The sequence below is a fragment of the Pseudomonas sp. SGAir0191 genome, assembly GCF_002812565.2.
GTDB classification, from domain to species: Bacteria; Pseudomonadota; Gammaproteobacteria; order Pseudomonadales; family Pseudomonadaceae; genus Aquipseudomonas; species Aquipseudomonas parafulva_B.
On sequence record NZ_CP025035.2, the window covers coordinates 4,599,564 to 4,657,234 of the forward strand.

The window sequence follows — 57,671 nt, forward strand, 5'->3', positions numbered from 1 at the left end:
GGCTTTCTGCAGTACCTGGCACCAACGCTGGTCTTGCTCCAGGCCATATGGCTGTTCGACGAGCATCTGTCCCCAAGCACGCTCACGGCATTCATGTTCATCTGGGCGGGGCTGGCGCTGTACAGCGTCGATGCGTGGCGGAGTTTGCGTAAAAGCCGCTGATCAAAAAACGATCATGTCTCTGTATACCTTGATTTCCAAGGGCTGCAGAGACATCTCCAGAGCTTATCCACACCCTCTTCCCCGTCGTTTGTGAACAACCCCCCTCTGCATTGATCAATTTTCGATCAAATCTCCGCAGCCCTTGCAGGCCGGGCGCTCGGGCGCGATAGCCCCAGCTTATCCACAAGGCCGTCCCCTTTAAACAGGGATAACCCCTGCAAGCTTTACTGCAAGCGCGATCGGCATTCAGTCATCCGCGCGTAGTCGCAACTCCACCATCAAGTCATCGGCCAGGGCCTCCAAACGTTGCTGCAGTTGCTCCAGAGGAAGGGACGCGGGCAATGCCAGAAGGGCCTCGGCATGGAACAGCGGTTCGTTGCTCATCGGTGCCGGACGTACCTCCGTGGCGATCCGTTCGACGTTCACGTTCAGCTCGGCCAGCACACGGGTGATATCGCGCACGATCCCTGGCCGGTCGTTACCAACCAGGTCCATGCCAAAGGGTTTGGATGCATGGGTAGGCTCGCCGCCACTTTCTGCCAATTGCACGCGAATGCCGTGTGCGGACAAAGCCCCAAGCGCGTCTACCAACGCGTCATACCGATCCGCCGGCACTGCTACCCGCAGGATGCCGGCAAATTGCCCAGCCATGCGCGACATGCTGCTTTCCAGCCAATTGCCCTCGAAATCAGCGATGCACTGGGCGATCCGCTCGACTTGGCCAGCCTTGTCCGGGGCGATCACGGTAAGCACAAGATGTTCCACGGGATGTTCCTCGAGTGGGGTTCAGGCCCTGCAGGGGCCGGGGTGTCGCCACAGTATAGGCACGGCGCGTCAACCTGCCGCAGGGCAATCTGCCTTATAAATCGTGTACTGTTTTTAGATTTATCTGGAACAATCACTCGTTTTTTTGCGAACATGGCGCTTCCTTGCATGATCCTGTGCGACCAACAGGTCGCCTGACGCCGCTTTTAGTCTGATAGTGCCCAGCCGGCTGCTTCATGTAGTATCCGTGGGCACGGACTACACAACGTCGTTTGAAGGTCTGTCGAGGCGCCTGTGAAGAATGCACGCTGCTTGCCGTCAGGCAGGTAAACCGCACCCAGCCGCGTCCGGGCTCCTACCGGAGGCATGCACTGGTGCCGTGCGAGGAGAAGCGCTACAGGCTCAATACAAAAGAGCGAAATAGCTGAGCAGAGTGAGGCAAGCAATGACTGGATACGTTCAAGTCGGTGGCCTTCAGGTCGCCAAGGTCCTGTACGACTTCGTGAACAACGAAGCCATCCCCGGAACCGGCATCGTCGCCGAGCAGTTCTGGGCAGGTGCTGAAAAGATCATCAACGACCTCGCTCCAAAGAACAAAGCCCTCCTCGCCAAGCGCGACGAGCTGCAAGCCCAGATCGACGCCTGGCACCAGGCCCGCAAAGGCCAGGCCCACGACGCCCCGGCCTACAAGGCTTTCCTTCAGGAAATCGGTTACCTGCTGCCACAAGCCGACGATTTCCAGGCCACCACGCAAAATGTGGACGAGGAAATCGCCCACATGGCCGGTCCGCAGTTGGTGGTACCGGTCATGAACGCACGCTTTGCCTTGAACGCCGCCAATGCCCGCTGGGGCTCGCTGTACGACGCGCTCTACGGCACCGACGCGATCAGCGACGAAGGCGGTGCCGAAAAGGGGCAAGGCTACAACAAGGTACGTGGCGACAAAGTGATCGCTTTTGCCCGTGCCTTCCTCGATGAAGCGGCACCGCTGGCGGCAGGTTCGCACGTCGATTCCACGGCTTATCGCATCGAGGCCGGCCAATTGGTCGTCACCCTCAAAGGCGGTAGCAACACCGGCCTGCGCGACGATGCCCAACTGGTTGGGTTCCACGGCGACGGCAACGCCCCGACCGCTGTGTTGCTCAAGCACAACGGCCTGCACTTCGAAATCCAGATCGATGCCAGTACCCCGGTGGGCAGCACCGATGCCGCAGGCGTCAAGGACATCCTGATGGAATCGGCACTGACCACCATCATGGACTGCGAAGACTCCGTGGCGGCCGTCGACGCCGACGACAAGGTGATCGTGTATCGCAATTGGCTAGGGCTGATGAAAGGTGACCTGGCCGAAAGCGTCAGCAAAGGCGGCAAGACGTTCACCCGCACCATGAACCCTGATCGCGAGTACGCAGCGCCCAACGGGGGCAGCGTCACCCTGCATGGTCGCTCGCTGCTGTTCGTGCGCAACGTGGGTCACCTGATGACCAACCCGGCCATCCTCGACGCCCAAGGCAACGAAGTCCCGGAAGGTATCCAGGACGGTCTGTTCACCAACCTCATGGCGCTGCACAACCTCAACGGCACCACCAGCCGTCGCAACACCCGTACCGGCAGTGTGTACATCGTCAAGCCGAAGATGCATGGCCCGGAAGAAGTGGCGTTCGCCGCCGAGATATTCAGCCGGGTCGAAGACCTGCTGGGCATGAAGCGCAATACCGTCAAAGTCGGCATCATGGACGAGGAGCGCCGCACAACGGTCAACCTCAAATCCTGCATCAAGGCCGCTGCCGAGCGCGTGGTGTTCATCAATACGGGCTTCCTCGACCGCACTGGCGACGAAATCCATACCTCCATGGAAGCAGGCCCGGTCGTGCGCAAAGGCGCCATGAAAAACGAGAAGTGGATCGGCGCCTATGAAAACAACAACGTCGATGTCGGCCTTGCCACCGGCCTGCAAGGGCGTGCGCAGATCGGCAAGGGCATGTGGGCCATGCCCGATCTGATGGCCGCCATGCTGGAGCAGAAGATCGCTCACCCGCTGGCCGGTGCCAATACCGCGTGGGTGCCTTCGCCAACGGCCGCCACCCTGCACGCCCTGCATTACCACAAGGTGGACGTGCAGGCGCGCCAGCGCGAGCTGGCTTCGCGCACACCGGCTTCGGTCGATGACATCCTGGCCATTCCGCTGGCGACCAACCCCAACTGGTCGGACGAGGAAATCCGCAACGAGCTGGACAACAATGCCCAGGGCATCCTGGGCTATGTGGTTCGCTGGATCGACCAGGGCGTGGGTTGCTCCAAGGTGCCCGACATCAACAACGTGGGGCTGATGGAGGACCGTGCCACCTTGCGCATTTCTGCCCAGTTGCTGGCCAACTGGCTGCGCCATGGCGTAGTTAGCCAGGAGCAGGTGCTCGAAAGCCTCAAGCGCATGGCGGCGGTGGTCGACAAGCAGAACGCCAGCGACCCGCTGTATCGCCCGATGGCGGGCAACTTCGACGACAACGTTGCCTTCCAGGCGGCAGTCGAGCTGGTACTCGAAGGCGCCAAGCAACCCAACGGCTATACCGAGCCTGTGCTGCATCGCCGTCGCCGTGAGTTCAAGGCACGCAACGGACTTTGAATGACCGGTGGGTAAAGTGAGCTGCTTGCAGCGTTGATCGGCGGGGCCTCAGGGCCCCGCTTGCGCGTCAGGCCATCTTCAGTTCGCGCTTCACCAGTTCGAGCAGCTTCGTGAGGTCCACGGGCTTCAACAGAAAGTCCACAACCCCCAGGTGCATGACATCAACGGCCTCTTTCACATCGGTATCGCCTGATACCACGATGATCGAAAGCGCGGCCCGGTCCGCCTCCGGCATCTCGCGCACCTTGTGGATAAGGGACAGCCCATCCTCGGGCTGCATCCGCAGATCGGTGATCATCAGCGCGATCCGAGGTTCGTAATGGAGCTTGAACAGCGCCTCCTGGGCGCCATCGGCCGTCATGCCGTCGATACCCTTGCTTTTGAGGTACAACATCAAGGCTTCGCTGTTGACCGGATTGTCGTCGACCACGAGCACCACCGGCCGGGCAGGCGGTGGCGCGCTCACAGCAGCCAGTGCCGCGCGCTCTGCGTCGCTCAAAATGTCGGTGTGCTCAGACATGGTCGTCTCGTATCCATTCGCTCTACAGGTAAGACCGCGGATTTTCCGACACCCGATTTACCTTTCGTCGGATTATTGACGTGGTCGCGCCCTAGACTTACGTCCAATGGGCACCAAGCCCCTGCAGGCCGACCATGAACGCCGAAAACAACAAAGCCGGCCCTATAGATAGATATATATAGTTCGGCGTAGCGATACGGTCAGGTCGATGAGCAAAAAAGACGCCTACCAGCAAGCGGGTAGAACTGCGGTGCTGCAGAACATTCAGGGCACCCTGCAATTCCTCCAACGCTTTGCCCCCTTCAATCAGATGGAGCAGAGCCATCTGGCCTATCTGGTCGAGCAGTGCCAGCTGCGCTTCTACGCCAGCGGCGAAAGCATCATCAAGCCAAGCGACGGGCCGGTTGAGCATTTCTACATCGTCAAGCAGGGCCGCGTCGTCGGAGAACGGCAGCACCTGGTCAAACCGGGGGTTGAGACCACGTTCGAGATTACCCATGGCGAGTGTTTTCCATTGGCGGCCCTGCTCGGCGAGCGAGCCACGCGTACGGAGCACCTGGCCGGTGACGACACCTTCTGCCTGCAACTGAACAAAGCGGCATTCATCCGCGTCTTTTCCCTCTCCGAGGTGTTCCGCGATTTCGCCTTGCGAGGGGTCAGCAGCCTGCTGGACCAAGTCAACCAACAAGTCCGTCAGCAGGCGGTGCAGACCCTAGGCACCCAGTACTCCCTGAATACACCGCTGGGCGAACTGGCCATGCGTCATCCCGTGGCCTGCGCCCCTGAGACTCCGCTGCGCGAAGCCGTAAGGCTGATGCATGAGCAGCAGGTTGGCTCGATCGTGATCGTCGATGGGCAGCGCCAGCCCACGGGCATTTTCACCTTGCGCGACCTGCGCCAGGTGGTGGCCGCAGCCGATGCCGACCTGGGTGCACCCGTGGCGCGGCACATGACCGCCGCACCGTTCTACCTGAGCCCCCAGGCAAGTGCCTTCGATGCCGCCATGGCAATGACCGAGCGGCACATCGCGCACGTCTGCCTGGTGGAGAACCGGCGATTATGTGGGGTGGTGTCCGAGCGCGATCTGTTTTCCCTGCAGCGGGTAGACCTTGTCCACTTGGCGCGCACCATTCGTCATGCACCGCGCCTGGACACCCTCATTTCCCTGCGAGGCGAAATCAGCCAGTTGGTCGAGCGCATGCTCGCACACGGTGCTTCCTCTACGCAGATCACTCAAATCATCACCTTGCTCAACGACCACACGGTGTGCCGAGTCATCGAACTGGCGCTGGCAGAGCGTGGCGATCCGGGGGTGCCATTCAGTTGGCTCTGTTTTGGCAGTGAGGGGCGGCGCGAGCAGACCCTGCACACCGACCAGGACAACGGCATCCTCTTCGACGCGGCCGATGACACCGAAGCCCAGGCCATTCGGGCGCGGTTGCTACCGTTGGCGCAGTACATCAACCAATGCCTGGCGCAGTGCGGTTTTACGCTGTGCAAGGGCAATGTCATGGCCGGCAACCCTGCGCTGTGCCTGTCGCACAGCGAGTGGTCACGGCGCTTTGCCGGCTTCGTGCGTGACGCAAGCCCGGAAAACCTCCTGGGCTCGAGCATTTACTTCGACCTGCGGGTGGTCTGGGGCGATGAGCACACCTGCGAGGCGCTGCGCAGCACATTGCTGAAGCAGATAGCCGACAACCGTATCTTCCAACGCATGCTGGCTGACAATGCCCTGCGCCAACGCCCGCCTGTGGGCCGTCTGCGCGACTTCGTGCTGACCCGCCAGGGCACTGACAAGGCTGGCACGCTGGACCTCAAGGTTCAGGGCCTGACGCCCTTCGTCGACGCCGCACGTGTGCTGGCGCTGGCTCACGGGATCGGCGCCTGCAATACCCTGGAGCGCATTCGCCAACTGGTGGGCAAGGGCGTGATCGACCCACTGGACGGCGCCGCATACGAAGAGGCGTACCATTTCATCCAACAGACCCGCATGCAGCAACATCAACGTCAGGCACGCGAGCACCTGGCCTACTCCAACCGCCTGGACCCAGATAGCCTCAATCACCTGGACCGGCGCATCTTGCGCGAGTCCCTGCGCCAGGCTCAGCGGTTGCAAAGCAGCCTGGCCATGCGGTACCAGCTGTGAGCTTGTTCGCATGGCTGCGTCCCCATGCTCCGCAGCTTGCGCTTTCGCAGCGTGAACGCCTGGCGGCCTTGCCTGCACCCACTGCGCTTGGCACCTGCACCCTGCGCGAGCAGCGCTGGGTGGTGCTTGACCTGGAAACCAGCGGCCTGAACACCAACCGCGATCAAGTGCTGTCCATAGGCGCAGTGGCTATCGAGGACGGGGCGCTGGACTTCTCGCAGCAGTTCGAACGAACCCTGTACCGACCTGAGCAGAAAACCAACCCCAGCGTCCTGATACACGGCCTGGGACCAAGCGCCTTGGCAGCGGGCTGCGACCCAGGGCACGCACTGCTTGACCTGCTCGAGTTCATTGGCACCAGCCCGGTACTGGCGTTCCACGCGCCATTCGACGAACGCATGCTTGCACGGGCCCTCAAACAGAGCCTGGGTTATCGTCTGCAAATACCCTTTCTCGATGTGGCTGAGATGGCACCCATGCTCAATCCCGACACGGTGTTGCGAGAGGCCGGGCTCGATGACTGGGTGGCGCGTTTCGGGCTGCAGGTACAGGCGCGTCATCACGCCAGCGCCGACGCACAGGTGACCGCCGAGCTGGCGTTGATTCTGCTGAGCCAGGCGCGCCGCCAGCACATCCAGAGCCCGGCGCAACTTGAGCAATGCCTGCACAACTGGCGACGTCGGATGGCCCAGCGACACGGCCTATAGGCAACGGTGGCGTGACCTGGCAGCCGCGCCTTACTGCGTAATGGCAGTAGCGGGCTAGCACGCACGCCCCTGCCATATCGCCCAGGCTCGCGATCTCTCTAAAGGAGTTCGCATCATGCCATCCGTCTCACCCTTGCAACATTTCGAGTCATTCGACGCTGCAATCACTGCCCTGTTGTCCCACCTGCCTTCACCCGACCTGCAGCTTCCACCGTTGACGGGCCGGCAACAGTTCTTCGGCGCGCTTGCAGACTACTGGAACCTGCCGGACGCAGCAGGCAACAACCGCCGTACTCGGCTCATTGCGCTTCGGCGACAACAGCTTCAGGCCGAAATGGACCTGCGCATCGCTGACGCGACATTGGAGCCTCTGGCGGCATCGCTGTTACAGACGTGCCTTGACCACCCCATGTCCTGGGCTCGCCAAGGCATCGAGGCATCCAAGCGTCCACAGCTCTATCGCCTGCTGCTCGACTGCTCACGACCCAACTGGAGGGCCTACTTGCCAGGCGCCGTACTGCTTGTACAAGGCGGTGTCGAGGGGCAGATGATGACGGGCGATGCGGGCAGCGGCCCAGCCTTGTTATGCAGCCTCTCCCACGGCATCGAAGCGTTCGCCGATGTTCAGAGCCTGCACCTGGAACTGTGCGAGCGGCTGGATGATCCCCTGCAAAGTCAGCCGATGCTCACGCTGCTGGCGCCGGGTGATGCCGACCGCGCCCATAACGCACAGCGACTGCGTTACGACTGGCTGCCCGACGATCTTGTGGAAGTCCAGATCCAGGCTTTGATTGATGCCCAGCATGGGCGATTGAACGAGGCATGGAGTAGCCAACCCATGGATCAACCGGGTTTTGCCGAGCGCCTGGCCAAGGCCGCAGACCTGCTGCCTTGGGTGACCAGCAAGGCAGCGCTGCCGACGCGTTATGGCCTGCTGCTTGAAAAGCACGCTCCTGCCTGGCTCAAGAAGACCTCTACCCAAGGGCTCACGCATATCATGCAGACGATGCAAGAGCTGATCGTAGCCATTGATCAGGCCGCAGCGCCGGGCATTCCTACGCTTGAACAATTCACCGAACGTAACAGCCTGCTGCAGTGGACCCGTGCCCGCCTCAGCGAGCGCCTGAGATTGGACCACCAACTCGATCTGGCACCGGAGCAGATCTTCATCAGTGTCACCATTGCCCGTCAGACCGGCCCGGTGATGCCTCCAGGTCAGCCCAGCAGCTATATACCTATCGCTAGCCGGCCGCAGACAGGGGATACCGTGGAGCTGGTCAGGCAAACCTACAGCCTGGATCAATTGGCGTTGGTGAATGTGGGCTTGCTAGACCTGGACTATTGGCTGACCGCTCGAGTCCACCACAAGGACGAGACGAACGTTCAAGGCTTGTCCCCTGCGCAGGCTCGCCAGATGGTCCGTGAACTCAATGTCGGCGACAGCTATTCACGTTTCCTGCGCAGCCACCTGATCGACTTGGCACAAGGCCAGTGGCGACGGGATGCGCATGCGCGCATCAACTGTGCTCGCATGCGGGCTGAAGCCGCCAAGGCCCGCTATGCCGGCCACTTCATACCCGACCCGCTCGAACTGGGCTATCGCTGGAGCAGGGCCGTTCTCAACTACCCCGACAGCGACTGGCGCCCCTTGGTGCAAGAGAACCGCCTGAGTGTGCGGCAGTTGTTGATTGCCGGGCACACCGTACAGGGGGTACTGCTGGTTACGCCTGAAACACCGCAAATGCAGCGCTTTCTGGTGTATGCGCCAGATGCACCGGATCGCAGGCCTTGGCGCGAATACGCCAATGCGCGTGCGCTTTTCCGATCGCTTCGCGCCAGCTCGGATCTACGCACTTACGTGATGGACCGCATGCCCCTGGCCCGGCGCAAAACCGTCGAGCGCCTGCTGAGCAAAGGCGGGCTCGCTCCACGGCTGAGTCGTCCGGTCATCTCCGGCAATTTTCTGCACGCCTGTTATCTGGCAGAGGTCCGCGCATTAATGTCGGCGGTCGATGCCAGCACCAACACCAAACGTGAGCTGCTGGGCGAGGCCAGCCTGCATGCGTTGTGGATCATGCTCGATTTGATCAGCTTCGTGATTCCGGTCCGTGCCCTGACGCCGCTGGCATTCGCCCGCGCTGGGCTGAGCGTACTGGACAGCCTTGAAGCACTGGAAAAGGAGGATCGGGTAGGCGTGCTCAAGCATATGGTGGAGGCTTTTACCCATATGAACGATGGCATCAACAGCATCGGCGGCACGACAGTGATCAGGCGCGCCATTCGCGCCATGCCTCCTACTCCGCCATTGATGCTACCGCCCACCTTTCAGGTACGCCCGGACACCGCCAAGTTGCGTTACCGAATCGATGGTATCCATAGCGAAGGCGTGTATGAAAAGCCATCCGAACGTGCAGGGCTGGCCCTCTACTACATTCAGGACAAGCAAGGCCGCTACTACCAGGTAGCATTCGACGGTTATCGCTGGCGTGCCATAGACCCCAGGCAACCCGATGCCTACAGCAAGGTGGCGGTCAGACGGAACGCTGAAGGCGAGTGGATCGTCGACTCACCCGTCCTGTGGCACGACGGCCTGCCAGACCTCACCGCATTGCTGGAACACTGTCAGCTTCCCGCGACCCCGGATGGGGTACCACTGGAAGGGGCGAGTGAACTGTACGAGAGCGATGGCCAACCCTACTTGCTCGCCAGTGGCCATGCCTTGCCCGTGCGTGCCCACCTGCTAGCCGATCACTACCATCTGCTGATACCCGGGCAGCCTGCCGCGACCACCACCGCCTGGGCAATCCTGCGCTGGCGCGACGGCCAGTGGCGTATACGCGTGCGCCAACCGGGGCGAAGCAGCGACTGGCTGGCGCTGCCTGCCGCTTATGCCGTTAACGTAGGCAGCACCTGATCGAGCCGTTTGTGCAAGGCACTTTCAGCCGGCCAATTGCGCAGCAATCGTGCCCGGTCCCGAGCGAAGGCGGGCGCGAAGCTGCCCTGGCTGCCGTGCTGACACATGGCGTCCAGGTCGATCAGCGACCACCGGCCCTGATCCCAAAACAGGTTGTGGCCCTTGAAGTCACCGTGGCTGATGCGCTCGCGGATCAGCTGTTGCATGAGCTGCACCAAGGCCTCCACCTGTTCGGCCGGCGCATCGCCCTGCTCGACGAAGGGGGCAAAGCACTCGATAAGGTCGGGGCCGTCAATGTAGTCGGTGACCAGGTAGGCACGCGTGCGCAATCCCAGCACTCGCTGCTCCAGCACCGCCAGTGGGCGCGGGGTAGCGATGTCGAGAAACGACAGGCGATGCCCTTCGATCCATGAGTGCCAGGCCCTGCTCGGTCGCCAGAAGCGCTTGAGCCAGTGGGCGGTGTTCTTGATGTTGTAGCGTTTGATGACCCGTTTGCGGCCATCCACCTCGACCCGTGCCACGCTGGCCGCGCCGCCAGTCTTGTACAGGTGCCCACGATCGATCAGCGCATCCGCCTGTTCAAGCACTGGCAACAGGGCCTGGGCCTCGCTACGGACCACCGCCCGCAGGGCGGTCAGGCTGCGCTCGACACTGAACAGGCTACAATCGCGGCCGGCCTTGTCCAGGAAGTCGCGTTGGCGCCAGGCGCGGACTTTGTCTATTTGCTTCTGCAAGGCCTCCATGGGCAATGCGTGCTCAGCATTGGCCAACAGGTAATGCACCAGCAGTTCTTCAGTGAACGGCTCCAGCCGCTTGGGTAGCTGCGCGAAGAACACACCCAGGTTTTCCAGTACGCGAGGGCGCGAAAGCTGCTGGCCTGGCGTTTCAGCCTTGATACCGGCCCCATCGATCAGGTACAGCTTGCCTGCATGACGCAGCAGGTTGTCCAAGTGCAGGTCTTCCTGCCACAGCCCCCGGCGGTGCATCTGCGCCACAGCCGCCAGGGCCTCGCCCAGTACCTGCTGCTGCTCGTCGGCAAGCACAGGCAGGTGCTCGACCGCGGACCAGGCATCGGCCAGGCTTTGGGCGCCATCGAGGTATTCGAACAACAGCCAGCCGCCCTCGCCCTCCACCAGGCCATCGGCGAGCAGTACCGGCGTGGTCAGCCCCTGCGCCGCGAGCAGCTTTACCCCTTGCAGCTCACGCTGGAAGTGACGCGCGGCATTGCTGCCCACCAGCAACTTGGCCAGTACCGGCCTGCCACGCCATACCCCGGCCCCCACGTAACGCTGGCCCGGCAGCACGCGCAGCAGGCTGAGCAATTGCAGCTCAGCGCTACCGGCGGCATCGGCGAGGTTGACGGCAAGCGGCAGCGATGGGCTGCGACCTGTTCCCTTCAGCTCGGAAAGCTGCATCAGCGAGCCTCCTTATGATGACGGCGTTGTACCAGGCGGTTGACCCAGGTTTCGACCAGCGTGCTGTCGATGGGTTGTGCGAGGTAGGCTGCCAGCAATGTGCGTATCTCGCCGTCACTCCATACCGGCGCCCGGCGCAGCAAGGGCTCGAGGTCCTTGAGGCGGTCGCGCATGCCAAAGAGCAAGGGACGGGTTTTCTCCAGGTCGATCAACTGCGCTTCCCAGCCTTCTCTGCGCTTACGCAGGAAGATGTGCTTGGGATAGAAGCAACCATGCACCTGCCCAGCACCGTGCAGTGTGCGCGCCAACTGGCCGCAGGCCTGGAGCATGCCATTGCGTACCGATGCATCGAGTTCGGGCCATTGCAGCAACTGGCTGTCGAGGTCGTGCCAGCCGTCCAGCGCGCGGGTCATCAACAGGGCTCGATGCTGGCCACCTTGCTTGCGCTCGCCGTAGAACACGGCTTCCAACGCAGGGATGTGCAGCTTCTGGTAGCGAACGATATTGCGAAATTCGCGAGCGAAGGTCGGCTCGCCAAAGGGCTTGTGCAGGCTGCGGGTAAGGTAGTCGCTCTGGCGCTTGAGGTAATAGCCCTTGCCCTCGAGTTCCAGGCGGTAAACGCTGCTCCAACCGCCGCGGCCGGTATTGGGCTCGTCCACCGCGTCGAGTTCGAGTGCCCACAGCGCCTCGAAGTCGTCCAGGCCATGGCGCTGGAGCAAGGCACGGTCTGCACTGGCCATATAGTCGGTCATTCCCTTCCCTCGAAAAAGCCCAGCACCTGACGAATGCGCTTCTTGTCACGGGCGTTCAGCCGGTCGCGGCCTCGGTACTGCAAGTAAAAGCGCAGGCGCTGGGTTGCCGAAAGGTGGTACTTGGCGACCTTGTCCAGGCAGGCCAGATCCTTGATCAGGCGATGGCGCCACATGAACCCACGCCAGAAATCACCTGTGGGGCAGTCGATGAAGAACAGCGTCCCTTGGTCATCGACCAGCAGGTTGCGCCACTTCAGATCGTTATGGGCGAAGCGGTGCTCGTGCATGACCCGGGTATGGCGTGCCAGCTGGCGGCTGATGTGGTCCACCCAGGCGCGATCGGCCAGGCGGGCATCGTTGCGCTCGGCCAGCGCCGAGAGGTCCTCGGTGTTGGGCAGCTCGCGGGTAATCATCGCGCCACGGCCGAACGCCAGGCCATTGCGTTCGAGCCCCCAGGCGACCACCTCGGCCGTGGGAATGCCCCACTTGGCGAACTGCTTGAGGTTCTGCCATTCGGCCTTGATACGTGGGCGGCCCAGGTAGCGGCGCATGTGCTTGCCAGCGCCGGTGTAGCGCTTGACGTAATAGTTGACGCCTTCACGCTCGACACGCACCACTTCGCTGAGCGGATCACGGGTCAGGCGTTCGCCCTGAACGGCGAATACCGCCTCGAGGCTGCCAAAATCCTTCGCCAGGTGCTCGTAACCTGGCGCCAGTGTCCAACTGGCCATCAGAGTGCATCCCCATAGCGTTGTTTACGGTCGTAGAGTTTCTGCGCCTTGCGCTCAAGCCAGGCGAGCAGTGCAGCTTCGTCCTTCATGACCTGACGCAGCGGGCGCTGGAAGTAGCTGCGCAGAAAACGTAGCTTGTCGCGTTGGGTCAGGCCAATGTCCAGGGCTGAGAAGTACAGGGCGGCCAGGTCCTTGTTGCGCCAGCGGCGGCTAATGGCGGGGCGTGTCTGGGCGCGGTGCAGGTCGATCACCGACAGCTTGAAATCATCGGCCGTCACGGGCCGGTCGGTGTGCAGCAGGAAGTGACAGATGTAGCAGTCCCGGTGGTTGACGCCGGCACGGTGCATGCCACCGGTCATCTCGGCCACGCGCGCGATCAGGGCACGCTTGAGGCGTGGCGCAGGCGGCTGCCGGAGCCAGTCGATGCTGAAGTCTTCCAGGCTGACGGTCGGCGCCAGTTCCTCGGTGATGATGAAGGAGTGCTGGGTGGCCGGGTTGCCGCCCCGCTCACCGAAGGCCACGGCCGTCATGGTTGGCACGCCGACCTGATGCAGGCGCTCGATGGCTTGCCACTCCTGGCCGGCGCCCAGTACCGGCAACTTGGCCGTGAGCAGGTTCTTGAAGATCTCGCCCCAGCCGATGCCACGATGGATCTTCACGAAGAAGCCTTCGCCGGCGACCTCCGTACGCAGGGTACGGCGCCCTTCAAGTTCCCGATAGACTTCGCCTTGCAGCGCTTCTACCGCCTCGAAGGCATCGCGCCCCGCCCAAAGCCGCTTGAAGGGCTCTGCCACGATCAACTTCATGCCCCCTCCTGCCCTAGGATCACATCGGCGGCATGCTGCGGCATGCTGTAAAGGTCGGCCGTATCGGCATACGCCAGGCCGTTACGCGACCAGTCGGCCCGCGCCGCGGGGTCATCGAGCATACGCTGCAGGTAGCGGTTAAGCTGCTCCTGCTCGAACGGCTCGTCCAGCACCAGACCGCAGTCGGCCTCGGCGATGTAGTGGGCATAGCCGCACACGCGCGACACCAGCACCGGCAAGCCCGCGACCAGGGCTTCGAGCAGCACGGTACCGGTGTTCTCGTTGTAGGCCGGGTGGATCAGCAGGTCGGCGCCCAGCAGGAAGCGCGGGATATCGCTGCGCCCCTTGAGAAACTGCACCTGGTCGCCCAGGCCCAGCGTCGCGCTCTGCAACTGGAAGACCTTGGGGTCATCCTGACCGATCACCAGCAATCGGGTGCGCTTGCGCAAGGCCGTGGGCAATGCCGCCAACGCCTTGAGGCTGCGGTCCACGCCCTTGGTCTTGAACCCTGAACCGATCTGCACGATCAGCAACGCATCCTCGGCCAGATCGAACTCCCTGCGCAGGTCGGCACGGATTTCAGCGGCGTTGGGCGGTGCCCGACGATCCTGGGAGATGCCCGGCGGCAGCAGGTGAAAACGCTCGACCGGCGTGCCGTAGTGCTTGATGAACAGCGGCTGCTGCACCTCGGAGATCATCAGGATCTCGGTACCGGCCTCCTTGGCGAACACCGCCCGCTCGTATTCGGCGAAATGCCGGTAGCGGCCCCAGCGCCGGTACAGGTCGCTGCGCAGGTTCTGCGCCTTGTCCTCGAAGCAGCCGTCGGCGGCGTAGTACACATCCAGCCCAGGCATCTTGTTGAAACCGATGAGCCGGTCCACCGGACGCTTGGCCAGGTCGGCCTGCATCCAGGCGGTGAGTTTCTCATTGCGCCGGTGATTGAAGATCGCCTTGACCGGCGCCACCAGCACTTCGAAACCTGGCGGAATGTCGCCCTCCCAGATCAACGTGTAGACCCGGATCTGGTGGCCGCGCTGCTGGCATTCCAGGGCTATGCGCATGAAATCGCGCTGCAGGCCGCCAAAGGGGAAGTATTTGTAAAGTACGAAAGCCAGTTGCATCAACGGACATCCTCAGCCAGCAGCAGCGCGCTCAGGCGGCTCGCTACATGCTCGGGATTCAGGCGAGTGAAGCACAATGGCCACTCGCGGTTCAGATCGTACCGGCGCAGGTCTTCGGCGCTCGGTTTGTAGGTGCACTTCTTCTGCAAGCAGGGTGCGCACGGCCAGTCACTGGCCTGGTGGATCTGGGTCCGTCCATAGGCGCCGGTCAGGCCCGGGTTGGTCGGGCCGAACAGCGAAAGCGTCGGTACATCGAGGGCTGCCGCCAAGTGGCCCAGGCCGGTATCGACGGCGACGCAGGCCTTTGCAGCGGCCAGCACCCGTGCGACGCCAGCCAGATTCAATTTGGGCAGCACTTGGCAATTGTTCAAGCCCTGGGCGATGCGCTCGGCCCTGGCCTTCTCGGCCGGGTTGCCCCAGGGCAGGCGCACTTCCAGCCTGCGCCGGCCCATGCGCTCGGCCAACTCGCGCCAGTAGGCCTCGGGCCAGTGCTTGGTGGCCCAGGTGGTACCGTGCAGGAAGACCACATAGGGCGCTGCCGGCGGCAACTGCAGGCGCTCAAGGTCCAGGCCGTAACGGCCGATGCCCTCGGGCAAGTCATAGGCCAGCGCCATGGCGAACAGCTGGCGCACGCGCTCGACGGCATGCTGGCCGACCGCAACCGACAGGCGTCGGTCGTAGAAGCGGCTGGCCCAGCCTTCACGGGCCGAATACCTGTCCAGGCCTGCAACCGGTGCCTTCACGTAGCGGGTCAGCCATGCTGACTTGACCAGGCCCTGGGCATCGATCACCAGGTCGTACTGGCGCTCGCGCAGGCGCTGCTTGAAGGCCTTCCACTCGCCGCTGCGGACGGTCTGCCAGAGGTGCTTGCGCCAGCGACGGATGGCCACCGGAATGACCTGATCGACCGCCGGATGCCAGCTGGGTATCTCGGCGAAACCTTCCTCGACGACCCAGTCGAAGCGGATGCCGGGGATGGCATGGGCTGCATCGGTGAGCGCTGGCAGCGTGTGGATCACATCACCCAGCGAGGACGTCTTGATGATCAGTACCCGCACTTAGTCGACCTCGGTCAGCACGTCGATGATGTTCGCACCGCCCAGGCGGGTCAGCGCGGCGATGACCTGACCGGGTTCGAGCAGACGCAGGCAGTTGTAGTGACCGAAGCGGCAGGTGCGATCGAAACACGGGCTGCATTCGATGCCCAGGCGCACCACCTCGACCTGGCTGGCCAGCGGCGGTGTGAAACCAGGCGATGTGGAGCCGTACACGGCGACCAGCGGGCGATTGAGCGCCGCCGCCACGTGCATCAAGCCGGAATCATTGGAGACCACGGCGTCTGCGCAGGACATCAGGTCGATCGCCTCGGCCAGGGAGGTTTCACCGGCCAGGTTCACGGACTCTTCGCGTAGCCCAGGGATCAGCCGTTCGCGGATCTGCTCACCCACTGGGTGATCGCTTTTCGAACCGAACAGCCAGACCTGCCACCCCTGGCGGATCATGGCATCGGCCACGGCGGCATAGTGCTCGGCCGGCCAGCGCTTGGCTTCGCCGAACTCAGCGCCTGGGCATAGCGCCAGCACCGGACGGTCCAGCTCCAGGCCGAACTTGGTCAGAGCCGCTTCACGGCTGTGTGGCTCGATCTGCAAGCTGGGCTGGGGGTAGGGCTTTGGCAGCTCGGCACCGGGGGCATAGGCCAGGGCCATGAAGCGCTCGATCATCAACGGGTAACGCGCTTTGTCCAGCTTGCGGACATCGTTGAGCAAACCGAAACGCATTTCGCCACGCCAGCCGGTGCGTTTGGGGATACCGGCAAAGAACGGTACCAGCGCCGATTTCAGCGAATTGGGCAACAAGATGGCCTGGTCGTACTGACCGCTGAGCGACTTGCCGATGCGCCGCCGTGTGGCCAGCTCCAGCGCACCGTGGCCGAGCGGGAAGCTCAAGGCCTGGCGCACCTCGGGCATGCGCTCAAGGATTGGCCGGCTCCATTCGGGGGCCAGCACATCGATCACGCAGTCGGGGTGCTGCTGTTTCAGGCACTGGAACAAGGTCTGCGCCATCACCATGTCGCCGACCCAGCTGGGGCCAATGATCAGTATTCTCATGCTAGGTCCAGAAACGCTCGGGGAGGCGACAGGCTGCAATTCAGCCCGGCCTCCCCTCTTTATATTCAGGCTATGTGGCCGACAGTGTAACACCGGGGCTGCTTCACGCCTCACTCACGGCGGATCCTCACCCTGAGGAGCCGCCTCGACTGGGCTCAGCTCAGGCCGAGCTCGCTCCAGATACGCCGCACCTGGCGGCGCTCATCGGCAAACTGCGCGGCATCGATCACCCCGGCCTGCTTCTGCAGCGCCTGGCGGTGAGAGGCCGCGCGAAATGCCTTGTATACCTCGCGCAGCAGCACCGCGTCGGCGGCAGGCATCAGCCCCACTTGCTCCAGCTCTTCCAGAATGCGGATGTTATCGGTCCATCGAACCAGGCCCGTGTGTTCATGGGACCAGGCCAAAGCGGCGTATTGCACCATAAATTCGATATCGACGATACCGCCCGCATCCTGCTTGATGTCAAAGGGCATACCCGGCTCGAAGGCGTTGGGTGCGGTGCCGGCGACAGTGGCCTTCGTGCCCAGGCTAGCGCGCATCTTGGCGCGCATTTCACTGACTTCGATACGCAGCTTCTCAAGGTCGCGGGGTTGCCCCAGCACCTGCGCCCGCACCCTCTCGAACGCCTGTCCAACCCGCGGGCAGCCCACCAGCACGCGGGCACGGACCAGTGCCTGGTGCTCCCAGGTCCAGGCCTCGCTTTGCTGGTAGCGCTCGAATGCGCCCAGCGAGCTGACCAACAGGCCCGCGGCGCCTGAGGGCCGTAGACGCATGTCCACGTCATACAGCTGGCCCGAGTTGGTCTGGGTGGTCAGCAGGTGAATGATGCGCTGCCCCAGCCGCGTGAAGAACTGGGCACCGTCGATAGGCTTGGCGCCGTCGGTTTCGGCCTGGGGGTCGCCATCATGGATGAACACCAGGTCCAGGTCCGACCCATGTCCCGTCTCCAGGCCGCCAACCTTGCCGTAGCCGATGATGACGAACCCCGGGTCGCAGGGAATGCCGTCGCTGCCCATCGGTTGGCCGTGGCGGGCAACGGTCTGGCGCCAGGCCAGGGCAAGTACCTGGTCGAGGATGGCCTCGGCTAGCCACGTCAGGTAGTCGCTGACCTTCATCAACGGCAGGTTGCCACTGATTTCCGAGGCGGCCACGCGCAAGCTGTGCGCCAGTTTGAAATGACGCAGCGCCTCCATCTGCTGTTCCAGGTCATCTTCCGGAATGCGCGTGAGGCGCTCGCGCAATTCGCTGGCCAGCTCCGGTGCCAGGGGCGGGCTGAACAGGCGGCCTTCATTGAGCAACTCATCGAGCAACAACGGGTAGCGTGCGATCTGCTCGGCAATCCATGGACTGGCTGCGCACAGGGTCAGCAGACGGCGCAGGGCACCGGGGTTCTCGGTGAGCAATACCAGGTAGGCAGAGCGCCGCGCCACGGCCTCGACCAGCGGCAGTACTCGCTCAAGCACCAGGTCGGGGTTCTCGTGCTCGACCGCCTGGGCCAGCAATCGCGGAATGAAGGCGTCCAGCCGCTCGCGCCCAAGGCGCTGCATCGAACGCAGCTGCGGGCTGGCACGCAGAGCTGCCAGGCGCCGCAAGGCCTCGCCCGGCAGCTTGAAGCCGGCCTCCTCCAGCTGACGGCCAGCAGCCTCTTCATCCTGGGCCTGCTCCCATAACGGCGACCATTCACCGCCGACCACCAACTCGCTTTCGCTTTCGTCTTCGTCGGGGTCGGCGATGACCTGCCGGAAATGCCAGTCAATGCGCTCACGCCACTGGCCAAGTTGAGCCTCGAAGGCTTGCCAGTCGGCGTAGCCCAGCATGTAGGCGACACGGGCCTGATCGGTTTCGTTCTCCGGCAACATCTGCGTCTGGCGGTCGGCAATGGCCTGGATGGCGTGCTCGGTGTAGCGCAAGAATGCATAACCCTCCCGCAGCTCGGTGACCACGGCAGGGGGCAGGTAGCCTTGGCCTTCCAGGGTAGCCAGCACCTTGAGCAGAGGCCGCTGCTGCAAGCTGAGGTCGCGACCGCCGTGAATCAGCTGGAAGGCCTGGGCGATGAACTCCACTTCGCGAATGCCGCCTGCTCCCAGCTTGATGTTGTCCGCCATGCCCTTGCGCCGCACTTCCTGCTGAATCAGCTGCTTCATGGTGCGCAGGGCTTCGATGGCCGAGAAATCCAGGTACCGCCGGTAGACGAACGGGCGCAGCATGTCCTGCAGCTGAGCGCCGGCGGCCTGATCGCCTGCCACTACCCGTGCCTTGATCATGGCATAGCGTTCCCAGTCGCGGCCCTGGTCCTGGTAATACTGTTCCAGCGCGTTGAAGCTGAGCACCAGTGCACCGGACGACCCGTAAGGGCGCAGGCGCATGTCGACGCGAAACACGAAGCCATCGACCGTGACCGGGTCCAGGGCCTTGATCAGGCGCTGACCCAGGCGGGTGAAGAACTCCTGGTTGTCCAGCGAGCGTTTCACGCCTTCGGTTTCGCCGCCTTCGGGGAATGCGAAGATCAAGTCGATGTCCGAGGAGAGGTTCAGCTCGCGTGCACCGAGCTTGCCCATGCCCAGCACCACCATGTGTTGTGGGTGGCCGCTGCGGTTGCCGATCGGCGTGCCGAATTGCTGGCAGTGCCGTGGGTACAACCACTGGTAGGCCTCGTCGATGGCGGCATCGGCCAGGTCGGAAAGATCGCGGCAGGTTTCACCAAGATCGGCCTGGCGGGTAATGTCACGCCAGATGATGCGTACCTGCTGGCGGTTGCGCTCGCGACGCAGGTTGCGGGCAAGCTCGTCCTCGCTTTGCGCCGCCTGGGCAACCTTGGCAACATAGTCGCGCAGCTCGCCTGGCCCGTAGCTGCGCTCCAGCTCGCCGCTGCGCATCAGGCCGCAGAGCAGGCCCGGGTCGCGCTGCACCTGGGTCAGCACGAAGTCGCTGACGGCCGCCACCTGGTCGAACTGCCGAGCATGCCGCTCGCTCCAACTGCCCAGGTCCAGTTCGGGGTGTGCGGCCACCGCCTCGTGCAGAAACTGTTGGTTGCGCAGGGTCAGTGGTTGAAGAACGGCAGGCAGCTGGCAAGGCAAAGGCAGGCGCATGGGCTATCCTTGATCGGCGTGAAATGGATGAGGAAAGGCGGCCAAGGGAAAGCCGGACCACGGTTGGACTGTCATACAAAAGTTGGAAATAGCTGAAAACATCGAATTCGTGGCATGGAACATCAACAGTTACCCGTTCGTGGAACATTGCCAACCAACATGAACGTTTTTCCTCACAAGCCAGGATGCGACCAAACGTCGCACAAATGTAGTTTTACTACTGTGCCTGTCGCGCAAAAGCATGAAATGCGAAAGCAAATGTAGTAAAACTACACGGCGCCGGACGAAGATCCCGGTAATCCAAGAATTCACGACGTCTGCCCATAAGGCCAGTCGCAATCTCAGGCAATCGATTCTGGTTGCCTTTCCGCCCTGGAGCAAGCCATGCAAGACCTCGATCCAATCGAAACCCAGGAATGGCTGGATGCCCTGGAGTCGGTCCTCGACAAAGAAGGCGAAGACCGCGCTCATTACCTGATGACCCGTATGGGCGAGCTGGCCACCCGCAGTGGCTCCCAGCTGCCATATGCGATCACCACGCCATACCGCAACACCATCCCTGTCACCCACGAAGCACGCATGCCTGGCGACCTGTTCATGGAACGCCGCATTCGCTCGATGGTGCGTTGGAACGCCCTGGCCATGGTCGTGCGCACCAACCTGAAAGACTCGGACCTGGGCGGACACATCTCCAGCTTCGCCTCCAGCGCCACCCTGTACGACATCGGCTTCAACTACTTCTTCCAGGCGCCGACCGAAGAACACGGCGGCGATCTGATCTTCTTCCAGGGCCACGCCTCGCCGGGCGTCTACGCCCGCGCCTTCATGGAAGGCCGCATCAGCGAAGAGCAGATGAACAACTTCCGCCAGGAAGTCGATGGCAACGGCCTGTCCTCGTACCCACACCCTTGGCTGATGCCTGACTTCTGGCAGTTCCCGACCGTTTCGATGGGTCTGGGCCCAATCCAGGCCATCTACCAGGCACGCTTCATGAAGTACCTGGAAGCCCGTGGGTTCATTCCGGCAGGCAAGCAGAAAGTCTGGTGCTTCATGGGCGACGGTGAGTGCGACGAGCCCGAATCCCTGGGCGCAATCGCCCTGGCCGGCCGCGAGAAGCTGGACAACCTGATCTTCGTCATCAACTGCAACCTGCAGCGCCTCGACGGCCCGGTTCGCGGCAACGGCAAGATCATCCAGGAACTCGAAGGCGTGTTCCGCGGCGGTGGCTGGAACGTCAACAAAGTGGTCTGGGGTCGCTTCTGGGATCCGCTGCTGGCCAAGGACACCAACGGTGCCCTGCAACGCCGTATGGACGAAGTCATCGACGGCGAGTACCAGAACTACAAGGCCAAAGACGGCGCTTACGTGCGTGAGCACTTCTTCAACACCCCAGAGCTCAAGGCCATGGTCGAAGACCTGTCCGACGACGAGATCTGGAAGCTCAACCGTGGCGGCCACGACCCGTACAAGGTCTATGCGGCCTACCACCAGGCGGTCAACCACAAGGACCAGCCTACCGTCATCCTGGCCAAGACCATCAAGGGTTACGGTACCGGTGCCGGCGAAGCCAAGAACACCGCGCACAACACCAAGAAGGTCGATGTCGACAGCCTGCGTCACTTCCGTGACCGCTTCGATATTCCCGTCAAGGATGCGGATCTGGAGAACCTGCCGTTCTACAAGCCCGAAGAAGGTTCTGCCGAGGCCCGTTACCTGGCCGAGCGCCGTGCAGCCCTGGGCGGCTTCGTGCCCCAGCGCCGCGCCAAGAGCTTCAGCGTGCCGACCCCTCCTCTGGAAACCCTCAAGGCGATCCTGGACGGCTCGGGCGACCGCGAAATTTCCACTACCATGGCGTTCGTGCGCATCCTGGCGCAATTGGTCAAGGACAAGGAAATCGGTCAGCGCATCGTCCCGATCATCCCTGACGAAGCCCGTACCTTCGGCATGGAAGGCATGTTCCGCCAGCTGGGCATCTACTCGTCGGTTGGCCAGCTCTACGAGCCGGTCGACAAGGACCAGGTGATGTTCTACCGCGAGGACAAGAAAGGCCAGATCCTCGAAGAAGGCATCAACGAAGCCGGCGCCATGTCGTCGTTCATCGCTGCCGGTACTTCGTACAGCTGCCACAACCAGCCGATGCTGCCGTTCTACATCTTCTACTCGATGTTCGGCTTCCAGCGTATCGGCGACCTGGCCTGGGCCGCTGGCGACAGCCGTACCCGTGGCTTCCTGATCGGCGGCACCGCCGGCCGTACCACGCTCAACGGCGAAGGCCTGCAGCACGAGGACGGTCACAGCCACATGATGGCCGGTACCATCCCGAACTGCCGCACCTATGATCCGACCTACGGCTACGAGCTGGCGGTGATCATCCAGGACGGCATGAAGAAGATGACCGAAGAGCAACAGGACATCTTCTACTACATCACCGTGATGAACGAGTCCTACCAGCAGCCAGCCATTCCGGCCGGTGCCGAGGAAGGCATCATCAAGGGCATGTACCTGCTTGAGGAAGACACTCGCGAAGCCGCACACCACGTGCAGCTGATGGGTTCGGGCACCATCCTGCGCGAAGTGCGCGAAGCGGCGAAGATTCTGCGTGAAGAGTTCAACGTCGGTGCCGACGTGTGGAGCGTCACCAGCTTCAACGAACTGCGTCGCGACGGCCTGGCCGTGGAACGTGCCAACCGCCTCAAGCCTGGCCAGAAGCCACAGCAGACCTACGTCGAGCAGTGCCTGAGCGGCCGCAAGGGGCCAGTCATCGCTTCCACCGACTACATGAAGCTGTTCGCCGAGCAGATCCGCCAGTGGGTGCCGAGCAAAGAGTTCAAGGTCCTGGGTACCGACGGTTACGGTCGCAGCGACAGCCGCAAGAAGCTGCGTCACTTCTTCGAAGTAGACCGTCACTTCGTGGTACTGGCTGCCCTGGAAGCGCTGGCTGACCGTGGCGAGATCGAACCCAAGGTTGTGGCTGACGCCATCGTCAAGTTCGGCATCGACCCGGACAAGCGCAACCCATTGGACTGCTGAGGAGTATTTTTAAGTGAGCGAACTCATTCGCGTACCTGACATCGGCAGCGGTGAAGGTGAAATCATCGAGCTGTTCGTCAAGGTCGGTGATCGTATCGAGGCTGACCAAAGCCTGCTGACCCTGGAGTCTGACAAGGCCTCCATGGAGATTCCGGCGCCAAAGGCCGGCATCGTCAAGGAACTGAAAGTCAAGCTGGGTGATCGCCTGAAAGAAGGCGACGAACTGCTGGTTCTGGAAGCCGAGGGTGCCGCTGATGCGGCCCCTGAGGCACCTGCGGCCGAACAGAAGCCAGCACAGGCCGAAGCGGCCGCACCGGCACCTGCTGCCGAGGCCGCGCCAGCACCCGCTGCCGCCCCGGCTGCCGCTAGCGTGCAGGACATCCACGTGCCGGACATTGGCTCGTCGGGTAAGGCCAAGATCATCGAAGTGCTGGTCAAGGCAGGCGATACCGTCGAAGCCGATCAGTCGCTGATCACCCTGGAGTCCGACAAGGCCTCCATGGAAATCCCTTCGCCTGCCGCTGGCGTGGTCAAGGAAGTCATTGCCAAGCTTGACGACGAAGTGGGCACCGGCGACCTCATCCTCAAGCTGGAAATTGCAGGCGCAGCGCCTGCCCCAGCGCAGGCTCCAGCCGCCGCTGAACCGGCCAAGACCGAAGCCGCACCCGCCGCTGCCCCTGCCGCTGCTGCCCCGGCTGCCGCTGCGCCTGCGCCAGCCGCAACCGCCCCGGCTGCCGGCAACAACGCCAAGGTGCATGCCGGCCCAGCCGTGCGTCAGCTGGCCCGTGAGTTCGGCGTAGAGCTCGGTGCCGTGGCAGCGACCGGCCCACACGGCCGCATCCTGAAAGAAGACGTGCAGGTTTACGTCAAGGCCATGATGCAGAAGGCCAAGGAAGCGCCGGCAGCTGCCGGTGCAACCGGCGGCGCTGGCATTCCGCCAATTCCGGTAGTCGATTTCAGCAAGTTCGGTGAAGTCGAAGAAGTGGCCATGACCCGCCTGATGCAGGTCGGTGCTGCCAACCTGCACCGCAGCTGGCTGAACGTGCCGCACGTGACCCAGTTCGATTCCGCTGACATCACTGAGCTCGAAGCCTTCCGCGTTGCCCAGAAAGCCGTCGCAGAAAAGGCCGGCGTCAAGCTGACCGTCCTGCCGCTGCTGCTCAAGGCCTGCGCCTTCCTGCTCAAGGAACTGCCAGACTTCAACAGCTCGCTGGCACCAAGCGGCAAAGCGGTCATCCGCAAGAAATACGTGCACATCGGTTTTGCCGTGGACACGCCCGATGGCCTGCTGGTACCGGTAATCAAGAACGTCGACCAGAAGAGCCTGCTGCAGCTGGCTGCCGAAGCGGCTGCACTGGCCGAGAAGGCGCGCACCAAGAAGCTGTCGGCGGACGAGATGCAGGGCGCCTGCTTCACCATCTCCAGCCTTGGTCACATTGGCGGCACCGGCTTCACGCCGATCGTCAACGCCCCCGAGGTGGCCATCCTGGGCGTCTCCAAGGCGACCATGCAGCCTGTCTGGGACGGCAAGGCCTTCCAGCCCAAGCTGATGCTGCCGCTGTCGCTGTCGTACGATCACCGTGTGATCAACGGCGCCGCCGCTGCGCGCTTCACCAAGCGTCTGGGCGATGTGCTGGGCGATATCCGCACCATGCTGCTGTAAAGCAGCGCACTGCCCCTCCTGGGGAGGGGCAGCTTCTTTTTCGAGCTGCCACGCTCGTACCTCAACCCCGTCGATTGACGGGGCTTTTTTTGCCTGGAGCAAAGTAGGCGCTGAGCGGGAACAGGATGGTCCCGGCGCACGGCCGCGTTGCCGAGCATCGCTGCAAACCCGCACTGAACAGCCGTCCTACAGATTTCGTGGTGTCGGCCGATAACCCTGTTACAGCTTCGTACATGGCCGCTTGCCAGCTATAGGGACATGATGCAACCTTGCCAGATTCGACGCGGTCCAACGGGCGCGTTCCCTCTTCAAGCGAGTCTTCGATGAAAAGCCAACCCGATGCTGGCAACCGTGTGACGGGCGAGGTCGTCACGCAGTTACCCGTGCCCTCGCGGTTGGGCATGCTGCGCTTCGAAAGGCTCAACGAAGCCAGTTGGTCGCTGCTCTACCTGGACCCGGCCTGCGAGCGCCAGTTCGGCGTTCATGCCAGTGACCTCTGCGCGCTGGTCGATGCCCCTTACGCCAGCCTCATGGAACCCGAGGCCCGCTACCGACTTCATGACGACATCCAGCTGCAACTGTCGCAACGCGGCTATTACCGCGTGCGCTACACCCTGCACACGCCAGGCGCCTCCGTGCGCATGCTGGAGGTCGGCGAAGTTTTCAAACAGCATGCACGCCAGTTGTTATGTGGTTACCTGAGCGTACTCGACGATCACCCGGAAGACACGGGCGAGACCGCCAGTGACCTGGAGTCACGCAACAACCGCCTGCAGTTGGCCCTGCAACTGAACCAGCGTGCCCAGCGTGAGCAGCTCGAGCACCTGGAGCGCGTGCGCAGCCAGCAGGACCTCATCCTGCGCCTGGCCCGTCAACGCTACAGCGCCGAGAACTCGTTGCTCGAAGCCGCCGAACTGATCACCCGTAGCGCTTGTGAGATCTACAAGATCGACTGCGCCGGTATCTGGCACTTGGAAGGCCAACGGCTTGAGCCGATCACCGCCTGGTACAGCGACGTGCAAGCGCACCGCCAGCCCGAGGCCATCGATGCCAGCCGTTTCCCGGATTACCTTGAGGCCTTGCATGCCAGCCGTGCGATCGACGCGCACAACGCCGGGCACGATCCCCGTACACGTGCATTAATGCAGAGCCTGGGGCCTGGCAACAAGGCGATGCTCGATGCCAGCATCCGCGTCGACGGACAGGTGGTGGGCGTCTTGTGCCTGGAGCAGGCCGGCCAGCCACGCGCCTGGCAGTCCGATGAGATCGCCTTTGCCGGTGAGCTGGCCGACCAGTTCGCCCAGGTCATCACCAACCACAACCGCCGTGCGGCGGCCAGTGCGCTGCACCTGTTCCAACGCGCCGTGGAGCAGAGCGCCAGTGCCTTCCTGCTGGTGAACCGGGATGGGCAGGTTGAGTATGTGAACCCAAGCTTCACCGCCATCACCCAATACAGCACCGAGGAAGTGCAAGGGCGTCACCTGGGTGAACTGCCCGCCCTTGAGAACCTCAACGAGCTGCTGTTCGACTCGCCTTCGAGCCTTGCCATGGGTAACAGCTGGCAGGGCGAATTCAAGAGCCGGCGCAAGAACCTGGAGCCCTATTGGGGGCAGCTGTCGATTTCCAAGGTGTATGGTGACAACCGCGAGCTGACCCATTACATCGGCATCTACGAAGATGTCACCCAGAGCAAGCTTGCGCAGCAGCGCATCGAGCGGCTGGCCTACACCGACAACCTGACCAACCTGGGTAACCGTCCGGCGTTCATCCGCAGCCTGGACGAATGCTTCGCCCGGGATGTGCAGAATCCGATGTGCCTGCTGCTGGTGGACATCGACAACTTCAAGCGCATCAACGACAGCCTGGGCCATCATACGGGCGACAAGTTGCTTATCAGCCTGGCCAGGCGCCTGCGCAACAGCCTGCATGCCGGCGGCATCCTGGCCCGATTTGCCAGCAACGAGTTTGCCGTGTTGCTCGACGACACCAGCCTGGAGGCTGGCCAGGGGGTTGCGCAACAATTGTTGCGCACCCTCGACAAGCCAATGTTCGTCGACAACCAGCTGATCAATGTCACTGCATCGGTGGGCCTGGCCAGTGCTCCCCAGCATGGTGCCGACCCCACCAGCCTGATGAAAAACGCCGGGTTGGCACTGCACAAGGCCAAGGCCAACGGCAAGCACCAAGTGCAGGTGTTCACTGAGGTCCTCAACGCCGAAGCCAGCTACAAACTGTTCGTCGAGAACAACCTGCGCCGCGCATTGACCCAGAACGAGCTGGAGGTGTTCTATCAGCCCAAGCTGTGCCTGCGCAGCGGCCGGCTGCTGGGCTTGGAAGCCCTGCTGCGCTGGAACCATCCCGAACGGGGCATGATCCGCCCTGACCAGTTCATCAGCGTGGCCGAAGAAACCGGTCTGATCATTCCCATCGGCAAATGGGTGGTGCGCCAGTCGTGCCGCATGAGCAACGAACTGCGTGCAGCAGGGCTTGGCAACCTGCACGTTGCGATCAACCTGTCGCCCAAGCAGTTTTCCGACCCTGATCTGGTCGCCTCGATCAGTAGCATCATCGGGGAAGAAGGCTTGCCTGCGCACCAACTGGAGCTGGAGCTGACCGAAGGGTTGCTGCTCGAAGCCAGTGAGGACACCCATCGGCAACTCGACGAACTCAAGGCATTGGGCCTGACCCTGGCCATGGATGACTTCGGCACCGGTTACTCCTCGCTGAGCTACCTGAAGAAGTTTCCGATCGACATTCTCAAGATCGACCGCAGCTTCATCAAGGACATCCCCGACAACCAGGACGACATGGAAATCACCTCGGCGGTGATCGCCATGGCCCATAACCTCAAGCTGAAGGTGGTGGCCGAGGGCATTGAAACTCCTGCGCAGCTGGGTTTCCTGCGTCGACACCGGTGTGACATCGGGCAGGGCTATCTGTTTGACCGGCCTATCCCGGGGCGAGAGCTGGCAGAGCGCCTGCAACGCTACCCGCGAGGCCCAGCCGCCTGACAGCAGCGCAAACCTCGGGCACACTAGAAACCATTCGGGCTGCATCGCAGGCTGGTCCGTCCTCACAGATCGCGCAGGTCATGTGATCGGGAGCGGACTTGTCGGCGATAGCCCTGACGCTATCCAACTGAATAGACACAGAGGAACGGCCATGGTCCTGCGTTCGGAAATACTGGTGAACAAAAATGTCATGCCCACTGCGGAGCAGGCCCTGCCTGGCCGCGAAACGCCGATGAGCCTGCCCGAGTACCACTACGTGTTCAAGGAGACGCCGCTGCTTGGGCCATTCTTCGAGGACGTGGATTTCGCGATTTTCGGCCTGGGGTGTTTCTGGGGCGCGGAACGCCGATTCTGGCAGCGTGAGGGGGTGGTCAGCACCGTCGTGGGTTATGCCGGCGGCTTTACGCCGAACCCGACCTACGAAGAGGTCTGCTCAGGCCTGACCGGGCACACCGAAGTGGTGCTGGTGGTCTTCGACAAGAGCAAAGTGAGCTACGGTGATCTGCTGACCATGTTCTGGGAACTGCACAACCCGACCCAGGGCATGCGCCAGGGCAACGATGTCGGCACGCAGTACCGCTCGGCCATCTACTGCACCAGCCCCGAACAGCTGGAACAGGCCACGGCCAGCCGCGACGCTTTCCAGGCCGAACTGAGCAAGGCTGGCTTCGGCGAAATCACCACTGAAATCGACCAGGCACCGACGGTGTACTTCGCCGAGGCCTACCACCAGCAGTACCTGGCCAAGAACCCGGACGGCTACTGCGGTATCGGCGGCACGGGCGTGTGCGTGCCGGCCAGTTTGCAAGGAAACTGAGCATGAGCACCATGACCCTGTTCCACTCGCCCCTGTCGCCATTCGTACGCAAGGTCATGGTGGTGTTGCACGAGACCGGCCAACTGGACCGAGTGGCACTTGAGCCTGTGAACATCAGCCCGGTCAACGGGGACGAGCAGCTCAACGCCGGCAATCCGATTGGCAAGATTCCGGCGCTGCGCCTGGCAGACGGTACCGTGCTGCACGACAGCCGGGTGATCTGCGAGTACCTGGATCAGCAACATGTGGGGTTGCCGCTGCTGCCCCGTGAAGGCTCTGCTCGCTGGCGACGCATGACGCTGGTCTCCCAGGCGGATGCCATTCTGGATGCGGCCGTCTCGAGCCGCTACGAAACGTTCGTGCGACCAGTCGAGAAACGTTGGGATGGGTGGCTGGAGGCGCAGGGGGACAAGATCCGCCGTAGCCTGGCCAACCTTGAGCACGCCCACCTGGCGGAGCTGATGTCAGGGTTCGACTTGGCCGCGATCGGCGTTGCTTGCGCGTTGGGGTACCTGGACTTGCGCCAGCCTACGTTCGGCTGGCGTGAACGCCAGCCTGGCCTGGCAGCCTGGTATGCCGAGGTGAGCATGCGGCCTTCGATGGTGGCAACGGCACCGGATGCCTAACAGACGGCCAGTGGAGCGGCCGCACCGATGCGCCTGCTCAGGCAACGATGATCAGCAGTCAGGCTTGCCAGCGGTGAATCGTTTTGCCGGATTCACCGCGCCCTTGAACTCGCGCAGCGCCTTGGCACCCACCAACAGCGGGTAGTTGAAGTTGCTGCGATCCACCAGGTTGACCTCCACGGTTCGCTTCACGTCTCCCAGGCACAGTTCCAGGTCTACCACCGGGCGCTTGGCACTCTCGGGTGTATCGCCCTCATCCTCGTCATCGGCACGGCCCTTGATCTTGCTGATACGCGAGACCTGGTGCTCGTAAACCTTGCCGTCGGCATCCTTGGTCGCCAGGCGGAAACGTACCCACTCCTGCCCATCGCGGGTGAACAACTCGATGTCCTTGGCCGACAGCGACGCCGTATAGGCCCCAGTGTCCATCTTGGCCTTGAGCGTCTGGCCAATCTCCGGCAGCGCGATATTCTCGTAGCGCCCGTACAGCGTAGGTTCGGCGGCCATCACCGGTAGCGTCAACAACGTCAGCACGGCAAACAGTGATTTCACAAGCAAGCTTCCTTGATCGATTTACGGGTTAGACCGCACAAGCAGCCCAGGTTCGCGGTCCAAAGCCTAACCAACATAATGTGAAACATTTGTCCGTGCCGCCGGGCCTTGGAGGTTTGGCGTAGTCCGCAAGCCTGCTTATCATTGCCGATCGTTATGGTTCTGACAGAAAGAGTCTCCTTATGCGTCGCGTGCTGACCGGCATACTCACAGCCACCTTGCTGCTGCTCAACACCTTGGTGTTGATCGGGCCCCTGCTGGTGTTCGCCTTGTTCAAACTGGTGCTACCTGGCCGTGGGCGCGACCGTGCATCAGGGGCCGTGATGTGGGTGGCCGAAACCTGGTCGGAAATCGACAAAGCCATCTTTGCCTTGTGCACACCCACCCAATGGGACATTCGCGGTATCGAAAACCTGCGTCGTGACACCTCGTACCTTGCAATCAGCAATCACCAGAGCTGGGTGGACATTCCCGCCTTGATCGAGAGCCTCAACCGGCGCACCCCCTTCTTCAAGTTCTTCCTGAAAAAGGAATTGATCTGGGTGCCGCTGCTGGGCCTGGCATGGTGGGGCCTGGACTATCCGTTCATGAAGCGCTACAGCAAGGCCTTTCTGGAGAAGCACCCCGAGCTCAAGGGCAAGGATCTGGAAATCACCAAGGCTGCCTGCGAGCTGTTCAAGCGCCAACCGGTAACCGTGGTCAATTACCTGGAAGGCACCCGCTTCACCGAGGCCAAGCGCCAGGCGCAACACTCACCCTACCGCCATCTGCTAAAGCCCAAGGCCGGTGGCGTGGCGTTCGTGCTCGCAGCGCTGGGTGAGCAGCTCGATGCGTTGCTGGACGTCACCATTGTGTACCCAGGCGACAAGGCGCCAGGTTTCTGGGACTTGCTCAATGGCAGTGTCAGCCGGGTAATTATCGACATTCAGGTGCGCGAGCTCGACCCAGCGCTGTGGGCGGGCGATTACGAAAGCGATCCTGTTTTCCGTCAGACAGTGCAGGCGTGGGTGAACCAGCTGTGGCTGGAAAAGGATGAGCGGATCGGGCGGTTGCGTTGGGAATGAATGCACTTTGTTGCTTCTGTGGCTCTAGCGCCGGCAAGCCGGGGCCTGAAGGATCATGACAGCCATCAGGACATTCAGGCGGTAGGGCTACTTGACGCTGGAACAGCCTGCCAATGCCCGCCAAACTTTTTTCGGCCTCCTGATACTTCTTGTCACACACCCCTTTTGTGGATAAAGATCGATCACAGACAACTACAAAAAACTCTGGATCGACTGATGACCCAACCATCAAGCTCAGCCCCACCCCAACTCCGTCGAGTTCTGGGCCTTCCTGCCCTGGTATTCTTCGGCCTGGTGTACATGGTCCCGCTGACCATTTTCACCACTTACGGCATCGTCACCGAGCTCACCGGTGGCCGTACGGCAGGCGCCTATCTGATCACGCTGATGGCCATGCTGTTCACAGCCGCGTCCTACAGTTTCATGGTCAAGCGCTTCCCTGTCGCAGGTTCGGCCTACTCCTACACCCACATGGCTTTCGGCCAGAACACAGGCTTTCTGACGGGCTGGTCGCTGCTGCTCGACTACCTGTTCCTGCCGATGATCAACTACCTGCTCATCGGCCTGTTCCTGAATATCGCCTTCCCAGCAGTGCCGGCCTGGGCTTTCGTCCTCGCCTGCATCGCCTTGGTGACCGTTCTCAACGTGGTCGGTATCAGCTCGGTGGCCAAGACCAGCAACCTGATCGTGGGCGCGCAAATCGTCTTCATTGGGGTGTTCATCGCGCTGTCCTGGCAGACCCTCAATCACGGCCAGCCCATCGACTGGCTGGCGCCGCTGCACGGTGACGGTAGCGCACCTGGCTTTGGTCCGATGATGGCAGGCGCGGCAGTGCTATGCCTGTCCTTCCTGGGGTTCGATGCCGTCTCCACCCTCGCCGAGGAAAGCCGCGATGCTCGGCGTGACGTGCCTCGGGCGATCATCCTCACCACGCTGTTCGCCGGCCTGCTGTTCACCGTGCTGGCCTATGTGAGCCAGCTGGTGCTGCCAGGCAGCACCTTCGCCAATGCCGATGCTGCTGCGAACGAGGTCATGCTCAAGGCGGGCGGGCAGTTCCTGGCCAACTTCTTCACTGCCGCTTATGTCGCCGGCAGCCTCGGGTCGGCCTTGGCCTCCCAGGCCGCAGTGTCGCGCATCCTCTACACAATGGGCCGTGACCGAGTGCTGCCGCAGCGCACCTTTGGCCACCTGTCGCCACGCCTCGGCACACCGGTATTCGCCATTGTGGTGGTGTCGGCGTTCTCACTGCTGGCGCTGGTGATCGACTTGTCCACCCTGGCCTCGCTGATCAGCTTCGGCGCCTTGGTGGCGTTCTCGGCGGTGAACCTGGCGGTGGTGAAGACGCATCTGATGGACGATGCCAGCCTGCGCACTGCGAAAGGGCTATTGAGCTATGGCGTAGTGCCACTAGTGGGTTTGGGGTTGACGCTATGGCTGTGGACCAGTCTGTCGGCGCTGACCTTGGTGATTGGCCTGTGCTGGTTTGCGCTGGGGCTGGCATACCTGGCAGTGCTGACCGCCGGCTTCCGCCGCCCGGTGCGCCTGGTGGACTTCACCGAGGCTGCCTGACCCAACCATATCGCGGCCTGCGCGGCCCCTCGAGCGGCCTTGCCGGGGCGCCGGAGCGGTCGGAAAGGGCCGCGTAGCTGTCCCGGCAATCTCCGAGGCGAAGCTGAAATTCCGGAGCCGCTACGCCAGGGCGGCTCCCCTGAAGTAGTCTGAAGCCAGCGGCGTGCACTAGTAATTCTGCTAGTTGTACCTGGCCTCGAAAGCGCCAAAACTCAGGCTTACCGACTTGCAAGGCCAAACCCTGTGTCAGCAGCGCTGCGTGCCTATTGCCCTTACGGGTACCACCAAAATCAAGCAAGCCCTGCATCCATGCTTGGCTTCAATGGTGAGCGATACGACCCGTTTACTTATGGGTATGCCTTGGGTCAAGGCTACCGTTGCTACAGCCCGACATTGATGCGTTTCCAAGGGCCAGACGACCTCAGTCCGTTTCTAGAAGGAGGGTTTAATACCTATATTTATTGCAAGGGTGATCCCGTTAATTACCAAGACGACTCAGGGCGTGCTCCGACGCCCGCGCAACTGAATGCGGCCATCAATAAGCTGAAGCCCGTTTCATCGGCCCGTGCCGAACAGCAAATCTTTACCAAAACAAATAGGGGCCACGAGCAACCCGCCGCCCGTGCGATTAAAATGAAGCAGAAGGCAAAAAGCGTGAGTTTTGCGGGAGACACCATCTTTGAAAGGAACCGCTCTGCTCATTACAGGGAGTACCAAGAGCGAAAAAAACTTATCAACGAAATGAATCGGCTTCATACATTCAATGAGTTACTGAATAACGACCTAAATCAACTCTGGAGCCCTGTCACTCGAAGCACCTATCGAGCGTATAACCTCTTATCCGCTTATCGGCGCCGGCTTGAGTCGATCAATCACAGCCTCCGTGAAGTGCAGTTGGAAAAGGAAGCAATCCAGTTACGCCTGCAACAAATCCGGCGATAAAGCACGCTATTTCACACCGACGGAGTGGCTGCCGCTGCTGGCATAGTCCATAGACTACCCAGATTCTGCAACAACGACCCGGCAATCCCCTGCTGCCCTAGGTACTGCAGCAGCAACGGCGCGAACTGCCCGATCATCACGGTATCCATACCCAGCGCCTTGAACGCATTATCCAGGTCGCTGCGGCTCTGCTATTTTTGCTCGCAGTAACTGACCTGACATTTCTGCCAGTAGCCATTGATTCGAAAGCGCTCAATACTAAAGCGCCGAACCAACCAACTGCAGGGAACTACCTCATGAAAAAAAATGTTGAAAACACATTTTTCTTTTATCGAGATAAAACATTCGTCACCGCCAAGTCAGGGCAACACTCGCAAGGAGTTTTACGCATTTCCAATGAATGCCTCGCCCAGTATGGCACTGGAGGCACTCGGATACTGTCCATTGACGAAAATGGATCAGTAATGCGAGTAGACGATGCCTCGAAGAGCGAAATCTACAGCTACGCGGTATACGGATACACTTCGACACTGACACCACCGAAATCACTGATTGGATTTAACGGAGAAAGATTTGAAAACTCGCCGCATATTTATTTATTGGGCGCAGGCTACCGAACCTATAGCGCAAAGCTCCACCGCTTCCACAGCCCTGATAATTTAAGCCCATTTGACGTAGGCGGATTGAATTCTTATAGCTATTGCACTGGCGACCCAGTAAACACCACAGATCCAAGCGGACACTCTGGTCTTCTCACAAGACTGTTCAAAGGACTAGGCAATATGCTTGGCCTCAGAAAACGAAACAGAGTATCCATTCACACCGGAACGCCTGCTTATAACTCAAACAGTGCCCATTCCTTAAATTTTGCCGGCGTGGCGAACACCATCACACAGAGTGAAATAGCAGATTCTGTATCTGGAAGAAGTAGTGTTACTACCCGCTCCATGGTCTCCACTCTTGATTCCTTTCGAAAGTCCACGACCCAATCACTGCCTGAGAATCTCCACTCAAATCAAATCAGCGAATTCGATTCATTTGCCAAACTAAAAAAAATGGACACCCGCGCTCGCACATTATTATGGGTTGACAACACACGTAACGTCACGAATGTAGAAGCCTTTACTGGGTTACCTGAAGAGCTCCTGATAGATTCAGTCAGTAAAAGCCTGGTCACTCAGCACAATGGAATCATCAAGAACAAGCTACTAAAAAGAGGCGTGCACAAGTACCCAGCAAATGGACCCGGCATCATGTATAAAGGTCGTGTCTATACAAGCACGCAAAGAATCCAACGCTTAATCCGGGAGCGAAACAACTGAAGGCGCGCTTCCACAAAGTGCGCCCCAGCTTGTTGCCATTGGCCAAGACTGCACCCTTCATTAAGCCTTTAAACAGCAGTCAGACCGAAGGCTGTACCAACGGCGCCGGCGACGTCCACAAACTCCCCAGGTTCTGCAGCAACGACCCGGCAATCCCCTGCTACCCCAGGTACTGCAGAATCAACGGCGCAAACTTCCCGATCATCCCGGTATCCATCCCCAGCGCTTTGAACGCATTGTCCAGGTCGCTCCGGCTCTGCACATCGTAGCCCAACGCCTTGTTCAAGGCGGACTGGCTGCCCTTGTCATTGCCCAGCAATTCACCCAGCCCGCTCAACCCGCCCAGGACATTGGCGCCCGACAGCAGGTCCAGGCGCGGCACGGCCTTGGTCAACTGGCCATAGTCGTCGCTGCTCAGGTTGTTACGCGCCAGCCCCAGCATCGCCCCTGCCCCGCCCACGGCCTGCTCGGGGGTGATGTTCAACTGGCTGCCCAGCGTGTTGAGCAGGTTGGCCTGCCCTTCAGGCGCCTGCACCTGGCCTTGTTGCTGCGGGTTCTGCATGGCGGAGACGGTGTTGGCAGCATCGCTGAGGTTGAAGGCGAACACAGGGCTTGCGGCGAGGGTCATCAGGGCTGCCAGGGTGAATGCTTGCATCGGGAGGGACCTCGTTGGCCGGGATGGCCTGGGAAACGACGGTTTTGACTCGGTAATTGGGAGATTGTTCCGATACTGTTGTCAGTGGGTGTTTTTCGGCCAGAGCCGCTAGCCAGGCCTGTTATTTCTGCCAGTAGCGGTGTGCGCAGATCGCCGAGATACTCAGCAGTGCCCATTGTAACGGGGCGAAAAATATGTTCCGCCTATACAGCGAGCACAACGAAATGAACAAAATCGATGCGCACGCTTATTCTGCCTATGGCTATGCCGCAACGTTCCACTCAACTCATCAATTGCTCGGCTTCAATGGTGAGCACGCGCAAGCGCCGACGTCGCTCTATATTCTGGGCTCCGGCTACAGGGCTTATAACACCGACCTGATGCGTTTCATATCACCTGACAGCCTTAGCCCGTTTGGCGATGGTGGATTTAACACCTACGCGTATTGTTCAGGGGACCCTATAAACTACCTCGACCCATCGGGCCAGGCCTCTGTCGCACAGCTTCTAAAAGTCCGCTCGCAAAGACCATTACTGAAGAGCGCGGCAGCCAGAGAGCGCCATCCTCTTGGATTACTCAAACCCCAAGCCGCTCCAGGTCCAACAGAAAGCGTCCCAGAAGGGTTCAAGTTGGTGGGTTATCATGGTAGTTCAGTAAAGCACAAAAAATCTTTAGAGGCCGGGATCAGGCTTCAAGGTAATGATGACAATACTATGGGTGATGGCTTTTACTTTTCTTCGAATCGTGAAGTCGCCTCAATGTATGCCATGAACTACGGAGACAGAGGGGTAGTCTACGGTGTATATGCAAAAAATTTCAAAACACTCAAGAAGGGAAGTGATTTTGACTACTTTGGCGGTAGCAAGGAACTGTTTTTTATTCGCGAGCAAGCATTTGATAACTTTGTTGTCAGAGAGCGCATAGAGGGTGCACTTATCCGTAGAAACTCATACTCTAACAAGCGTGCGAATAGGCGACGGTAGCCTTTACCGGAGGCGAGATTGCTTAGAGGTGCACGATGAGTCCACAGATCGCATAACGTGCCGATACGGCAATCAGCACTCATGGGTCACCATGTTAATTCTTCCAATATCCGGTTCGGGGGTGATCTCCAATTCGCTGCCCAGTGTGTTTGGCAGGTTGGCCCGCGCCTCTGGCGCCTGCACCTGGCCTTGCTGCTTCTGGTTCTGCATGGCCGACACGGTATTGGCGGCATCGCTGAGGTTGAAGGCGAACACCGGGCTTGCGGCCAGGTTCATCAGGGTTGCCAGGGTGAATGCTTTCATCGGGAGAGACCTCGTTGGCCGGGATGGCCTGGGAAACGCGAGGTTTGACTGGGATTTGGCAGGTGTGTTCCGACCCGACTGTCGACCATTTTTCCAGTCCGTCTCAATGCTTATGACCTGTTAAAACTGCTAGTAGTAATGGGTTCACAGACCGCGCAAGGTGCCGATACAGCAACCAACACTCAGGTCACTATCATGAGTACCTCTTCGTCCAGCAAAAGCAAACAGGCGCTGGCGCCGCAGCAGATCCTGCATTTTTATAAAAATGATCAATTGGCAACAGAAGTAGCCGTCAGCGGCAATCGTCACGTGTTATTGGCAAATGACGTGGCGCTGACCCAGTTCGATAAATCACAACCAGCAAAGATGCTGCGCGTTGACCTGGCTAATTCAGTCTTAGGACTGGCATCTGAAGCAATGGCGTACTCACCCTACGGATACCTGGCCCCTGAAAAAATGAAAGCGCTGCTTCAGTTTAACGGGCAGTGGTGTGATCCGTTTACTGAAGGTTACCACTTGGGGCAGGGGCGTCGGGTATACAGCCCCCGACGCATGCGTTTCTGCAGCGATGACCCGTTGAGCCCATTCGGAAAAGGTGGGCCGCACCCATCTGCTTACTGTGAAGGAGATCCAGTTAATCGGTATGACCCTACTGGCCAATTCTTCCAGTTTATAAAAGCGCTTCCCAACAGAGCTGCGTCGCTCGTGCTCACCAATTTCGGACGTTCTATAAACTTCGCCACCAGCGGAATTAGTCGTAATCCGACGACCATTGACCCCCGGCTTCAAAAAACTTATTCAGCCGCTCGCAACTTCAAACATATTTCTACCGGGCCGCTGTACACCAATCAGGCTATACCTCTCCCCGCGCTGAACCCATCGCACTCAAAAAATCCAGCTACTCCATCATCCTTTACTAAGACTGAGACCGCTGCTCACATACCCGATCGTGCTTCCCGCCCTGGGACCCAGGAAAGGCAAATGCCCACTCAAACTTGGTCTTACCCCGGCGAAATATATCGCCGTAGCCCAGCCCAAATGGCCGTTCAACATGTGCTCGGCATAGGGCTAGGTTTAGGGATTGCCGCGGCAATAATCGCTATATTTGTGGTAGCGATTAGACATGGCGCCAAACATAAAGATTAATCCATCACCATTTATTAAAAAAGCGGCTGTTTTTTCGACAAAGGCATAACGCCCCGGACGGGAGTTATGCTCTAATGTTATTCAGGGTGGTGGCCCCTCCCGATAAAAAACCAATGCTTAAGATAGTCCCCGATCCACCCAACACCTCCCATTCCCTTGAAGATACCCTCATCCAGGCCACGGACTACGCGCTGTGCGCACAAACTGTTGCGCATCAGGCAATTCTGCTGCAGCCCAAGTCACCGGCCTCGATTCTGATCATGGCCACGCTGCATGAGCTGGAAACGCTGCGGTTACTGCTTGAGACGGCGTTGATCCACGTGCAGATGCCGGCGGAGCCGCGAACGCTGCATTAAGGCTTGAGATTTATGTTGGCTGGGCTGGCCCTTCGCGGCTGAAGCCGCCCCTACAAGGATTGCACAAGGCCTGTACAAGCGGCTTTAGCCGCGATAGGGCCAGGCTTGGCAGTCGAGAAATTTCAGGGAGCTTGAATGCTGTCCAGCGACGACACCAGGACCACCGTAGGCAAGACCTTTTTCTACCAAGGTGAAGGCCACACCCACCCGCTGCTCTGCATTGCCCCGGGCATTCCCTGCCAGAGTGCCCGCGAACAGGCATCGGAACTGATTGGAGTATGTACGCGATTTGACCATCGACGGCCTGATGGACAACAAGCCGCAACTGCTCTGGGCTTCACATTATCTGAGTGCGCTGGCCAAGGCGCTGATGGATGATGCCGAGTTGGGGATGATGCGCTGAGCCTTGTATTGGCTGGGCCGGCCTCTTCGCGGGCACGCCCGCTCCCGCAGGTTCCGTGTCAGGCTATAAAACTAGTATTTCTGCCAGTATCAAAATCTCTGCGGCTGTTCAGAATGGGCCTCAGGCAGCCCTTAATCTTCCAGTGCGGCAGGGACATGAACCATGAGCAAAGCACCGAACAGTTCGCTTTTCTTCTACCAAGGCGACAAGCTCATCACGGTGAAAAAAGGTGATGAGCATCGCTCCATCTTCCGTAATGCGGAACAACCGCTGGCAGAGCTGAGTGCAGACGACACCCAAACCGACGTGTTGCTGGCCACCGATGACAAAGGCTCTGTCCTTGCCGTGCAAGGCTCAGGCAAGCATCCATAAAAAAGCCCCTCGAGATTAGGGGCTTTTCGTTACATCACGACCTCACGCCGCGCCCCACATCTTGTGCGGGTCGATGACGAATTTCTTCGGGACACCGGCATCGAACTCGCCATACCCTTCCGGCGCCTGATCCAGGTTGATCACCTGCACGCCCACCACTTCGGCAATGTTGATACGGTCCCACATGATTGCCTGCATCAGCTGGCGGTTGTACTTCATGGTTGGGGTCTGGCCGGTGTGGAAGCTGTGCGACTTGGCCCAGCCCAGGCCGAAGCGGATGCTCAGTGCACCGATTTTGGCAGCAGCGTCCACCGCACCCGGATCTTCGGTCACGTACAGGCCCGGAATACCGATCTGCCCAGCCACACGGGTCACCTGCATCAGCGAGTTCAATACAGTTGCCGGTGCCTCGTGCTTGGCGCCTTCATGGCCATGGCCGCGAGCTTCGAAGCCTACGGCATCGACGGCGCAATCCACTTCCGGCTCGCCGAGAATGTCCACGATCTGTTCGTGAAGCGGCGTGTCCTTGGACAGGTCGACCACTTCGAAACCCTGGGACTTGGCGTGGGCCAGGCGCGCAGGGTTCAGGTCACCGACGATGACGCAGGCGGCGCCCAGCAGGCGGGCCGAAGCGGCAGCAGCCAGGCCTACTGGGCCGGCACCGGCCACGTAGACGGTACTGCCAGGGCCGACCCCAGCGGTCACCGCACCGTGGTAGCCGGTCGGCAGAATATCGGACAGGCACGTCAGGTCACGGATCTTTTCCATGGCCTTGTCGCGCTCAGGCAGCTTGAGCAGGTTGAAGTCGGCGTATGGCACCAGCACGTATTCGGCCTGGCCACCCGTCCAGTCACCCATGTCGACATAACCGTACGCACCACCGGCACGGGCCGGGTTGACGGTCAGGCAGACGCCCGTGTGCATCTCCTTACAGGAGCGGCAGCGACCACAGGCGACGTTGAACGGTACCGAGACCAGGTCGCCGATCTGCATACGCTCGACGTCACTGCCCTTCTCGACGATTTCGCCAGTGATTTCATGGCCCAGCACCAGGCCGACCTGGGCAGTGGTACGGCCGCGGACCATGTGCTGGTCGGAACCGCAGATGTTGGTGGAAACCACCTTGAGGATCACGCCGTGCTCGATCTTCTTGCCGCGTGGGTCTTGCATTTTCGGGTAGTCGATTTTCTGCACCTCGACCTTGCCCGCGCCGAGATACACCACTCCACGATTGCCAGACATGCTCTTACCTCGCTTTATTTGTATTTATGCAGCGGTGGTGAACGCGCCGCCATCCATGGGCGGCATGTGTTACTGGATGAGGGAATTGTGGGCTCGATGGGCGATGTCGCAGTGACTGGTTGCGACAGGGGTATGCCTGTTAGCGGCGCCTACCGCCTGGAGGGTGAGCGGTCGCAGCCAAGCCACTACCTGGTATTTTCGTCAGTAGCCGGAAGCCCTGGTTTCACGCACCCTGCCGGTACTTGGCTCAGACCACAGTCGATCAGGGACGCCAATGAGCACACACGTCTATTTCATCGAGCTTTTCTATCAAAAGGGTCTGCCTGGAACAGTCAGGCACCAGGGCCAATACCGCCAATGGTTACGCAACGCTGGAATGCTCCTGGCTGAGCGGGTGACCGGACAACGGCAGGGGTGTCTGCTTGCAGTCGACGACAATGGTTCTGTCTTGAAGGGACTGACGGGTAGTAGCGAAGATGCTGCTCCTCGTTTCACAGCCTATGGGCATGGCGCATGGTATCCCTCTGCGTGCACGCTGGCCGGGTTCAAAGGCGAACGCTTGGATCCCCTTACACGAGGTTATCTCTTGGGAAATGGCTACAGGCTGCACGCGCCCACTTTGATGCGGTTTGGCGCGCCTGACAGCTTGAGCCCTTTCTATGAAGGCGGCTTGAACGCCTACGCATACTGTGGCTGCGACCCCATTAACCATGAAGACCCATCAGGCCATGCCTTTGGGTTCAAGACACGAACGCGGGGCTATAGAACATCATTCAATACTGCTTTGCGCAGGCGCCCTGCCGTTCGGATAGACATCCCTGGCAAACTGGCATCGCATGCCGAGCTTTTGATCAACAAAGTCTTGGATAACCTGCCATCCAGCGCGCTAGAGAACCTGAGCAAGGCAAGCCCAGCCCTTGAACCGATTATCGCCAAACGTTCGTCAAAAAACCTGGACGTTTTCATGCAGACCTCAAAATTCGAGGGGCTCCAGCCAGCGATTGAAAACCCGCCTCTCGGGGTCCGCCAAAAAGAGGCAAGCGAACGACTGCAGGCCCAGATCAGCCGAAACGTGCGGCACGAGGTAGGTACCTATCTCGGCCTGTTTAACAACGTTTTGAATGACCTGCCTGCAACCGGCCGCAAAATACGCGATACGTGATTGCCGTTCAGTCCCGCACGAGCCTGCAACCATCACGTCAGTCTTGGGCGAGCCAGTGCCCACTTCGATCAAAGCACAACCGTGCGATTGGCGTTGAGAAACACCCGTCTTTCAATGTGGTACCCCACCGCCCGCGCCAAGGTCAGGCACTCGATATCTCGCCCTTTGGCGATCAGGTCCTCGGGGTAATAGGTATGGTCCACCACCTCAACGCCCTGGGCGATGATCGGCCCTTCGTCCAGGTCGTTGTTGATGTAGTGCGCCGTGGCCCCGACCATCTTCACACCCTTGTTGTACGCCTGGTGGTAAGGCTTGGCGCCTTTGAAACCGGGCAGCAGTGAATGGTGGATGTTGATCGCGCGGCCATCGAGTTGCCGGCACAGTTCGGGCGAGAGCACCTGCATGTAGCGGGCAAGGATAACCAGCTCTGCGCCGGTCTGTTCGATCACCTGCAACACCTTGCGCTCCTGCGCAGGCTTGTCTTTGGGATCGAGCGCGAAGTGGTAGTAGGGAATCTTGTGCCAGTGTGCCAAAGGCTCGAGGTCGGGGTGGTTGGAAACCACCGCCACCACGTCCATACCCAGTTGACCGATGCGCTGGCGATACAGCAGATCGTTCAGGCAGTGGTCGGCCTTGGACACCATAATCACCACCTTGGGGCGGTGGTTGGGGGCCGTCAGCTCGAACGCCATGCCAAACCCCTCGCTACGCTCGGCAAGGCCAGCACGCAACCAGTCTTCGTCGAAGCCGTCAGGCACGCGAAACTCCACGCGAATGAAGAAGCGCCCTGACAGCCGATCATCGAAGGAATGGTGCTCCGTCACGTAGCAGCGCTGCTCGAAGAGGTAACGCGTCACCACGTCGACGGTACCGAGCATGCTCGGGCAGTCGGCGGTGAGAATCCAGGTATCCGGTGCCCGACTCATGGCAGTTCTCCTTAAGCCTCGATGGCCAGCCCGTACTCGGCCGATGCGTCCTGCAGCCACAACCACCAGTAATCGGAGAAGCTGCGGCGGATGACCAGCTCCCAGGTGTCTTCGGCGGTGCGCCGAATCACCAGTTGCGACTTGGCGAACACCGTGCCGACAGCCTTGCCGACCGGGAAGTTGTTCGGATGCACGTCATAGCTGGTGGATTTCATCAGCACTTCGCGCACGTTCGGGCCGCGCAGTTCCAGCAGGCTCTGCCCACCGCTGACGTTAACCACCTGGATGTGTTGCCCTTCCAGGGCATCGCGCAACTTTTGCTCGATCGCCACTTCCTGTCCACCCGGGACGATCAGTAGCCACTCGTCAGGGCCGACCCATTGCAGCGACAGGTCACCGCTGGCCACAACGGTCAATGCCACCGGCAACTCCAGGCCAAGGGCCTTGTGTACGCCACCGGCAAAGGCGGGATCATGGCCGTTGCCACGCAGGGTCAGGTGGCCGAGGAACTTGCGCTCGCGCAGGGTCACGCCGGCGTTGTTGCGGCCCTTGCCCACCAGGCTTGCCAGGTCGGCGTGGTGCAATGGCGACTCGGCCTTGGCCGAGGCACCGGGGTTTTGCTCGAAGACGTTGATAGCGCTCATTTCATACCTGCCTAGAATTCTTGTTCGTCGATGGGATGCAGGCATCCGGTCCAGAAAGCTCCGCCGGCCTCATCACCGGCGAGCCTGCGCCTACTAGAAGCGCATGAACCTCGATGTCTACACCGCGCCTGAGGGAGCCGGCTTGCCGGCGATCGGCCCGGCCTGCTCCCCCAAGGGCCCGGAGTCAAACGTTCTGCCGCTCACCCTTCGGATCGAAGAACACCGAAGACACGATTTCTGCCTCGATCACGCTGCCATCGGCCTGAGGCGAGTAGACACGCTCGCCCATGCGCTTCAAGCCACCTTTGACCACGCCCATGGCGAACGAATAGCCCAGGGAGTTGGCGGCGTAGCTGGAAGTGACGTGACCAACCATGTCCATCGGGATGGGCTGCTTCGGATCGAACACCAGCTGGGCGCCTTCGGGCAGCCACTGGTTCGGGTCGATCGGTTTCAGGCCAACCAGCTGCTTGCGGTTTTCACGCACGCAGTCTTCACGGTTCATGCCGCGCAGGCCGATCCACGAATACGGCTTGTTGCGCCCTACGCACCAGCTCATGTTGAGGTCGTCCGGGGTCATCGAGCCGTCCGTGTCCTGGCCGACGATGATGAAGCCCTTCTCGGCACGCAACACGTGCATGGTCTCGGTGCCGTACGGGGTCAGGTTGTACTTCTTGCCTGCCTCGACGATCTGCTCCAGCACGCCCATGGCGTAGTTGGCCTGCACGTTGATTTCGTACGACAGTTCACCAGTGAACGAGATACGGAATACACGGGCCGGCACACCGCCGACGTTGCCTTCCTTCCAGGTCATGAACGGGAAGGCTTCCTTGTCCATGTCGATGTCGGTCAACTCGCTGAGCAGCTTGCGGCTGTTCGGCCCGGACAAGGTCATGGTCGCCCAGTGGTCGGTCACCGAGGTGAAGTACACCTTAAGGTCCGGCCACTCGGTCTGGTGGTACAGCTCCAGCCACTGCAACACGCGCGCCGCGCCGCCAGTGGTGGTGGTCATGATGAAGTGGTTGTCGCCGACGCAGGCGGTCACGCCGTCGTCGAACACCATGCCGTCTTCCTTGCACATCAGGCCATAGCGCGCCTTGCCCACATCGAGCTTGGTCCAGGCGTTGGTGTACACGCGGTTGAGGAACTCGCGCGAATCCGGGCCCTGGATATCGATCTTGCCCAGGGTAGAGGCGTCCAGGAAGCCGACGCTGTCACGCACCGCCTTGCATTCACGGGCAACGGCGGCGTGAATGTCTTCACCGGCCTTGGGGAAGTACCACGGGCGCTTCCACTGGCCGACGTCCTCGAACTCGGCGCCGTTCTTCACGTGCCAGGCATGCAGGGCCGTAAAGCGCACGGGCTCGAACAGGTGCCCACAGTGACGGCCCGCCACCGCGCCGAACGTCACCGGCGTGTAGTTGGGGCGGAACATGGTGGTGCCCATTTGCGGGATGGTGATGCCCATCGAACGCGCCGCAATGGCCAGGCCGTTGATGTTGCCCAGCTTGCCCTGGTCGGTACCGAAGCCCAGCGCGGTGTAGCGCTTGACGTGCTCGACCGACTCGAAGCCTTCACGGGTAGCCAGCTCGATGGCAGCGGCCGTGACGTCGTTCTGCTGATCGACGAACTGCTTCGGCGCACGGGCGGTGCCCTTGTCGTGTGGCACCTGGAACAGCGCCAGGGTGGCATCTTCCTTGCGCGAAACGGTTTTCGGCAAGGTGCCTACGCTCGCCTTGAAGCCTGCTTCGGTGGCTGCACGCACGCCGCCTTCGAAGCCGTCGGCAATGGCATCGCCCAGCGGGTAGACACCGTTGATGCCGCCAACACACTCGCGCTTTTGCGGGGCATTGCCCGGCACGAAGCCCAGGATGTCTTCACGCCATACCGGACGGCCACCCAGGTGCGAAGCCAGGTGAACCACAGGGCTATAGCCCCCGGAGGTGGCGATCAAGTCGCACTCGAGGGTTTCACCAGGGCTGGTGACCTTGTGGGCCTGCACATCGATGGCCGCCACACGAGCGCCGGTGACGTGCTTGCTGCCCTTGGCTTCGATGACGGCACTGGAGGTGAGGATACGAATACCCTTGGCGCGCGCTTCTTCGACCAGCGAGCCACGTGGGTTGTGGCGCGCATCGGCGATGGCCACCACTTGCAGCCCAGCATCGTGCCAGTCCAGCGCGGTACGGTAGGCGTGGTCGTTGTTGGTCGACAGCACCAGCTTGCGGCCTGGTGCCACGCCGTAGCGACGAACGTAGGTCGAAACGGCGCCGGCCAGCATGTTGCCCGGCACGTCGTTGTTGCCATACACCAGCGGGCGCTCATGGGCGCCGGTGGCCAGTACCACACGCTTGGCCCGTACACGGTGCACGCGGTGGCGCACCTGACCGAGCGGAGCACGGTCGCCCAGGTGGTCGGTGAGGCGCTCATGGATGGTCAGGAAGTTGTGGTCGTGGTAGCCGTTGACCGTGGCGCGTGGCAGCAAGGTTACTTCCGGCAGGCCTTCGAGCTCCTTGATGACGCCACTGACCCATTCAGCGGCCGGCTTGCCGTCGAGGGTTTCACGGGTGTCCAGCAGGCTGCCACCGAACTCCTCCTGCTCGTCCGCCAGAATCACGCGAGCACCGCTGCGCGCAGCGGCAAGGGCCGCCGCCAGGCCTGCGGGCCCTGCACCGACGATCAGCACGTCGCAGTGCTGGTTCATGTAGTCATAGCTGTCCGGATCATTCTGCAGCGGCGCGCGGCCAAGGCCGGCTGCCTTGCGGATGTACTTCTCGTACGTCATCCAGAACGACTTGGGGTACATGAAGGTTTTGTAGTAGAAGCCCGGCGGCATCATGCTGCCGCCCACCTTGCCGAGGATACCCATGACGTCATTGTTGACGTTCGGCCAGCCATTGGTGCTGGTGGCGACCAGGCCCGAATACAGGGCTTGCTGGGTGGCGCGCACGTTGGGGATCTGGGTGGCTTCGCTGGAGCCGATCTGCAAGATGGCGTTCGGCTCCTCGGTGCCTGCGGCAATGATGCCGCGCGGACGCGAGTACTTGAAGCTGCGGCCAACGATGTCGACGCCGTTGGCCAGCAGGGCCGCTGCCAGGCTGTCGCCGGCATAGCCCTGGTAAGTCTTGCCGTTGAAGGTGAAGTTCAACACCTTGCTGCGGTCGATACGGCCGCCGCTGGCGAGGCGATAGGTCTGGCTCATACGTTGACTCCCCGTTCGTTTACAGCAGCCGAGCGCGCCGGTGTGTGTTCACGGGCGCTGACTTGCGGCTTCTCGCCAATCTTGTAGGTTTCCAGGATCTCGTAGGTTTCGGTGTTACGGGTGACGTTGAAATACTGACGGCAGCCGGCAACGTGATCCCAGAGTTCGTGGTGGATACCGCGCGGGTTGTCACGGTAGAACATGTACGTGCCCCACTCCTGGTCGGAGCAGGCGTTGGGGTCCAGCGGGCGGGCAATGTGCGCCTGGCCAGAGGCGTGGAACTCTTCTTCGGAGCGCAGCTCGCCGCAGTGGGGACAGAAAATATGCAACATGACGGTGTCTCCGGTTAGTGGGCGACGGCGGCAGCGCCGTGTTCGTCGATCAGGGCGCCGTTGTAGAAGCGGTCCATGGAGAACGGCGCGGCCAGTGGGTGCATCTCGCCCTTGGCCAGGCTCGCGGCGAAGACGTTGCCCGAACCTGGGGTCGCCTTGAAGCCGCCAGTACCCCATCCGCAGTTGAAGAACATGTTCTTGACCGGGGTCTTGGTGATGATCGGGCAGGCGTCCGGCGAGGTGTCGACGATGCCGCCCCATTGGCGGTTCATGCGCACACGCGAGAGGTTGGGGAACATCTCGACGATGGCCTGCAAGGTGTGCTCGATCACCGGGTAAGAACCACGCTGGCCATAGCCGACCCAGCTGTCGATACCCGCACCGATCACCAGGTCACCTTTGTCCGACTGGCTGATGTAGCCGTGCACGGCGTTGGACATGATGACGCTGTCGATGATGGGCTTGATCGGTTCGGAAACCAGTGCCTGCAAGGGGTGCGATTCGAGCGGCAGGCGGAAGCCGGCCAGCTTGGCCATGTGGCCGGAGTTACCTGCCGTGACCACGCCCACGCGCTTGGCGCCGATGAAGCCCTTGGTGGTTTCCACGCCGATGACCGCGCCGTTTTCCTTGCGGAAACCCGTCACTTCGGTCTGCTGGATCAAATCCACGCCCAGGGCGTCGGCGGCACGGGCGTAACCCCAGGCCACGGCATCGTGACGGGCAACGCCGCCACGGCGCTGTACGGTAGCACCCAGGATTGGGTAACGGGTGTTCTTGGAGCAGTCCAGGTACGGAATCTCGGCCGCGACCTGGGCGGTATTGAGCAGCTCGCCATCGACGCCATTGAGGCGGTTGGCGCTGACCCGGCGTTCGGAGTCACGCATGTCCTGCAGGGTATGGCACAGGTTGTACACGCCGCGCTGGGAGAACATCACGTTGTAGTTGAGGTCCTGAGACAGGCCCTCCCACAGCTTCATGGCGTGCTCGTAGAGGTGGGCCGACTCGTCCCACAGGTAGTTGGAGCGCACGATGGTGGTGTTACGGGCGGTGTTGCCGCCGCCCAGGTAACCTTTTTCGATCACCGCGACATTGGTGATGCCGTGTTCCTTGGCCAGGTAGTAGGCCGTGGCCAGACCGTGGCCGCCACCGCCGACGATGACCACGTCGTACACCTTCTTCGGTGTCGGCGTACGCCACATGCGTTGCCAGTTCTCGTGGTGGCTGAGGGAGTGCTTGAGAAGGCCGAAGCCCGAGTAACGTTGCATGGTGTGGGACTCCACTCAGCGGTAAACAGGGAAATCTGCGCACAGCGCCGCGACATTGCTGGCCACATCGGCTTCGACGTCAGCGTCACCGAGGTTGTCGAGCACGTCGCAGATCCAGCCGGCCAGGGCCACGCATTGAGCGACCTTGAAGCCACGGGTGGTGACCGCCGGGGTGCCGATGCGCAGGCCCGAGGTCACGAACGGCGATTGCGGGTCGTTGGGTACGGCGTTCTTGTTGACGGTGATGTGCGCGCGGCCCAGGGCAGCGTCGGCATCTTTGCCCGTCAGGCCCTGGCGAATCAGGCTGACCAGGAACAGGTGGTTGTCGGTGCCACCGGAAACCACGTCATAGCCGCGTTCGATGAACACCTGCGCCATGGCCTGGGCGTTTTCGATGACCTGCTTCTGGTAGCTCTTGAACTCAGGCTCAAGCGCTTCCTTGAAGCACACCGCCTTGCCGGCGATCACGTGCATCAGCGGGCCGCCTTGGGCGCCCGGGAAGACGGCAGCGTTGAGTTTCTTCTCGATCTCTTCGTTCGACTTGGCCAGGATCAGGCCGCCACGCGGGCCGCGCAAGGTCTTGTGGGTGGTGGTGGTCACCACGTCCGCGAACGGGATCGGGTTCGGGTAAAGGCCCGCAGCGACCAGGCCGGCCACGTGGGCCATGTCCACGAACAACAGCGCCCCGACTTTGTCGGCGATGGCGCGAAAACGCGGGAAATCCAGGGTCTTGGAGTAGGCCGAGAAGCCCGCGACGATCATTCTAGGCTTGTGCTCGACCGCCAGTCGCTCGACTTCGTCGTAGTCGATCAGGCCGGTATCGGTGTCGATGCCGTACTGCACGGCGTTGTACAGCTTGCCCGAAGACGACACCTTGGCGCCGTGGGTCAGGTGGCCGCCATGGGCCAGGCTCATGCCCAGGATGGTGTCGCCAGGCTGCAGCAACGCCAGGTACACCGCGCTGTTGGCCGAGGAGCCGGAGTGGGGCTGGACGTTGGCATAGTCGGCACCGAACAGCTGCTTGGCGCGCTCGATGGCCAGCGCTTCGACCTTGTCGACATGCTCGCAGCCACCGTAGTAGCGCTTGCCTGGGTAGCCTTCGGCGTATTTGTTGGTCAGGCCGCTGCCTTGGGCCTGCATCACGCGCTTGGACGTGTAGTTCTCCGAGGCGATCAGCTCGATGTGGTCTTCCTGACGCTGCTCTTCGGCACTCATCGCCGCCAGCAGTGCATCGTCGTAACCTTGAATCTGGTCTTGCTTGCTGAACATCTTGTATCTCCCGGCAGCGATCATTTTTTGTTCGGAGGGTTCACTTTGACCCTTTGTGGCGATGGTAGGGCTGGCCGGGGTGTGCCAGATGCCTGCGCACGCCTTGCAATGGCGCGTTTACGACATTGGTCAGCGTCCCGATCACACTGACCACACGTACGGCTTGCGTTGGGGGGCGCTGGCCTGAACACCCGCCAGGCCACGGCCCGTTTCTTCATCGGGCCAAGCTCACTGACCTGACGCTTCGGCACGCCTGCCTGGATTTGGATACAGCGAAGCCCGTGAACAAATGCGCTTGAAACGCATGGGTATCGGGGTTGTATAGTCAACCGCTGAATCGATGGTTTAGAGTGCTGTCCTGCGTCGTTCACAGGACAGTGTCATGACAGATAAGAGCCAACAATTCGCCAGCGACAACTATTCCGGCATCTGCCCGGAAGCCTGGTCTGCGATGGAAAAAGCCAACCACGGCCACGACCGCGCCTACGGCGACGATCAATGGACGGCGCGCGCTTCGGAATACTTTCGGGCCTTGTTCGAAACCGACTGCGAAGTGTTCTTCGCTTTCAACGGCACCGCCGCCAACTCGCTGGCCCTGGCCTCGCTGTGCCAGAGCTACCACAGCGTGATCTGCTCGGAGACCGCGCATGTCGAAACAGACGAGTGCGGCGCCCCGGAATTTTTCTCCAACGGCTCCAAGCTGCTTACCGCCCCCAGTACCAACGGCAAGCTCACCCCCGAGTCGATCCGCGCAGTGGCGCTCAAGCGCCAGGACATCCACTATCCAAAGCCGCGCGTGGTCACGCTCACGCAAGCCACGGAAGTCGGCACCGTCTACCGCCCCGACGAACTCAAGGCGATCAGCGCCACCTGTAAGGAATTGAGCCTTAACTTGCACATGGACGGCGCGCGCTTTACCAATGCTTGCGCTTTCCTGGGCTGCAGCCCGGCCGAACTGACCTGGAAAGCCGGCGTCGACGTATTGTGTTTTGGCGGCACCAAGAACGGCATGGCCGTCGGGGAAGCCATCTTGTTCTTCAACCGGCAGTTGGCCGAAGACTTCGACTACCGTTGCAAGCAAGCCGGGCAATTGGCTTCGAAGATGCGGTTTCTGTCTGCGCCTTGGGTCGGGATACTCGAAGACGGTGCCTGGATGCGGCACGGCAAGCATGCCAACCACTGCGCCCAATTATTGGCATCACTGGTGAGTGATTTGCCAGGCATCGAACTGATGTTCCCAGTGGAAGCCAACGGGGTGTTCCTGCAAATGCCCGAACCGGTGATCGAGGCCTTGCGAGGCAAGGGCTGGCGCTTCTATACCTTCATCGGCAGCGGCGGTGCGCGGTTCATGTGCTCCTGGGACACTGAGGAAGAACGTGTGCGCGAGCTGGCAGCAGACATCCGGGCCATCACCGGCACTTGATACTTCTGCCAGTCGGCTTCACCTGAAACTCAGTCATTGAGCAACTGGGGAAAACCGTGAAGCGTGGGGGCGAGGTTAGCCGCTCCCCACTTGGCTTGGCCAACGACCTCTCACTGCTCGGCCATGGTCCGAACGATCGCGTCGACGGTGGCGTCGATCTGCGCCTGGGTCCGGGCAAGCGTCTGCTGATGCTCCTTCTGCAGTTCAACCTGCTTCGAACACAGGTTCAAGGCTGCCAGCACCAGCAGCTTGTCGCCGATCAACGTCGGATACGAACGCTTGGTCTCGGCCAGGGCCGTGTTCAACATACGCACCGCGTGCGCCAAGGTTTCTTCCTGGCCTTCGGGCGCCTTGATCGAATAGTCGTTGCCAAGAATCGACACGACATTGACCGGCTGCGCTTGCAGGTTCATGCGTTGACGACACCCGCGCTGGCGCGCTCGACCAACGCCTGGATACGGGCAGCGGTGGCGCCGTTCTTTTCTTCCTGCTCCATCAAGGACAGCTGCAGGGTTTCGTTCTCTTCGTTTGCCTGGGCCAGTTGCTGGCCGAGTGCGTTGTTCTGCTCGGTGAGTTGAGCGTTCTTTTGCATCAGGTCGCTGACCAGTTGCTCGAGTTGATTGAGGGAAGCTTCAAGCATGGGTCTATCTCAGGTTGTTGCGAGGGGCGCACACGATAAAGAAAACCGTTGCCCATCGCCATTAAATATCGGATTCACAAGGTTTCTACCCCGCACATTGACAGGGTAACCCCCCTCTTGTTCCGACCTGAGTCAACCATCGGTCAGTCAAACACAGGGAGCTGCACGGCAGCCCCCCTGACAGATCCAAGGCCGTGCCAGAAACTCAGTAGTCGATGCGCACATCCCCTTTCGGCACGCTGCAGCACGACAGGATGTACCCCTCGGCTTCATCTTCCTCGGTGATACCGCCGTTGTGCTCCATTTCGACTTCGCCGCCCAGCTTGAGCACCTTGCAGGTACCGCAAATGCCCATGCCGCAAGCTTTCGGGATCATCAGTCCGACCTTGGCCGCTGCAGCGTGCACGGTTTCGCCGGGGGCGATGCGGATGCTCTTCTCGCTGCCGATGAACTCCACCAGGTTGAGGTCGGCGGCGTCCACTTCCGGTGCATCGGCGGCCGCTTCGGCGTGTTCGACCGCATCGGCCTTGGCTTCGGCTGGCGTCGCCCCGAACGACTCCTCGTGGTAATTGTTCATGTCGAAGCCGACAGCCTCGAGCATGCGCTTGACCGCCGTCATGTAAGGGGTCGGGCCACAGCAGAACACCACACGCTCCATGTAGTCCGGCGCGATCAGCTCCATCAGCCGCTGGTTCAGGTAGCCACGGTAGCCCGCCCAAGGCTCGCCCAGGCCATGCTTCTCGCAGATGATGTGCAGGCTGAAATTGGGCACGCGGGACGCCATCTGCTCCAGTTCGCGATGGTAGATGATGTCCTTGGGTGAACGGGCACTGTGAACGAAGACCATGTCGACATTGGCGTTGGTGTCATAAAACCAGCGGGCCATCGACATGACCGGGGTGATGCCCACGCCGCCAGACAGGTACAGCACCTTGGCGCCTGGAAAATCGATGGCGTTGAACAGCCCCACAGGTCCGTGTACCGGCAGCTCGGCACCTTCGTGCATGGTGTCATGCAGGAAGTTGGACACCAGTCCGCCGGGTACGCGCTTGACCGTGATGGAGAAGCTGTAGGGCACCGAAGGCGAGCTGGATATGGTGTAGGAACGCATGACCGGCTTGCCTTCGATTTCCAGCTCCAGGGTCACGAATTGCCCGGGCTTGAAGAAGAACATGATCGGCTGGTCTGCCATGAAGCAGAAGGTGCGCACGTCCCAGGTCTCCTGGATGACCTTGACGCAGCGCACGATGTGGCGGCCGTTGGCCCAGGTCTGGGTAGTGACCGGATTGAGGAAGGTTTCGGACATGTTCATCTCCAGCAGCCGACAGTTGGCCTTTTTATGGCTCGGATGATGCTCAAGCTTGCGACCTTGAACATTCCTGCCAGCGACATCGGCGTACTTATCGCGACCAGCCCCGCACGACAAGGGTTGCGGCGTCGTAATTCAAATCGGCCATGTCGCCCATGGATACGGTTCACGCCGCCTTCGGACGCACACTCCACCGCAAAACAACACGCTGTTCATGGTTAACAGCCTTGCGGCACCACAACAACGATTAGCCACCTTTTGCCGGCCGCACACGGCCCCGAGGAATACACGATGGACGTCACCGCAACCCTGAGCCTGGGCGATCCACTTGAACCTGCACGCAAGGCGACTGCCCAGATGCTGCAGAACCGCGAGCGCACCTACTCGCTGCCCCAGCCGTTCTACACCGACGAGCGTCTGTTCCAGATCGACATGCAGGAGATTTTCCACAAGGAGTGGCTGATCGCCGGCATGACCTGCGAGATCCCGGCGAAGGGCAATTACCTCACGCTGCAGATCGGCAAGAACCCGATCATTGTAGTGCGTGGTACCGAGGGCAAGGTGCATGCGTTCCACAACGTGTGCCGTCACCGCGGCTCGCGCCTGTGCGTCAGCGAAAAAGGCAAGGTGGCCAAGCTGGTGTGCCCTTACCACCAGTGGACCTACGAACTGGACGGCCGCCTGCTGTTCGCCGGCACCGAGATGGGCGCCGACTTCGACATGAAACAGTACGGCCTCAAGCCTGTGAACGTGAAGGTCGCGGGCGGCTACATCTTCATCAGCCTGGCGGAAAACCCGCCAGCCATCGACGAGTTCCTGGCCACCCTGGACCACTACATGGAACCGTACGACATGGAAAACGCCAAGGTGGCGGTGCAGACCACCTTGATGGAAAAGGCCAACTGGAAGCTGGTGCTGGAAAACAACCGTGAATGCTATCACTGCAATGGCTCGCACCCGGAGCTGCTGCAGACCCTGCTGGAATGGGACGACACCAACGACCCACGCGCCAGCCAGGAATTCAAGGACCACGTGGCCGCCTCTGCTGCCGCCTGGGAAGCCGAGAAGATCCCGTACCTGCACAAGAGCCACGGCCTGCGTAACCGTATCGTGCGCATGCCGCTGCTCAAGGGCACGGTCTCGATGACCATGGACGGCAAGCAGGCCTGCCAGAAGCTGATGGGCCGCATCAAGAACCCAGACCTGGGCTCGATGCGCATCCTGCACCTGCCGCACTCCTGGAACCACTGCATGGGCGATCACATGATCGTGTTCACCGTGTGGCCGATCAGTGCCCAGGAAACCATGGTCACCACCAAGTGGCTGGTGCACAAGGATGCCGTCGAAGGTGTGGACTACAACCCTGAGAACATGCGAAAGGTGTGGGACGCCACCAACGACCAGGACCGTCGCCTGGCAGAAGAGAACCAGCGCGGGATCAACTCCACCGCGTACCAGCCAGGCCCGTATTCCAAGACTTACGAGTTCGGCGTGGTCAACTTCATCGACTGGTACAGCCAGCGGGTGTTGAACAACCTTGGAGCGGAGCCGGCGCCGTATCTGAAGGAAGTGCAGGCGCAGTAATGATTGCCTCCTTGTGGCACGGCTCTTCGCCGTGTCACAAGGAGGTTTCTCTAACGCTATCCCTTCGCTCTTCAGGTGGGGCGCTCGGCGGCATGCCAGCTCCCCAGCTCCGCCATGTTTCCGCAGCTGCCCGATAGCTGGAAGCGATCCTTCCTCCCAGCGCCCTGACTCCGCCCCACAAGTAGGACACCCCTTCAGCAATCATCTTCACGCCTGTGACTTCATAGGCCGTCTGCCAGGCAACCCTGCCCGCCGACACTCCCGGCTGCCCCAACCCGCGCCATACGGCCTGTGCCGCCTCAGCGTTGGAAAACAGGCCTCCACTGATATTGCCAATGGCATTGCCAACACCCAGACGTTGCCCTTGGCTGGCCAACACATTGCCAATCCACCCTTGTTCGACACCGCTCAGCACTGTGCTGCCAATGCCCATCGCTCCGGTATAGAACAGGCTGGTATTGCCAATACGCGACCTAAGGCTCGGCTCGACGTAGATCGCATTTGTATGCTGGCTGTGCAAGCGTGTGACCACATTCCTGGCCGTTCGGGTAACAGCTCCGCCCAGGGTTACCGAACTTGAAAAGATGCTGACGCCGCTAATGAACCTGCTCAGCCAGTTTTCCCCACTGGGATCGAACCGGTTGACAGGATCGCCTGCACAATAGGCGTAGGTATTCAGCCCACCCTTGGAGAACGGGCTCATCGGGTCAGGGGATAAAAACCGCATAATCGCCGGGTTGTAGGCTCGCCGGCCATTTCCGAGGTGGTAACAGCCAGTCAGGGGGTCGAGAGCCTGACCCGCAAAGCCGAGCAGATCTGCGTCAATCGCCCGATTAGCACCATACGGTGTATACGACTTTGCTCCCCTGGCGACAGGATTTGCAGTATTCACAGGCATCATGGAAGCTCAACCTTAGGTGATGCTCCAAGCTATCCAACTGCGAGAGTTCTGGAAACTATCAAAAATGCCAGGCGCCGAGACTTACCCACAAGCATTGCAAGATGCAGCGGCGAACTGTGCTTTCAGTAGATGCAAGCTAATTCTCAAGTCATCGATCAAATTTTGATCATAACCACGAAACCCTTACCAAAAAGGGCTGCAGCGGAGTTCATAAACTTTGTCCACAGAGACGCCAACAGAGAATGTGAGAGAAGGCACTACGCACGGCATTTGTCCTGTAGATAAACGACCCGAGACCTTATTCATCTGGATTAGCGGCGGTATTCCGGGGTTTTTGGATATTTTTTGATCAATCTCATCTGACCCTTGATTTAGGAGGCATACAGCCAATACCAAACAGTTTATCCACAGGCCGGTTAACCGTCACTGTGGGCAAATTGGCCCCCTAAACGCCACTAGCTCAGCTCAGCTCAGCTGACAATACCTGATCATTTTTCACCCACTTCGCCACAAGCCACGCAAATCTTGGGTTGTAGCGAAGCGCCAACACTTTATCCACACCTTGGCGAACAGATTTAGTGGGCAAAATCTTAAACGCAACTGACATAGACGCAGGAGCGGCCTTGCCAGCGAGCTCCTGCAAAAAGCGTAGTCAGGCTCAGCGCAACACCCCCTCCTCCACCAGCAGCTTGAGGATGGCCTCGGCGCCTTCCTGTGGCGAAACATCCTTCAGCACCTTGCCGCCGCCACCGCTGGCCTTGGCGGTAGCTGCCTTCATCCGGTCCGCGCCGCTCTTGGCCTTAATCACCTTCAGCCGCTTGGGCCGTGGCCGTGCCGGTTGCAGCTCGGCGTCAGCCAGCAGTTCATCCTCGACGATCGCTACATTGCGTGCCGCCAGCACACCGCGACGCGCCGGGCCGAAGGCGCTCTGGCGGGGCTTGGGCGCTGCGTTATCCACAGTCGCCAACAGTGGCAGGCGCACCTTCAACCGGCGCCGCTGACCGCGTGGCAAAGCCTGCAGCACCTGAGCGGTGCCGTTTTCTATCGACTCCACTTCGGCCAACCCCACCACCAGCGGCCAGCCCAGCTTCTCGGCCAGCAGGAACGGCAGCATGCCCGACCCTTCACCGGTCTCGGCCTGGCTACCGGTCAGCACCAATTGGGCGCCAGCATCGCGCAGGTAATCACCCAGCACGCCCAGCACATCGGCGCCGGCCGATTGTTCCAGCACGTCTAGATGGTCCAGGCCCATGCCCAGGTAGGCGCGCAGCGCCTCCTCCCGCGGGTCGCCGGCATGTACCACCTGTAAGTTATCCCCAGCCAGCTGCAAGCCCAGCTCCACCGCACGGGCATCCTGCTCGGCGCGACGGGCGCGGCCGGAACTGGGGTGCGCACCGATCGAAACCAGGCTGATGACTTTCGTACTCATGCTCGTGCCCTTATGCCGCGTCACGCTGGGCGCCGTTGCGGAACTGCTCCACAGCGTCGATCAGTGCCTGAAGAATCGCCGCGCTGTCGCCAATCACCGACAGGTCGGCGCGTTTGATCATGTCGCAACCCGGATCCATGTTGATCGCCACCACTTTGTCGCACGCACCGATGCCCTGCAGGTGCTGGATCGCGCCAGAGATACCTACCGCCATGTACACCCGAGCCGTTACCCACGTACCCGTGGCGCCGACCTGGCGATCACGCGGCATGTGGCCATCGTCCACCGCCACTCGCGATGCGCCTTGGGTCGCGCCCAGTGCCGTGGTCGCCTTGTGGAACAGGGCCCAGTCCTTGACACCGTTACCGCCGGATACGATGAACTCGGCTTCGGCCATGGCGATCTTGGCCGGGTCGACGGCCACCGAGCCCAGGTCCTCGATGCGCGAGATACTGCGCGCCACACTGCCGGACAACTCGACCGGCAAAGCCTCGTGACGGGTTTCGCTGACAGGCTCTGCACATTCGGCCGCAGCCAGGATCAGGCGTGGCAGCGCGCGTTGCATGTCTTGCTGGCCCGCACCGGCGCGGCCGATGCACTGCCCGTCCTTGACCTGCCAGACGCGTGTTGCCGGGCGCTCGCCCAGCGCAGCACCCAGGCGTCGGCCGAGCTCGCCACCGCCGGTGCGGCTGTCTGGCAGCAGCCAGTGGCGCGGAGCGAACTGGTTGTCGACAGCGCGCAGGCCCTGCACCAACTGCTCCGGTGCATACCCTTGATACGCCTCGCCTTCGATGACCAGCAAGCGGTCCACGCCTGCGCCGGCAAAGTTGGTTTCCTTGTGCTCGCCGAACACGATTGCCAGCACCGCACCATCACTGCCCGCCAGCCCGTGAGCAAGGCCCAGCAGGTCGCGGTCGTGGCTACCCAGGCGTCCGCCGATCATGTCCGGTACTACGGCAATGTAGAACGCAGGCTCTGGCACCTGGTGCAGCGGCAACTGCACTTCGGCCGCAGCGCTACGGCGTGCGCCACCACTGGTGCCCTGCTGGGCCCCCGAGCGGTCGATGCGCTTGAGGCCGTTGGGGCCGATGAAGCCTGCTGCACTGGCGTGCGGGTTCTTGCGCACGAGGCCGTTGGGCCCCATCCAGCTGGTCTGTTGCGTCTGCATGGCTGCATGCAGCGGATGCAGACGGTTACGGGCGATCCACTCGGCGCGAGGGTCGCGGCGGATGATGTCGCTCATCAATGCACCTCCGCAGGTTCACGTTTGGATTTCGCAGGCTTGGCAGCCGCTGGCTGGGCCTCTTCCTCGATCAGTACATCGGCCACCAGTTCGGCCAGGTCCTTGATCAGCGGCCGTGGCTCTACTACCCCTTCAAGCATGGCCGTGCACTGCGGGCAGCCCACGGCAACCACTTCGGCTTCGGTGGTGCGGATGTCGTCCATGCGCATGTCGGGAATACGCTGTTTGCCAGGGATGTCAGTGATCGGCGCACCGCCGCCCCCGCCACAGCAACGTGAGCGAAAGCCCGAGCGCTCCATTTCGCGAACTTCGATGCCCAGCGCGCGGAGCACCTCGCGAGGCGCCTCGTACTCGCCGTTGTAGCGGCCCAGGTAGCACGGATCGTGGTAGGTGACGCTGCCGCCCTTGTGCTGACCCAGGTTGAGCT

Annotated in this window: 46 protein-coding genes and 4 pseudogenes (2 of these 50 cut by a window edge); 22 read left to right on the forward strand and 28 right to left on the reverse strand. The window is 61.1% G+C overall.

What is annotated here, in order from left to right; translation table 11 throughout:
• Nucleotides 1–162: the end of an EamA family transporter RarD gene (rarD, locus tag CWR53_RS20650; RefSeq protein ID WP_058603003.1), read on the forward strand. Its footprint begins 726 nt before the window's first position; only the last 162 of its 888 coding nucleotides appear in the window; its start codon lies off the left edge, out of view; it ends in the stop codon at nt 160–162.
• Nucleotides 163–408: 246 nt separating this feature from the next.
• Here the strand turns inward: rarD and CWR53_RS20655 are convergent, their stop codons facing one another.
• On the reverse strand, nt 409–927 hold the full coding sequence (locus tag CWR53_RS20655) for a glycine cleavage system protein R (RefSeq protein ID WP_100852374.1): 519 nt from the start codon (nt 925–927) through the stop codon (nt 409–411).
• A 445-nt stretch (nt 928–1,372) separates the two neighbouring features.
• Between CWR53_RS20655 and CWR53_RS20660 the strand changes: the two genes are divergently transcribed.
• Nucleotides 1,373–3,550 carry a malate synthase G gene (locus CWR53_RS20660; RefSeq protein WP_100852375.1) on the forward strand — a complete coding sequence of 726 codons (2,178 nt, stop codon included), beginning with the start codon at nt 1,373–1,375 and terminating at the stop codon, nt 3,548–3,550.
• 67 nt (nt 3,551–3,617) lie between these two features.
• Here the strand turns inward: CWR53_RS20660 and CWR53_RS20665 are convergent, their stop codons facing one another.
• On the reverse strand, nt 3,618–4,070 hold the full coding sequence (locus CWR53_RS20665) for a response regulator (protein ID WP_058603000.1): 453 nt from the start codon (nt 4,068–4,070) through the stop codon (nt 3,618–3,620).
• A 208-nt stretch (nt 4,071–4,278) separates the two neighbouring features.
• Here CWR53_RS20665 and CWR53_RS20670 point away from each other — a divergent pair, with 208 nt between their 5' ends.
• The 3 genes from CWR53_RS20670 to CWR53_RS20680 all read left to right on the forward strand — a co-directional run bounded on the left by CWR53_RS20670 (nt 4,279) and on the right by CWR53_RS20680 (nt 9,837).
• A complete protein-coding gene (locus tag CWR53_RS20670; protein WP_058602999.1) occupies nt 4,279–6,216 on the forward strand; it encodes a putative nucleotidyltransferase substrate binding domain-containing protein in 1,938 nt (645 codons plus the stop codon).
• Nucleotides 6,213–6,923, forward strand: coding sequence for a PolC-type DNA polymerase III (locus tag CWR53_RS20675; protein WP_058602998.1), 711 nt, complete (start codon nt 6,213–6,215; stop codon nt 6,921–6,923). Before CWR53_RS20670 ends, CWR53_RS20675 begins: the two co-directional genes overlap by 4 nt.
• 115 nt (nt 6,924–7,038) lie before the next feature.
• Complete coding sequence (locus tag CWR53_RS20680; protein WP_100852376.1) at nt 7,039–9,837, forward strand: dermonecrotic toxin domain-containing protein; 2,799 nt, start codon at nt 7,039–7,041, stop codon at nt 9,835–9,837.
• On the opposite strand, the gene CWR53_RS20685 is transcribed toward CWR53_RS20680, so the two are convergent.
• From CWR53_RS20685 to glnE, 8 genes are all read right to left on the reverse strand, one after another.
• Nucleotides 9,810–11,252, reverse strand: a complete 1,443-nt coding sequence (locus CWR53_RS20685; RefSeq protein ID WP_058602996.1) for a lipopolysaccharide kinase InaA family protein — start codon at nt 11,250–11,252, stop codon at nt 9,810–9,812. The two genes, CWR53_RS20680 and CWR53_RS20685, sit on opposite strands and share 28 nt — an antisense overlap.
• A complete protein-coding gene (locus CWR53_RS20690) occupies nt 11,252–12,004 on the reverse strand; it encodes a lipopolysaccharide kinase InaA family protein (RefSeq protein ID WP_100852377.1) in 753 nt (250 codons plus the stop codon). Before CWR53_RS20690 ends, CWR53_RS20685 begins: the two co-directional genes overlap by 1 nt.
• On the reverse strand, nt 12,001–12,735 hold the full coding sequence (locus CWR53_RS20695; RefSeq protein WP_058602994.1) for a lipopolysaccharide kinase InaA family protein: 735 nt from the start codon (nt 12,733–12,735) through the stop codon (nt 12,001–12,003). Before CWR53_RS20695 ends, CWR53_RS20690 begins: the two co-directional genes overlap by 4 nt.
• Complete coding sequence (gene rfaP / locus CWR53_RS20700; RefSeq protein WP_058602993.1) at nt 12,735–13,541, reverse strand: lipopolysaccharide core heptose(I) kinase RfaP; 807 nt, start codon at nt 13,539–13,541, stop codon at nt 12,735–12,737. The genes CWR53_RS20695 and rfaP overlap by 1 nt, the downstream gene beginning before the upstream one ends.
• Nucleotides 13,538–14,662, reverse strand: a complete 1,125-nt coding sequence (locus tag CWR53_RS20705; protein WP_058602992.1) for a glycosyltransferase family 4 protein — start codon at nt 14,660–14,662, stop codon at nt 13,538–13,540. Before CWR53_RS20705 ends, rfaP begins: the two co-directional genes overlap by 4 nt.
• A complete protein-coding gene (gene waaC, locus CWR53_RS20710; protein WP_058639077.1) occupies nt 14,662–15,720 on the reverse strand; it encodes a lipopolysaccharide heptosyltransferase I in 1,059 nt (352 codons plus the stop codon). Before waaC ends, CWR53_RS20705 begins: the two co-directional genes overlap by 1 nt.
• On the reverse strand, nt 15,721–16,770 hold the full coding sequence (gene waaF / locus CWR53_RS20715) for a lipopolysaccharide heptosyltransferase II (RefSeq protein WP_058602990.1): 1,050 nt from the start codon (nt 16,768–16,770) through the stop codon (nt 15,721–15,723).
• A gap of 155 nt (nt 16,771–16,925) precedes the next feature.
• The gene (glnE, locus tag CWR53_RS20720) at nt 16,926–19,859 is read right to left on the reverse strand and encodes a bifunctional [glutamate--ammonia ligase]-adenylyl-L-tyrosine phosphorylase/[glutamate--ammonia-ligase] adenylyltransferase (protein WP_100852378.1); all 2,934 of its coding nucleotides are present in this window, start codon (nt 19,857–19,859) and stop codon (nt 16,926–16,928) included.
• A 384-nt stretch (nt 19,860–20,243) separates the two neighbouring features.
• On the opposite strand from glnE, the gene aceE reads away from it, so the two are divergent.
• The 5 genes from aceE (at nt 20,244) to CWR53_RS20750 (ending at nt 29,006) form a co-directional block, all read left to right on the forward strand.
• The gene (gene aceE, locus CWR53_RS20730) at nt 20,244–22,889 is read left to right on the forward strand and encodes a pyruvate dehydrogenase (acetyl-transferring), homodimeric type (RefSeq protein WP_058602988.1); all 2,646 of its coding nucleotides are present in this window, start codon (nt 20,244–20,246) and stop codon (nt 22,887–22,889) included.
• 13 nt (nt 22,890–22,902) lie between these two features.
• Nucleotides 22,903–24,552 carry a dihydrolipoyllysine-residue acetyltransferase gene (gene aceF, locus CWR53_RS20735; RefSeq protein ID WP_100852379.1) on the forward strand — a complete coding sequence of 550 codons (1,650 nt, stop codon included), beginning with the start codon at nt 22,903–22,905 and terminating at the stop codon, nt 24,550–24,552.
• Nucleotides 24,553–24,875: 323 nt separating this feature from the next.
• Nucleotides 24,876–27,563: a bifunctional diguanylate cyclase/phosphodiesterase gene (locus CWR53_RS20740; RefSeq protein ID WP_058602986.1), complete on the forward strand. Its 2,688-nt coding sequence runs from the start codon at nt 24,876–24,878 to the stop codon at nt 27,561–27,563.
• A gap of 151 nt (nt 27,564–27,714) precedes the next feature.
• Complete coding sequence (msrA, locus tag CWR53_RS20745) at nt 27,715–28,380, forward strand: peptide-methionine (S)-S-oxide reductase MsrA (RefSeq protein ID WP_100852380.1); 666 nt, start codon at nt 27,715–27,717, stop codon at nt 28,378–28,380.
• A gap of 2 nt (nt 28,381–28,382) precedes the next feature.
• Nucleotides 28,383–29,006, forward strand: a complete 624-nt coding sequence (locus CWR53_RS20750) for a glutathione S-transferase (protein WP_100852381.1) — start codon at nt 28,383–28,385, stop codon at nt 29,004–29,006.
• Nucleotides 29,007–29,057: 51 nt separating this feature from the next.
• Here CWR53_RS20750 and CWR53_RS20755 read toward each other — a convergent pair whose 3' ends face one another.
• Entirely contained in the window at nt 29,058–29,558 is a 501-nt protein-coding gene (locus tag CWR53_RS20755) for an ATP-dependent zinc protease (protein WP_058602983.1), read from the reverse strand.
• A gap of 182 nt (nt 29,559–29,740) precedes the next feature.
• Here CWR53_RS20755 and CWR53_RS20760 point away from each other — a divergent pair, with 182 nt between their 5' ends.
• The 3 genes from CWR53_RS20760 (at nt 29,741) to CWR53_RS20770 (ending at nt 33,133) form a co-directional block, all read left to right on the forward strand.
• Nucleotides 29,741–30,622, forward strand: coding sequence for an acyltransferase (locus CWR53_RS20760; protein WP_058602982.1), 882 nt, complete (start codon nt 29,741–29,743; stop codon nt 30,620–30,622).
• A 216-nt stretch (nt 30,623–30,838) separates the two neighbouring features.
• Nucleotides 30,839–32,191 (forward strand): APC family permease, encoded by a 1,353-nt coding sequence (locus CWR53_RS20765; RefSeq protein ID WP_058602981.1) that lies wholly within the window; start codon nt 30,839–30,841, stop codon nt 32,189–32,191.
• A 243-nt stretch (nt 32,192–32,434) separates the two neighbouring features.
• On the forward strand, nt 32,435–33,133 hold the full coding sequence (locus tag CWR53_RS20770) for an RHS repeat-associated core domain-containing protein (protein WP_258313173.1): 699 nt from the start codon (nt 32,435–32,437) through the stop codon (nt 33,131–33,133).
• Nucleotides 33,134–33,144: 11 nt separating this feature from the next.
• On the opposite strand, the pseudogene CWR53_RS20775 reads toward CWR53_RS20770, so the two are convergent.
• Nucleotides 33,145–33,324 (reverse strand): annotated as a pseudogene (locus tag CWR53_RS20775) (DUF2780 domain-containing protein); the annotation flags it as partial.
• A 105-nt stretch (nt 33,325–33,429) separates the two neighbouring features.
• On the opposite strand from CWR53_RS20775, the gene CWR53_RS20780 reads away from it, so the two are divergent.
• The gene (locus tag CWR53_RS20780) at nt 33,430–34,455 is read left to right on the forward strand and encodes an RHS repeat-associated core domain-containing protein (protein WP_100852384.1); all 1,026 of its coding nucleotides are present in this window, start codon (nt 33,430–33,432) and stop codon (nt 34,453–34,455) included.
• A 79-nt stretch (nt 34,456–34,534) separates the two neighbouring features.
• Here the strand turns inward: CWR53_RS20780 and CWR53_RS20785 are convergent.
• Nucleotides 34,535–35,110, reverse strand: a pseudogene (locus CWR53_RS20785) (DUF2780 domain-containing protein).
• 224 nt (nt 35,111–35,334) lie between these two features.
• Between CWR53_RS20785 and CWR53_RS20790 the strand changes: the two are divergent.
• Nucleotides 35,335–36,093, forward strand: coding sequence for an RHS repeat-associated core domain-containing protein (locus CWR53_RS20790; RefSeq protein WP_258313174.1), 759 nt, complete (start codon nt 35,335–35,337; stop codon nt 36,091–36,093).
• Nucleotides 36,094–36,195: 102 nt separating this feature from the next.
• Here the strand turns inward: CWR53_RS20790 and CWR53_RS20795 are convergent.
• A pseudogene (locus CWR53_RS20795) lies at nt 36,196–36,396 on the reverse strand (DUF2780 domain-containing protein); the annotation flags it as partial.
• Nucleotides 36,397–36,591: 195 nt separating this feature from the next.
• Between CWR53_RS20795 and CWR53_RS20800 the strand changes: the two are divergent.
• The 4 genes and pseudogenes from CWR53_RS20800 (at nt 36,592) to CWR53_RS20815 (ending at nt 38,673) form a co-directional block, all read left to right on the forward strand.
• Nucleotides 36,592–37,542, forward strand: coding sequence for an RHS repeat-associated core domain-containing protein (locus CWR53_RS20800; RefSeq protein ID WP_181405448.1), 951 nt, complete (start codon nt 36,592–36,594; stop codon nt 37,540–37,542).
• 113 nt (nt 37,543–37,655) lie between these two features.
• Complete coding sequence (locus CWR53_RS20805) at nt 37,656–37,898, forward strand: hypothetical protein (RefSeq protein ID WP_058603080.1); 243 nt, start codon at nt 37,656–37,658, stop codon at nt 37,896–37,898.
• A gap of 135 nt (nt 37,899–38,033) precedes the next feature.
• Nucleotides 38,034–38,301, forward strand: a pseudogene (locus CWR53_RS20810) (DUF3077 domain-containing protein).
• 162 nt (nt 38,302–38,463) lie between these two features.
• Nucleotides 38,464–38,673, forward strand: a complete 210-nt coding sequence (locus CWR53_RS20815) for a hypothetical protein (protein WP_058602978.1) — start codon at nt 38,464–38,466, stop codon at nt 38,671–38,673.
• A 42-nt stretch (nt 38,674–38,715) separates the two neighbouring features.
• Here the strand turns inward: CWR53_RS20815 and fdhA are convergent, their stop codons facing one another.
• A complete protein-coding gene (gene fdhA / locus CWR53_RS20820) occupies nt 38,716–39,915 on the reverse strand; it encodes a formaldehyde dehydrogenase, glutathione-independent (RefSeq protein WP_023532721.1) in 1,200 nt (399 codons plus the stop codon).
• 274 nt (nt 39,916–40,189) lie between these two features.
• Here fdhA and CWR53_RS20825 point away from each other — a divergent pair, with 274 nt between their 5' ends.
• Nucleotides 40,190–41,077 carry an RHS repeat-associated core domain-containing protein gene (locus CWR53_RS20825; protein ID WP_100852387.1) on the forward strand — a complete coding sequence of 296 codons (888 nt, stop codon included), beginning with the start codon at nt 40,190–40,192 and terminating at the stop codon, nt 41,075–41,077.
• 68 nt (nt 41,078–41,145) lie between these two features.
• Here the strand turns inward: CWR53_RS20825 and purU are convergent, their stop codons facing one another.
• The 6 genes from purU to CWR53_RS20855 all read right to left on the reverse strand — a co-directional run bounded on the left by purU (nt 41,146) and on the right by CWR53_RS20855 (nt 48,715).
• Nucleotides 41,146–42,003 (reverse strand): formyltetrahydrofolate deformylase, encoded by an 858-nt coding sequence (gene purU, locus CWR53_RS20830; RefSeq protein WP_100852388.1) that lies wholly within the window; start codon nt 42,001–42,003, stop codon nt 41,146–41,148.
• A gap of 11 nt (nt 42,004–42,014) precedes the next feature.
• A complete protein-coding gene (locus CWR53_RS20835; RefSeq protein WP_058602975.1) occupies nt 42,015–42,647 on the reverse strand; it encodes a sarcosine oxidase subunit gamma in 633 nt (210 codons plus the stop codon).
• 184 nt (nt 42,648–42,831) lie between these two features.
• Nucleotides 42,832–45,849, reverse strand: coding sequence for a sarcosine oxidase subunit alpha (locus CWR53_RS20840; RefSeq protein ID WP_100852389.1), 3,018 nt, complete (start codon nt 45,847–45,849; stop codon nt 42,832–42,834).
• Complete coding sequence (locus CWR53_RS20845) at nt 45,846–46,181, reverse strand: sarcosine oxidase subunit delta (RefSeq protein WP_027913567.1); 336 nt, start codon at nt 46,179–46,181, stop codon at nt 45,846–45,848. Before CWR53_RS20845 ends, CWR53_RS20840 begins: the two co-directional genes overlap by 4 nt.
• A 14-nt stretch (nt 46,182–46,195) precedes the next feature.
• Nucleotides 46,196–47,446: a sarcosine oxidase subunit beta family protein gene (locus CWR53_RS20850; protein WP_058602973.1), complete on the reverse strand. Its 1,251-nt coding sequence runs from the start codon at nt 47,444–47,446 to the stop codon at nt 46,196–46,198.
• A 15-nt stretch (nt 47,447–47,461) separates the two neighbouring features.
• On the reverse strand, nt 47,462–48,715 hold the full coding sequence (locus tag CWR53_RS20855; RefSeq protein ID WP_058602972.1) for a serine hydroxymethyltransferase: 1,254 nt from the start codon (nt 48,713–48,715) through the stop codon (nt 47,462–47,464).
• 382 nt (nt 48,716–49,097) lie between these two features.
• On the opposite strand from CWR53_RS20855, the gene CWR53_RS20860 reads away from it, so the two are divergent.
• Nucleotides 49,098–50,138 (forward strand): low specificity L-threonine aldolase, encoded by a 1,041-nt coding sequence (locus CWR53_RS20860; protein WP_100852390.1) that lies wholly within the window; start codon nt 49,098–49,100, stop codon nt 50,136–50,138.
• Nucleotides 50,139–50,248: 110 nt separating this feature from the next.
• On the opposite strand, the gene CWR53_RS20865 is transcribed toward CWR53_RS20860, so the two are convergent.
• The 3 genes from CWR53_RS20865 to gbcB all read right to left on the reverse strand — a co-directional run bounded on the left by CWR53_RS20865 (nt 50,249) and on the right by gbcB (nt 52,084).
• A complete protein-coding gene (locus tag CWR53_RS20865) occupies nt 50,249–50,551 on the reverse strand; it encodes a cell division protein ZapA (RefSeq protein ID WP_100852391.1) in 303 nt (100 codons plus the stop codon).
• Nucleotides 50,548–50,778 carry a hypothetical protein gene (locus CWR53_RS20870; RefSeq protein WP_100852392.1) on the reverse strand — a complete coding sequence of 77 codons (231 nt, stop codon included), beginning with the start codon at nt 50,776–50,778 and terminating at the stop codon, nt 50,548–50,550. Before CWR53_RS20870 ends, CWR53_RS20865 begins: the two co-directional genes overlap by 4 nt.
• Nucleotides 50,779–50,983: 205 nt before the next feature.
• On the reverse strand, nt 50,984–52,084 hold the full coding sequence (gene gbcB / locus CWR53_RS20875; RefSeq protein ID WP_100852393.1) for a glycine-betaine demethylase subunit GbcB: 1,101 nt from the start codon (nt 52,082–52,084) through the stop codon (nt 50,984–50,986).
• Between the two features lie 294 nt (nt 52,085–52,378).
• Between gbcB and gbcA the strand changes: the two genes are divergently transcribed.
• Nucleotides 52,379–53,671: a glycine-betaine demethylase subunit GbcA gene (gene gbcA, locus CWR53_RS20885; protein WP_100852394.1), complete on the forward strand. Its 1,293-nt coding sequence runs from the start codon at nt 52,379–52,381 to the stop codon at nt 53,669–53,671.
• 34 nt (nt 53,672–53,705) lie between these two features.
• Here the strand turns inward: gbcA and CWR53_RS20890 are convergent, their stop codons facing one another.
• The 4 genes from CWR53_RS20890 to dgcB form a co-directional block, all read right to left on the reverse strand.
• Nucleotides 53,706–54,572: an RHS repeat-associated core domain-containing protein gene (locus CWR53_RS20890; RefSeq protein ID WP_100852395.1), complete on the reverse strand. Its 867-nt coding sequence runs from the start codon at nt 54,570–54,572 to the stop codon at nt 53,706–53,708.
• A gap of 658 nt (nt 54,573–55,230) precedes the next feature.
• A complete protein-coding gene (locus CWR53_RS20895; protein ID WP_058602965.1) occupies nt 55,231–56,001 on the reverse strand; it encodes an electron transfer flavoprotein subunit beta in 771 nt (256 codons plus the stop codon).
• Between the two features lie 10 nt (nt 56,002–56,011).
• A complete protein-coding gene (locus tag CWR53_RS20900; RefSeq protein WP_100852396.1) occupies nt 56,012–57,244 on the reverse strand; it encodes an electron transfer flavoprotein subunit alpha/FixB family protein in 1,233 nt (410 codons plus the stop codon).
• On the reverse strand, nt 57,244–57,671 hold the end of the coding sequence (gene dgcB / locus CWR53_RS20905; protein WP_100852397.1) for a dimethylglycine demethylation protein DgcB. It continues 1,528 nt past the right edge of the window; 428 of the gene's 1,956 nt are visible here — the last part of the coding sequence; its start codon lies beyond the right edge, outside the window; its stop codon occupies nt 57,244–57,246. The genes CWR53_RS20900 and dgcB overlap by 1 nt, the downstream gene beginning before the upstream one ends.

Excerpts from the sequence above, each read along its gene's own strand:
- CWR53_RS20660 (WP_100852375.1), top strand. The coding sequence starts at position 1,373 with ATGACTGGATACGTTCAAGTCGGTGGCCTTCAGGTCGCCAAGGTCCTG.
- CWR53_RS20665 (WP_058603000.1), bottom strand. The coding sequence starts at position 4,070 with ATGTCTGAGCACACCGACATTTTGAGCGACGCAGAGCGCGCGGCACTG.
- CWR53_RS20670 (WP_058602999.1), top strand. The coding sequence starts at position 4,279 with ATGAGCAAAAAAGACGCCTACCAGCAAGCGGGTAGAACTGCGGTGCTG.
- CWR53_RS20680 (WP_100852376.1), top strand. The coding sequence starts at position 7,039 with ATGCCATCCGTCTCACCCTTGCAACATTTCGAGTCATTCGACGCTGCA.
- CWR53_RS20685 (WP_058602996.1), bottom strand. The coding sequence starts at position 11,252 with ATGCAGCTTTCCGAGCTGAAGGGAACAGGTCGCAGCCCATCGCTGCCG.
- CWR53_RS20690 (WP_100852377.1), bottom strand. The coding sequence starts at position 12,004 with ATGACCGACTATATGGCCAGTGCAGACCGTGCCTTGCTCCAGCGCCAT.
- CWR53_RS20695 (WP_058602994.1), bottom strand. The coding sequence starts at position 12,735 with ATGGCCAGTTGGACACTGGCGCCAGGTTACGAGCACCTGGCGAAGGAT.
- rfaP (WP_058602993.1), bottom strand. The coding sequence starts at position 13,541 with ATGAAGTTGATCGTGGCAGAGCCCTTCAAGCGGCTTTGGGCGGGGCGC.
- CWR53_RS20705 (WP_058602992.1), bottom strand. The coding sequence starts at position 14,662 with ATGCAACTGGCTTTCGTACTTTACAAATACTTCCCCTTTGGCGGCCTG.
- waaF (WP_058602990.1), bottom strand. The coding sequence starts at position 16,770 with ATGAGAATACTGATCATTGGCCCCAGCTGGGTCGGCGACATGGTGATG.
- glnE (WP_100852378.1), bottom strand. The coding sequence starts at position 19,859 with ATGCGCCTGCCTTTGCCTTGCCAGCTGCCTGCCGTTCTTCAACCACTG.
- aceE (WP_058602988.1), top strand. The coding sequence starts at position 20,244 with ATGCAAGACCTCGATCCAATCGAAACCCAGGAATGGCTGGATGCCCTG.
- CWR53_RS20740 (WP_058602986.1), top strand. The coding sequence starts at position 24,876 with ATGAAAAGCCAACCCGATGCTGGCAACCGTGTGACGGGCGAGGTCGTC.
- msrA (WP_100852380.1), top strand. The coding sequence starts at position 27,715 with ATGGTCCTGCGTTCGGAAATACTGGTGAACAAAAATGTCATGCCCACT.
- CWR53_RS20750 (WP_100852381.1), top strand. The coding sequence starts at position 28,383 with ATGAGCACCATGACCCTGTTCCACTCGCCCCTGTCGCCATTCGTACGC.
- CWR53_RS20760 (WP_058602982.1), top strand. The coding sequence starts at position 29,741 with ATGCGTCGCGTGCTGACCGGCATACTCACAGCCACCTTGCTGCTGCTC.
- CWR53_RS20765 (WP_058602981.1), top strand. The coding sequence starts at position 30,839 with ATGACCCAACCATCAAGCTCAGCCCCACCCCAACTCCGTCGAGTTCTG.
- CWR53_RS20780 (WP_100852384.1), top strand. The coding sequence starts at position 33,430 with ATGAAAAAAAATGTTGAAAACACATTTTTCTTTTATCGAGATAAAACA.
- CWR53_RS20790 (WP_258313174.1), top strand. The coding sequence starts at position 35,335 with ATGAACAAAATCGATGCGCACGCTTATTCTGCCTATGGCTATGCCGCA.
- CWR53_RS20800 (WP_181405448.1), top strand. The coding sequence starts at position 36,592 with ATGAGTACCTCTTCGTCCAGCAAAAGCAAACAGGCGCTGGCGCCGCAG.
- CWR53_RS20805 (WP_058603080.1), top strand. The coding sequence starts at position 37,656 with ATGCTTAAGATAGTCCCCGATCCACCCAACACCTCCCATTCCCTTGAA.
- CWR53_RS20815 (WP_058602978.1), top strand. The coding sequence starts at position 38,464 with ATGAGCAAAGCACCGAACAGTTCGCTTTTCTTCTACCAAGGCGACAAG.
- fdhA (WP_023532721.1), bottom strand. The coding sequence starts at position 39,915 with ATGTCTGGCAATCGTGGAGTGGTGTATCTCGGCGCGGGCAAGGTCGAG.
- CWR53_RS20825 (WP_100852387.1), top strand. The coding sequence starts at position 40,190 with ATGAGCACACACGTCTATTTCATCGAGCTTTTCTATCAAAAGGGTCTG.
- purU (WP_100852388.1), bottom strand. The coding sequence starts at position 42,003 with ATGAGTCGGGCACCGGATACCTGGATTCTCACCGCCGACTGCCCGAGC.
- CWR53_RS20835 (WP_058602975.1), bottom strand. The coding sequence starts at position 42,647 with ATGAGCGCTATCAACGTCTTCGAGCAAAACCCCGGTGCCTCGGCCAAG.
- CWR53_RS20840 (WP_100852389.1), bottom strand. The coding sequence starts at position 45,849 with ATGAGCCAGACCTATCGCCTCGCCAGCGGCGGCCGTATCGACCGCAGC.
- CWR53_RS20845 (WP_027913567.1), bottom strand. The coding sequence starts at position 46,181 with ATGTTGCATATTTTCTGTCCCCACTGCGGCGAGCTGCGCTCCGAAGAA.
- CWR53_RS20850 (WP_058602973.1), bottom strand. The coding sequence starts at position 47,446 with ATGCAACGTTACTCGGGCTTCGGCCTTCTCAAGCACTCCCTCAGCCAC.
- CWR53_RS20855 (WP_058602972.1), bottom strand. The coding sequence starts at position 48,715 with ATGTTCAGCAAGCAAGACCAGATTCAAGGTTACGACGATGCACTGCTG.
- CWR53_RS20860 (WP_100852390.1), top strand. The coding sequence starts at position 49,098 with ATGACAGATAAGAGCCAACAATTCGCCAGCGACAACTATTCCGGCATC.
- CWR53_RS20865 (WP_100852391.1), bottom strand. The coding sequence starts at position 50,551 with ATGAACCTGCAAGCGCAGCCGGTCAATGTCGTGTCGATTCTTGGCAAC.
- CWR53_RS20870 (WP_100852392.1), bottom strand. The coding sequence starts at position 50,778 with ATGCTTGAAGCTTCCCTCAATCAACTCGAGCAACTGGTCAGCGACCTG.
- gbcB (WP_100852393.1), bottom strand. The coding sequence starts at position 52,084 with ATGTCCGAAACCTTCCTCAATCCGGTCACTACCCAGACCTGGGCCAAC.
- gbcA (WP_100852394.1), top strand. The coding sequence starts at position 52,379 with ATGGACGTCACCGCAACCCTGAGCCTGGGCGATCCACTTGAACCTGCA.
- CWR53_RS20890 (WP_100852395.1), bottom strand. The coding sequence starts at position 54,572 with ATGATGCCTGTGAATACTGCAAATCCTGTCGCCAGGGGAGCAAAGTCG.
- CWR53_RS20895 (WP_058602965.1), bottom strand. The coding sequence starts at position 56,001 with ATGAGTACGAAAGTCATCAGCCTGGTTTCGATCGGTGCGCACCCCAGT.
- CWR53_RS20900 (WP_100852396.1), bottom strand. The coding sequence starts at position 57,244 with ATGAGCGACATCATCCGCCGCGACCCTCGCGCCGAGTGGATCGCCCGT.